This window comes from uncultured Tenacibaculum sp. (genome assembly GCF_947494125.1).
Taxonomy (GTDB): Bacteria; Bacteroidota; Bacteroidia; order Flavobacteriales; family Flavobacteriaceae; genus Polaribacter.
Window position 1 is genome coordinate 692,056 of record NZ_CANLTU010000001.1, and the last position, 57,671, is coordinate 749,726.

Consider the following 57,671-nt stretch of genomic DNA (forward strand, 5'->3'; position numbering starts at 1 on the left):
TTAGAAAAAGAGAGCATTTTTATTTCAGCATTAAATAAAGATAATTTAGAAAATTTTAAAGAAAAGGTGTATGAGGTAGTGAAAAGGATTCATATTCAACGTTTTCCTTATAATGACTTCTTATACCAAGAATACTAGAAATTTAACATAAAATGTTAAAATAGTAATGTAAAAAGAACTTAAATATTTTGATGTTTAAGTTCTTTTTTGTTATATTTAGATTCCCTTAATAAATAAAGTACATATTTTTTAAGTAGTTATAAATCAGTTTTTTTAACCATTTTAACCCCCTGGAAATGAGAAATAACACACTTACCCAAAATAGAATATTAAACCATTTTGCTTGGTTATCTTTTTCAAATCAAAAATCAACTATAATTATTTAGTTAATTTTTTAATCACTTAGCTTATAAAATTTAAAAGATTATTAAACTAATAGATTTTCTCTATTGTTTAAAAACTCATCCCTTTATAAGTTAGTTTAAATTAATTTTGATGAAAAATATAATCATACTAATATTAGTGTTCTTTACAGCTACACAAATTTTCTCCCAAGAAGTTTGTGTAACTAAAGGCGAGTTGATAATTGATGTCAATGAGCTTAATAAATGTGAAGTAGTTAAAGAGGTTGATGTTAATAAAAAACCTAATCAGAAAGATATAATAATATCGAGTAAAAGATATTTTAAAAAGCGAACATATTTAAGTAAAGCTGTTTTATTGGCTACAAACTTAAAAACAAATAGCGTTAAAGATGTTAAAGTTAAAAATGATTTAATAACGCAGCCTTTATTAGTGGTTGAAAAAGTAAGAAAAAAAGAAACAAGTGTTTCTTTTGACAGTGTAGAAAAAATACCAATGTTTAAAAATTGCTCAGATACTACTTTAGATGAATTTGATTGTTTTAATCAAGAGATGCAAAAGCACATAACCGAAAATTTCAGATATCCAGAAAAAGCCTTAGATAGAGGTATTGAAGGAAATTTAAATGTGAGTTTTATAATTGATTCATATGGAGAAATTAAAAATGTAAAGATAATTGGCGAAAATGTGCATAAAATTTTAAAGAAAGAAGCTGAAAGAATAGTAGCATTATTACCCGATTTTATACCAGGGAAACAGAATAATAAATCAATAGATGTATTATATGAATTCCCTATAGTATTTAGTTTGGAAGAATAAAAAAATCACATATAAAAAAATCACATATAAAAAAAGCCCATCTTAGATGGGCTTTTTTTATATGTGATTTTTTTATTAAAAAGGTAAGTTTATTTTGTTTTTATTGGTTTTTTATGATTGTTTTTGATGTATTTAAAATGTTGTTTTTGTTATTTTGTAAAAATGGTAAAAATGAAATTTAAGCAGGTGAAAAAGTAGGAATAAATATAAAATGTTTAGACATTTGCATGTTCTAAGGACTTATTTTATTCCCCCCTCTAAAACAATCTTAGGTAAAGTTTAAATAATCCCTAATTACCCCAAAATATGAGAAATTTATTATTCTTAATATTTATTTCTTTTTTCTCTATGAGTTTAGTTGCTCAAAAAGAAGTATGTGAAACCCCTGAAGATTCTTTTGATGCTAATAGTATTACTAAATGTGTAATTAAAGATTCTAAGAATAAAAAGAATAAAAAATCTAGACAAATATCTGTAAAAGTTTCAGCTAATAGAAGATATCTTAAAAAAAGAGAGCTAGTAAAAAAGAAAGCTGTTTTAGGAGTTGGAAATCTAGAAACATCAGGATTAAAAAAAATAGAAAAAAAAGCGGAATTAGTTAAATCTATAGAAGTAGAAAAAACTCCTTCACATTTGAAATCTAGTATAGAATTTCTTAAAAATAAAATGTCTGCAGAAGAAGTTAGAAAGGCTTCTAGATTTAGTTCAGTAGATAAAATTCCTTCATTTTCAGAATGTAATAATGTTAAGAATAGTGATAGAATGGATTGTTTTAATTTAGAAATGGTAAAACATATTCAAAAGCACTTCCGTTATCCAGGAGAAGCAGTACGAAATTCAATTGAAGGAGAAGTTTGGGTTCGTTTTATTATTGATAAAGACGGAATTGTTAAAAATATAAAAACCTTAGGACCAAACAACGGAGAGCTTTTAAACGAAGAAGCTAAAAGAGTTGTTTCTAAACTACCAGATTTTAAACCAGCTAAAAAGAATAATGAACCTGTTTCTGTGAAATATGGTTTCCCAATAAACTTCTCATTAGAAGAATAAACTTCAAGATTACCCTTTATTATATAATTTAAAATTTAAAAAATGTTTAAAAAGCAATTAGTGATGATTGCTTTTACAATGTGCATACTATCAAGTTATGCGCAAGTAAAAGTTAACGGATCAATTTATGACGAATATTTAGAGCCTTTTTATGGAGCTAAAGTATCAAGTAGTAAAAATTATACTTCGTCTAATGTTGATGGTGAGTTCTCTATTAATGTTGAGAACAAATTACCACAAACTTTAATAATTTCAGCATTCGGTTATAAGACTGAAACGGTAATTATTAATTCGTTTGATGAAAAGATTAATGTAGTACTTAAAGAAAGTATATTATTAGATCAAGTGATTATTTCAGCATCTAGAACTCCTGAAAGAATTATAGAATCTCCTGTAACTATAGAACGTTTAGGTTTACGAGATATAAAAAGAAATACATCAAATTCTTTTTATGATGGATTAGTAAATTTAAAAGGAATTGAATCTAGAGAAATAAGTTACGGTTACAAGTCAATAAACACAAGAGGTTTTTCTGATTTTAGTAACTCAAGATTTGTTCAATTAGTAGATGGAATGGATACTGCTGCACCAGCATTAAACTATAGTGCAGGAAATACTTCTGGAGTATCGGAGTTAGATATTAAAAGTGTTGAAATATTACCAGGAGCATCTTCTGCTCTTTATGGAGCGAATGCATATAACGGTATAATGCTTTTAAATACTAAAAATCCATTTGATTTTACTGGGATTAGTTTTTTATTTAAAGGCGGTACTACTTCTCAAATAGCAGCAGGAGATAATGCTTTTTACGATGCTACAGCACGTATGGCTTATAAGTTTAGTAATTATTTTGCAGCTAAAGTTAATTTCTCATATTACGAAGCTGAAGAATGGCATGCTACAGATATAAGAAATAAAGAGATTGATTCAAATGAAGTGATCGATGGTACTGTGAATTCAGTTAGAAGTTACGATGGGATAAATACCTATGGAGATGAAGTATTTGCTGAATTATCTGGTTACAACCCATTCTTGCCACCAACTCAACAAATAACACCAGGAACAGTAACAAGAAGGACGGGATATTTAGAAAGCGAGCTTTTAAAAGATTATAAAAGTAAAAATTTAAAGTTTTCAACGTCTTTACACTATAGACCATTTGCTAATGAATCATTAGAAATTAAGTTAGCAACAAGATTAGCAATGGGAAATAATATTTTCCAAGGAACATCAAGATTTGCTCAACGTAATTATTATATAGGTCAATCTAAATTAGAGATAAAAGGTGATAACTTTTTTGTTAGAGGATATTATACTAGAAATGATGCAGGTGATAGTTATGATTTAGCAAGAACAGGGTATGCACTTAATGAAGCATCAACACCTTTTGGAACTTGGCTTAATGATTATGTTGCTGCATCTTATTTAAGTGCTTTTACTTTAGAAGAGGCAAGAAATTATGCAGATAGAAATAGATTACAACCAGGTACAGTAGCTTTTAATAATGAATTTGATAAAATTACTTCTAAACTCGTAACTGAGGGCGGTAGTAAAATTTATGATAAAAGTTCGTACTCTCATTTAGATGGTAATTATAACTTTAAAAACTTAGTAAATAACTGGGCAGATATTCAAGTAGGAGGTTCATACAGAGAATACAATCCAGATTCTAAAGGAACTATATTTAATGATGGAGTAAAGGAAATTAGAGTTGAAGAGTATGGTTTTTATTCACAAATTCAAAAAAAGTTCTTAGAAGATAGATTAAAGATAACAGGGTCATTACGTTATGACAAAGCGCAAAATTTTAAAGCTAACTATTCACCTAGATTTGCTGTGAATTATGCTTTAGGGAATGATAAAGATCATATAATAAGAGCTTCATATCAAACAGGTTTTAGAAATCCAACGATTCAAGAGCAATATATGTTTTCAAGATCAGCTGTTAAAACCAATGTTGGTTCTACACGAGATAATTTAGATAGAATAGAACTTGAAAATTCTAATTTCTTCCCAGGTTTTGGTACAATAATAACAACTACTTCTGGAGATGATATAATTAACAATGCTGTGTTAACAAGGTCGGTATACGATCCTAGTTATTCTGGAGATGCATATGTGAAATCTACTTATAAAGAAGTTCAACCAGAGGAAGTAAAAACAATAGAATTAGGATATAGAAGTATTTTACGTTTAAATAATAATACTAATTTAGATCTTGATGTTAATGCTTTTTATAGCAAACACAGAGACTTTGTTTTTTTCCAAGATGTTGTAGTTCCTAATTATGGAAACGTAATAGCTACTGGACAATTAGATACTGATGCTAATTTAGCTTTCACTCAAGGGCATGTTCGTGAATTTAATTTAATTACGAATAGTAAATCAAAAGTTGATTCTTATGGTTTTGGTATTGGTATGCACACTAAGTTTTTTAAAGATTTTGATTTTGGTATTAACTATAACTTTATTGATTACACAATGGAAGATTTAGATTTTGGTTTGTTTGATCCTAATTTTAACACCCCAAAGCATAGTGCTAAAATTCAAGTAGGAAATCATAAATTATTCAAAAACTTTGGATTTAATATAAATGCGAGATGGTCTGATAAATATAGATGGGTTTCTCCATTTGTTAAAGGAGACGTTGCTGCAAGAACAGTTATTGATGCTCAATTAAACTATCAAGTACCAAGTATTAAATCGAGATTTAAAATTGGAGGAACTAATTTATTCGGGAAAGAATATTACATAGCTCCAGGTACAGGAAGTATTGGAAAGCTTTATTATTTATCTTGGACAATTAACAATTAGAGAAATAAGTAATAATATAAAAAAAGGAGCAACTATATAGTTGCTCCTTTTTTAGTTTAAAAATTATTGATTCTCTTTATCATCAATAATACCTAGTCTTTTTGCACGTTGTTCCCAGCTTTTTCTTGCCATACTTTGTAAATCTGCAACATTATCGCTTTCATCCATTATTTCATAGCCTAGTAAGGTTTCAATAACATCTTCTTGAGTTACTAAACCACTAACAGTACCATATTCATCAACAACAAGTGCTAAATGTTCTCTTTGCTCTATTAGCTTTTCAAATAAGTTAGGAATAGATAAGTCTCTATTCGCTATAATAATGTCTCTTCTAATCGATTTTAAGGTTTCTCCACCTTTTTTATCAATCATAGCAAGTAACAATTGATCTTTTAAAATATAACCTGTAATATTATCTGAGTTCTCTGCATAAACAGGGATTCTTGAAAAACGTAATAGTTTATTGTCTTCAAAAAAAGATTGAATTGTTTGATTCTCATTGGCAGTTACAATAACAGTACGAGGAGTCATAATATGCTTTGCTTGAACATCTTTAAAGTTTAGCATGTTTTTGATTACTTTGCTTTCACTTTCATGGAAAACACCTTCTTGTTCAGCAATGTCAGTCATAGCAGAAAAATCTTCTCTACTTAAGATACTTTCACCATGTCCACCTTTAGCTCCAATTAATTTGGTAGTTAATTGTAGAATCCATAAAACACCAGTCCATTTTAAAGGAAAGATCATTATTTTTAGGGCTTTTGTAGTAAAATTAGCAAGTTGTTTCCAATAAGTAGCACCTATGGTTTTTGGAATTATTTCTGATGCAACTAGAATTAAAATAGTCATTATAGCAGAAACAATAAATACGCCATATCCATCGTCATTAAATATTTTTTTAGCTTCAGTACCAACCAAAATGGCTCCAACAGTATGAGCTAAAGTATTTAAAGTAAGAATTGCAATTAAGGGTTTGTCAACATCTTTTTTTAAGGCTTCAAGTTCATCAGCATATGTTTTACCTTCTTTCTTTTTTACATTAACAAATGTTGGGGTAACACTTAATAAAACAGCTTCTAGAATAGAGCATAGAAAAGAAAAGAATATAGATATTGTTGCGTAGGTTATTAATAATGTCATTCTTTTTAAATTTTTACGCTAAAATACGGAAAAAAGAAACCTCAAAGGTTTCCCTCTGAGGTTTAGTTTATATTATTGATAAGTATTACTTAGAAACCATAGTTTATACCTAAACCAAATACTTCTCTTGTTTGAAACCCTCTAAAAGCATTATCATCATAAATAGTTTGCATTGAAAGATTTGCAGATAAATATTTATTTACTTTCATAACAACATTTACCGTATAATCTAGATCAACATTCTGGAAATCTTCTAAGTAATTACTATATAAATTTAAAATATTTTCAACAGAAACATTTTCCATAATATCAAATTTATAATATGCGTTAACAGCTGCTCCCAATTCATAACGAGTAGACTCTCCTTGCGCAACACCGAAAGCTGGACCTAAATCAGTTAAATGACTATGAACCACTATTAATTTTGAAGTAGCAGGAGCTAAGTTTACTTTTAAGTTATCAGATTTTTTCCATAACATACCAGGTCCAAATTGGAAATAAGCTGGTGAGAAAAAATGAGATGTCTGATTTCCATTTGCATAAGTGGAAGACATCTGAGTTTTAAAATTTAAGAAAGCAGAATAGTACCAGTAACCTGAAGCTTTTTTACCAACTAAAGAGTTTAACTCTAAACGATCATCAGTTTTTTGTAAATCTTGACCTCTTAATTTAGTTAAACCATAAGAAGCTATTATTTTATTATCCCAAGCCCAATCTCCTTTTACATAGTTAAAGTCATAGTTTAAGCCTAAGGTTCCTGAAATATTGTTCGTACCACCAGCTAACCAGTTATTAAATGCAGATTGATTGAATAAAAAAGAGATATTTCCACTTTTTTTCCATCCTTCTTTAGGTTCTTCTTTTTTTTCTTCCTGAGCATTAACTGTTAATGCTCCAAATAATACAGCAATAGCTAATAATTTTTTCATCGATTTATTTTTTAATATTTAAGTTCCTTTTTAGTGTAAAATTACACCATTCACTTACTTTAGACAAAGGTATTTAATAAAAGTCACTTTTTATGAAAGATATAATTAAGCCCTAAGCCAAATACTTCTTTGAACTGAATTTTACTAGAAGCATCATCATCTACAATCATGTGAAGTCCAATATTCATAGAAAGGTATTTGTTTACTTTTACAAAGAAATTTAGCTGATAATCGATATCAATATTTTGAGGTTTTTGTAAGTAATCTGAATACATGGAAATAATATTTTCCATAGTAACATCTTGCATTATTTTATATTTAAAATAGGCTGATAGATTAAAACCTAAACCATAACTAGTATTTCTGTTTTCTTTTACTCCATATTTTCCTGAAAATTGATCAGACACAAAAGTTAAACGAGAAGTAGCAGGGGCAATATTTATTCTTTCATTATCAGATTTTTTCCAAAGCATACCAGGTCCAAAACTCCAATAAGCAGGAGCAAAAAAATCAGAAACTAATACTTTAGGATCCGTTTTATAGTTATAACCTTTGGTATATTGAGTTTTAAAATTACTAAAAAATGAAAAAAACCAATATTTCTTGGCTTTTATACCTAGTAATGAATTGTACTCAAAACGATCATCTGTTTTTTGTAAACCAGAACCACTTACATGACTTATACCGAAGGCACTAATAACTTTATTGTCCCAGTTCCAATTACCGTTTTTATAATTAAAATCGTAGTTAAGACTAATGTTTCCTGCTATTGTATTATTACCTCCAGCAGTCCAATTTGAAAAGGAAGATTGATTAAATAAAAAAGTAGATTTACCTAATACAGTCCATTTTTTAGGGATACTGTCTTTTTTTTGTTGAGAATATGTTATACAAGTAATACTTAAAAAAAGTATCAGAAATATTTTTTGCATTGATAATATTTTTAAAACAATATTGTCTGTATAATTAGACAGACAACATTTAAAAAATCAGCAAATATATTTATACTTTACGAAATAAATAAGTCTCATTTTATGTTTTTAAAAATTTAATCTAAAGCTTATATTTGGAGTGAAACCTAGTGATTCTGTGTCTTGTTTGATTAGTTTACCTTCTTCGAATCCATTCGTATTATCTTGAACAACATCATATGTTCTTTTAAGAATGTTTTTCTTGTTAAGTATGTTTAGTAGCGAAATATTAAACCTTCCTTTTACTGTTTTCTTTTTATTCATATAAAAATCATATCCTGTTGAAAAATCTAATCGAGAATAATTAGGAAGTCTACTATCATTAATCCCATTTCTTTCAATAAAATAATTATTAGCCAAACCGCTATTGGAAGTAAAAGGTATTCCTATTCTATAGGTATAACCTAATGAAAAATTATATTTCTTATATTTAAAGTTATTGGCTAAATAAAAAGAGTGAGTAACATCAAAATTACCTGTAAATTCTTTATTGTCATTAAAATCGTTAATAAGGAAAGAAGTTTTTCCTGTGTGATAACTTAGCCAAGTATTGTAATTTTTCCAGTTCTTTTTTACTAGAAAATCTAGACCAATTGTTTTAGATTCTCCTGTTAATATGTCTCTAGTAAACGAATCAAATCCACTAGTTAAAGAGGTAATTCCTTTTATGTTTCTTTTGTAGATATCAAAATCTAGTAGCCAATTGTTTTTATTAAATAAAACTCCAAATGTTATTTGTTGACTTTCTAATAAGGGAATGTCGTTTTTATTTGATAATGACCACAATTGATTTTCTAAACCAAAATCTGTTGTATAAAATTCAACAATTCTACTTATGTTTTGCTGTTTTATTTCAAAAGAACTGTTTATCCAGAGTTTAGGTAAAATTTGAACTTGAGTATGTATCCTAGGTTCAAAAGTAACTTTATTTAATAATGTAAAGTAATTAGCTCTTGCGCCAAAACTTATAACTATGTTTTTGTTTTTATTGTATAAGTATTCGGTATATAAAGAATGTGATTGATTTATATCTTTCTGAGTAGAATATTTTTCAACAAAAACAAGATCGTTCTTATTTCCTAAAAGAAAGTAAACATCATTATAAGCATATTGATAGCCCATACTTATAGAAGAACTTGTATTTATTTTATAATCGAAATTTGTGTTTGCCTCTAGATTTTTAACATGATTGTCTTTAGTCGTAAAAGCATATTGTGTATTATCTTTTTGTTTATTGTTTCTATATTTTAAATTATAGTTAGAATAACTAATTGTTGTTTTACTGGTAACTTTTGGATTCCATTTTTTAGTCCATTCAATATTATATCCATCATTTTCAATTAATAAATCATCTTTTCTTTTATCGTTAAATTCTGAAGAAAAAAAAGAATGATCTAGTGAGTTTTTAATACTAATTTGACTGAATGATATTTTATCGTCTTTGCTAGGTTTATAAATTAACTTTGTATTAAAATCTTGAAAGAAAAAGATCGTATTGATTTTTGCATCTATTTCTTTTGTAAGTGTTTCATCTTTAGAGATAATAGTATGTTGAAATGCCTTTTGAGATAATTGTCTATAAGTAGGAGTGTTTAATATATCGGTAATAGAACGTCTTCCAGAAACAGAGATACTCAATTTAGAAGAAATAGGTAAACTAATATTTGCATCAGCATGCGTGAAATTTATTCCTATTGAACCTTTTGTTTTTTTAGGAATTTCATTACTTGTTTCAACATCGATAACCCCACCAATATGATTACCATATTTTGCCTTAGATGCACCTTTATATACTTCAACTCTTTCTATTGTTTCTGGATTTAATGCAGATATAGCTCCAAAAAAATGTGATGCAGTAAATAATTTTATTTGGTTAAATAAGATTAAATTTTGATCAGGAGTTCCTCCACGTATATGCATTCCAGTTGCGGTTTCATCTACATTAACAATTCCAGGTAATTGTTGAACGGTGTAAAATACATCAGGTTCAGTCAGTCCAGGAATAATATCTTGATTTTTTGGTTTAAAAACGATGGCACCATCAATTGTTTTAGACAAACCATTGGTTAAATAGTTGGTTATAATTATTTCATTTAAAATAGAGCTTTCTTCCTCTAAGGAAAAAGAGGCACAATTTTTATTCGAAAAATTACGTGCTATTTTCTTTATAGGTTTATATCCTACGTAAGAAATATTAATAGTATCAGTTAAATAAACATTTTTTAATTCAAAATAACCATCTATGTTGGTTTGAGTACCTATGTTTTTGTTTTGTATAGTAACAGTAGCACCAATAAGTAATTCTTTGTTTTCATTTGAAAAAATATTGCCACATATATTTTTTCTGGTCTTTATTTTTGAGATAGCATACCTGTTATTTGATATTTCTTTAAAATATAAATTAGAGCGTTTTTCTAACTCTTTTATAATAGAGGCTAAAGTTTTGTTTTTATTATTCTTAAAAATTATTTTCTTGTTGTTAATTACTTCATCAGAAAAAGAGAACTTCACATTATATAAATCATTTAACTCGATTAATACATCTTTTAAATGTTTTAATCGAGTTGTTTCTTTTTGTGCTATTACTGACATAGATACACATAGTAATAGGAAACATATAAGTTTCTTCATGCAAAATTATCTTTGTGTCAATTCAATTATATTATTATTTACAATAACATAGTCTATGTTCATTGGTGTAAAAACTGCTTCTAAAGCTAACTTTAAATTAGAATGAATAAAACTACCTGTAAATAACTTAGTATTCGTTTTTGTATTACCTCCTTTAAATTTTACGTTGTATTGGTTTTCTAATGATTTTAATACAACTTTTAAAGGTACACTGGTAAATACACTTTCGCCTTGTATCCAATTAGGGTTTTGTTTTATTTTTTTATCACCAGTTTGTATTTCATTTTTAAGTCTTGTAAATGTTTTTCCTTTGGTTAAAAATACAATCTCATCACCCGACTCTACTTTAACTTTTCCTTCATAACATTCTACTTTTAAGAAGTTAGTATCTTCTAAAATATTAAATTGAGTACCTAAAACAGTAATTGTACCTTCTTTAGTTTCAACAGTAAAAGTGCTTCCTTTTTCAACTTTAAAAAAAGCTTCTCCTTCTAATTTTAATACTCTATTGGTATTCCAATCTTTTTTATTGTAAGTAATAGTAGATTGAGCATTTAATATTACGCTTGAGTTATCGGGTAAATTAATTTCTAAATGTTCTCCATAGCTTGTTGAAGATTCTACATTTTGAAAATTAAAGTAGAAAAAACTAATTAGTAAAGCTAAAGAAGCTGCAACAGCAAAAAGTTTTTTAGAAAACAAAGGTCTAACAATTGTTTTTTTAGTGTCTTTTTTGTGTTCTATGTTCTCTAATATTTTTAAATACACTTCCTCTTTATTTAATAGGGGTCTTTCAAAATTTTGAGATTCCTCTGAAATCCTTTTAAATAAATTAAAATCTTGTGTTTTTTCAAAGGCAGCCAGTTCTTCTTGAGACATTTCACCAGAAAGCCATTGTGCTAATAAAGTATCTGATTTTTCTATTGGATCCATATTATATGCCTTTTATTTGAGTTCGTAATGTTTTTAAAGCCAAAGTCATTCTTTTTTCTACAGCTTTCACAGATATATCTAACTCTTCGGCTATTTCTCTATATTTTTTCTTGTCAATTCTATTCATTAAAAAAACCTCTCGCTGTTTTTCAGGTAAACTACCAATTGCGTTTTGTAATTTTTTTAAAAATTCCTGTTCTTCTAATAAATATTCAGGAGTTTCATTAGTGGTGTTTTTAACATTAAGTTTTTTATGAGCTAAAATTACTTTTTGATGTGCATAATCATCAAGAAATAAATTGTTAGCAACAGTAAACAAATAAGATTTTGCTTTTTCATAAAAAACCTTTGAACAATTCGTCCATAATTTAACAAATGCTTCTTGAACAAAATCTTGCGCTTTTGCGCTATCACCACATTTATATATCATAAATCCATACAAGCCATCGGCATACGAATCATATAATTTTTTATAAATCACTGGGGCGCAAACAGAGTTTATTTCCTTCATTAAATATAGTTAGTTTGAAGTGTAACGATTAACTGGCTAAATACCCTACCTCAAAAAAATATTTATAAAGGTTTTAAGAGAATCAGTTATTAATCAAATATAATTAAAACAAATATTCTATTAAAAGACAAGATGATTACTTATTAATCTGTTGATTTTTTTTAGGTGTTTTTGTGTCAAAGAAAAAGTAATTAAAAATAGAAGTAGGGTTTTTTATTCGAGTTTCGTTTCACCTCCAAACAAAAACAAATTTATATCATGAAAAATTTCAAAAGACATACAATAAGGCTAAAGCAAACAAAAAAGATTATTGAAAATTTAGCTATTGGAGCATCTTATGCAATAAGACATTAAATAACCCCTTAATAAATTAATAAATGAAAAAAGTATTAATAACTATAGTATTAGCAGCAGCAGTTTTAACTTCATGTAAAGATGAAGCAGATGGAATCTCAGGAGTATCTGATTTTACCTTTTTGGGAGATGTGCCAAGTGGAAATGTAACAGCACCATCACCAACATCAAGTGCAACGAAGAGCTCTGATGTTTTATTTTCTTTTGATTTTGAAACGGATAATGAAGGATTTACAGGAAGAGGCAATGGGAATGGCTGGTATAAACCAAATGAGCCTTTAGAAAACATTGTAGAGTCAATACATAAGTGTGATTTTTCAAGAGGGAAAAAAGAAGATTTTAGTGATTTTACTAAAAATGGAGTAACAAGAAGTCATAAAGGGAATGATAGTTTTTTTATAGGTAGAGTTTTTAATCATGATCTTGATTGTGCAACTAGCTATTATCATATATCAAAAAAACTAAATTTCACAAAAGATTACAAAGCAGGTGATTTAAGTATCGAATTTGATTATTACAGGCCACAAGATGTTAGTTTCTCTACAGGAGTCCCTAGTATTTCTGTTGTTCTTTATGATAGTAGTCATAAAGGTAAATTTTATTTTGTTCCAGCTATTTTTGATGAGGATAATTGGGCTAAATTTAGTTCTAAAATCCCTACTGACATACCAATTGGAGAATATAAATTAGCAATATTTCAAGGTGGTGGATATGTTGGATTAGATAATATAAAAATTTATACAAACTCGTCAAGTAGCGGTACAAAAATAAAAGTAAATGCAGGGGCAGATGCTACAGTAGCTTTACCAACAAATACTTTTGATTTAAATAGTACTATTACAAATCCAGATGGAGAGACTATTAAGTCAATTGTTTGGACAAAAGTTAGTGGTGATGGGGTAACAATTTTTAACAATGATAAAGAAGATACAAAAGTATCTAACCTACAAGAAGGTGAGTATGTTTTTAAAGTTGTAGTTAGAAATGACAAAGATATTGAAGTTGAAGATACAGTAACAATCAAAGTTGATGGTTCTAAAGTATTATTTGGTTTTACATTTGAAGAAAATGTAGAAGGTTTTACTAATGTGAATAATGTTGTAGCAAAAATAGATAAATATTGTAGAGGACGAAAAGCAAATTTTCCAGCTTATCTTGGTAATATTTATAGTGGAAATGATACTTTCTTTTTAGGGATTAATCAAGGGGATTTAAACTCTTGGATAAATCCTACTAGTACGAAGAGTATAAATCTAACGAATACATATAAAGTAAATGAGTTAGGAATACAGTTTAGTACTCAGAGTATTGACCCTTGGGGAGACACTACTAAGGTAATAGTGACTCTAAAATCAAAATCAGGTTCAGAAATAACTTCTTTTGTGCTACAGAATTCTAATTCTTGGGTAACCACAAATTCTCTTATTAATAAAGAAGTACCAGCAGGTGAGTATATTATTAATGTTGAGCACCTAGGAGGAATGACAGCTATTGACGATATTTATATCTATGAGAAATAAGAGATAAAAACTTCACCCCCTTAATTAAAATTAAACCCCAAAGAGTTAGAAGTCTTTGGGGTTTTAAATTTGTATAATTTAAGAGAGTTGTACTATTTCTTTTTTTTATATAAAGGAACAGTAGAACAAGCTTCACCAAACATAATAGTTTTAGCTATAGGTTGTATTTTTTCTATTAATAAAGTATAAGCAGAAGGAGGGATAGGTTTATTAGCACATCCTTTAATAATTACAGGCTTATCTTTGTATTCAGAAATATCCAACGAAGTAATAATCTCTTGATAAATTACAGTTTCTAATAATTCTAAACTACCAACAACAACCTTATTAGTGTGCTCAGATAATTGAGCAGTTAATAATAAATAAGCCCAAGAAGGAATAATAGCGTCAGAAGAACAGGTTAAAGCAACATAAGAATTTTGATATTGAGACCAATCATGATTTTTCACTTGTTCTCTAAAGTCCTTTTCACGAAGAATTAACCCTTCATATAACCAATCTTTAATGTCAAAAACAATACGATTGCCAAGAGGATAAAAATCTTCAAGGTCAATAGTAATAAGTTTACTATTCGCTATTCTATTTATAATTTCTTCAGCCATGCTCTATAACATTCCTAATTCTAACTTAGCTTCGTCACTCATCATGTCTTGAGTCCAAGTAGGATCAAAAGTAATTTCAACCTCACAGCTGTTAATTTCTTTTAAAGTTTTTACTTTTTCTTCAATCTCTACAGGTAAACTTTCAGCTACTGGGCAGTTTGGCGATGTTAAGGTCATTAAAATTTTAGCATCGTTCTCTTCAGAAACGAATACATCATAAATTAAACCTAGTTCATAAATATCTACTGGAATCTCAGGATCGAATATTGTTTTTAATACTCGTACGATCTTATCTCCTAATTCTTCTAATTGAGTATCTGTCATTTTGTGTTTTTTTAATTCGCTAATTTCGATTGTTGGGCAATCGCATACATTTTTATTTGCTTCACCATAGAAACTAAACCATTAGCACGCGTTGGGCTCAAATGTTCTTTTAATCCAATTTCGTCAATAAAATCAGTTTTAGCATCTAATATAGCTTGAGGTGTTTGGTTCGAAAAAACTCTTAATAATAACGCTACAATACCTTTGGTTAAAATAGCATCACTATCGGCAGTAAATTCAATAACGTCATTATTTAATTGAGAGTACAACCATACTTTAGATTGGCATCCTTTAATTAAATTTTCATCTAATTTATAAGCACTATCAATTAAAGGTAATGATTTTCCTAAGTCAATAATATACTCATAACGCTCCATCCAGTCTTCAAACATTGAAAACTCATCAATAATTTCTTCTTGTATTTCTTTGATAGTCATTTTTTAAAACTATTTTTGCACAGTCTTACGACCACTTTATTTAAAAGTGCAAAATTACAGTAAAAAAATAAGAAATGAGTAAATTATTAGCAGTTGGTACCGTAGCATTTGACGCTATTGAAACACCTTTTGGTAAAACAGATAAGATATTAGGAGGTTCAGGAACTTTTGTAGGTTTAGCAGCGTCTCAATTTGGAGTAAAAACAGGAGTAGTTTCTGTAGTAGGTGGAGATTTTCCACAATCATATTTAGATATGATGAACTCTAATGGAATTAATACTGATGGAGTAGAGGTTGTAAAAGAAGGTAAAACATTCTTTTGGAGTGGTAAATATCATAACGATATGAATTCTCGTGATACTTTAGTAACAGAACTAAATGTATTAGAGCACTTTCAACCAGTAGTACCAGAACAATTTAAAGATGCAGGTATTGTAATGTTAGGGAATTTACACCCATTAACACAGGCATCTGTTTTAGATCAAATGAATGAAAGACCAAAATTAGTAGTATTAGATACTATGAATTTTTGGATGGACATAGCATTAGCAGATTTACATACTGTTTTAAAAAGAGTAGATGTAATTACAATTAATGATGAAGAGGCACGTCAGTTAAGTGGAGAATATTCATTAGTAAATGCAGCTAAGAAAATTCATGAAATGGGGCCTAAATATGTTGTGATTAAAAAAGGAGAACATGGAGCGTTATTATTTAACGAAGGGAAAATGTTCTTTGCACCAGCATTACCATTAGCAGAAGTATTTGATCCAACAGGAGCAGGAGATACATTTGCAGGAGGTTTTTGTGGGTATTTAGCAAAAACAGAAGATATTTCTTTTGAAAATATGAAGAATGCAATTATTTACGGTTCAAACTTAGCATCGTTTTGTGTAGAGAAATTTGGAACACAGCGAATGGAAGAACTAACAAAAGATGAAGTGCAAACACGTTTGCAGTCTTTTAAAGAGCTGACTCAGTTTGATATAGAATTATCATAAATACAAATCCGCGCCTTTTGGTGCGGATTTTTTTTATATATAAAACAACAACACATACAACACACAACTAAAATATTTTAAATTATAATGAGTGACGCTATTAAACATGAATGTGGAATTGCAATGGTTCGTTTATTAAAACCATTACAGTATTACAAAGATAAATACGGAACTGCATTTTATGGAGTAAATAAAATGTACTTGTTAATGGAGAAGCAGCATAACCGAGGTCAAGATGGAGCTGGGTTAGCAAGTATAAAATTTAACGTAGAGCCAGGAACAAGATATATTAGTAGAATACGATCTAATAAATCGCAACCAATTCAAGATATCTTCGGAAAAGTTAATAAAAGAATTAACGGAGTTTTTGAGGAAAACCCTGATAAGGTAGATGATGTTAAATGGCAAGAAGAAAGTGTACCATATTTAGGAAACTTGTTTTTAGGGCATGTACGTTATGGAACATTTGGAAAAAACTCGATAGAAAGTGTGCACCCATTTTTGCGTCAAAATAATTGGAAACACCAAAGTTTAATAGTTGCAGGGAATTTTAACATGACAAATTCAAAGCAATTATTAAATGATTTAATAGATCTAGGACAACATCCAAAAGAATTTACTGATACAGTTACGGTAATGGAGAAAATAGGCCATTTTTTAGAAGATGAAGTTTCAGATTTATATGTAAAAGCAAAAGAAGCAGGATTTAATAAAAAAGATGCTTCACCATTTATAGAAGAGCATTTAGATATTCAAAGAATATTGCAGCGATCAGCAAAAAATTGGGATGGAGGTTATGCAATGGCAGGGTTGTTAGGGCATGGAGATGCATTTGTGTTAAGAGATCCGTCGGCAATAAGACCAGCATTTTATTACCAAGATGATGAAGTAGTGGTAGTAGCTTCGGAGCGACCAGTAATTCAAACAGTATTTAATGTAGATATCAATTCAATTAAAGAAATAGATAGAGGGCATGCATTAATTATTAAAAAGAATGGACAAACTTCAATGAAACCAGTCTTGGAACAGCGTGTGAAAAAAGCCTGTTCATTTGAACGTATTTATTTCTCGAGAGGAAGTGACGCATCAATATATGAAGAAAGAAAAAATCTAGGGAAGTATGTATTTCCAGAAGTTTTAAAGTCAATTGATAGTGACATTGAAAATTCAGTTTTTTCATACATACCAAATACAGCAGAAACATCATTTTTTGGAATGATGGAAGCTGCAGAAGATGTATTAAATCAGCAAAAAACAGCAGCAATCTTAGCAGGAAACGGTAAGTTGTCAAAAGAAACGGTAGTAGATATCCTTTCTAAAAGACCACGTTTTGAAAAGATAGCTATAAAAGATGCAAAATTAAGAACATTTATTACAGACGATAGTAGTAGAGACGATTTAGTGGCACATGTTTATGATGTTACTTATGGCGTGGTAAAACCTACAGACAATCTAGTAATTATAGATGATAGTATTGTGAGAGGAACAACCTTAAAGAAAAGTATCATAAAGATATTAGATAGGTTAAATCCTAAAAAAATAGTAGTAGTTTCATCAGCGCCACAAATACGATACCCAGATTGTTATGGGATTGATATGGCAAAAATTAATGACTTTATAGCATTTAAAGCAGCTATAGAATTGTTAAAAGAAACTAATCAATATAATATTGTAGGAGAGGTGTATGAAAAATGTAAGCAACAAGAAGCTAATGACGATAAAGATGTTGTAAATTATGTAAAAGAAATATATGCGCCATTTTCAGATGAGGAAATCTCAGCTAAAATAGCACAGATGTTAAAAACATCAGAAATTACTGCAGACATCGATGTAATTTTTCAACCAGTAAGCGGATTGCATAAAGCATGTCCAGATAATTTAGGAGATTGGTATTTTACAGGAAACTATCCAACAGATGGAGGACATAGAGTAGTAAACCAAGCCTTTATTAATTTCTATGAAGGAAATGATAAAAGAGCATATTAATAAAGTTCGTTATAAAACAAAAAAGAGGAATCATATGATTCCTCTTTTTTGTTTTATAAGAAAGTTCTTTTTATAAAGGAACAACGATGGCCCCAGAGAATTTTTCTCTAATTTTATTTAAAGCTCTGTCGGCATGTAAGCGAGTTTTGTAGTTCCCTACTTGTATTTTCCACTCAGGTGCCTTGTATGAAAGTTTGGTGTAAACGCCAGGATATTCAATTTTAAACCTTCCTCTTAGGCTTTTAGCAGTTTTTTCCAATCCATTATATAATTGAATTCTGAAACCGGTTCCGTTGAGTTTATTGTACTCTCTTTTCTTTTTAATTAACGAGTTAATGTCTTTATTATTAGAGTAGTTAGTTTGTGCGTGAGCAGAAAACAGACCACCTATGAAAAGCAATAAAATAGCGATTAAAAATGTGTGTTTTTTCATTTCTTTAAATCTTTTTACAAAAGTAACGACTTGTTGGTTAATACATTGTCAATGTTATTTATTTAGAATTAATATAAATTGTAAATTAGCAATCTCTTAACATTTCACAATTTAGACAGAAGTAGTACTTTTGTGCAACTTTCTGTGTATTGTTTTTTGAAAACATATATAGAAAAAATTGTACCAAAATAGATACAAAACTTATATTTTATAGTATGAAAAGTGTGAAACATCACAGCAGATTAACCCAAACACTCGCAAAGAGTTTAGCTTTCTTCTTAGTATTATTCATGAGTTTCTCGGCGTTTTCGCAAGGAGAAGTTGACGTAGCACGCCAGAAAGAAGGAAAAAATTTATTTAAATCTTTATGTGCTTCATGTCACAAATTAGACAAGAAGCTTGTAGGTCCTGCTTTAGGAGGGATTGAAGAGAGAAGAACTAATGAGTGGTTGAAGGCTTGGATTAAAGACAATGCTGCATTAAGAGCTTCTGGAGATAAAGATGCTATCGAGATTTTTGAAGAGTATAAGCAGTCGAATATGACCGCTTTTCCTCAGTTAACAGATAAAAATATCGATGATATTTTATACTATACAACTGTTGGTAAGATTAAGCCTGTTGGAGGACCAAGTGAAGGGGGTGATGTTGTAACGCAAAAAGGAGCCGCTCCAAAATGGTTGTTGTATATCTTAGCAGCTGCTATCATCGTAGCATTCTTAATAATCGGTAGTTTATTAAAAACAATTAGTGAGTTAAAAGGAGCTCCTAAAACATCAGGTTTATTAGGGCAAACAGCTGAGTTATGGGAGGGTATTAAGAAAAATACATTTTTACATGTGTTATTCGTGATATTTGGAGCCTTAGTAACGGCTTACTTCTTGTTTGGAACGTTGTTTAAAGTAGGTGTAGATCAAGGGTATCAGCCAATTCAGCCAATTGCTTTTTCACACAAAATTCACGCAGGAGATAATAAGATAGATTGTCAATACTGTCACTCTTCAGCAAAACATAGTAAAACATCAGGTATTCCTTCAGTTAGTGTATGTATGAACTGTCATAAGAACATTTCAGAAGTAGCAGATGATACGAAAGTAGTAATGGATGATCATACGTTAGTGAAGTCTGACTTAGATAAAGAAATTGCTAAGATTTACGATGCTGTAGGTTGGGATGCTGACAAATTAGAATATACAGGAGAAACGAAGCCAGTAAAATGGGTGAGAGTTCATAATTTACCAGATTTCGCATATTTTAATCACTCACAACACGTAACTGTTGCAGGTTTAAAATGTCAGAAATGTCACGGTCCAGTTGAAGAAATGGAAGAAGTATATCAATACTCTCCATTAACAATGGGTTGGTGTATCGACTGTCATAAAGCAACTAAGGTTGACTTGAAAGGAAATGAGTACTATGCTAAAATTCACAAGGAATTAGCAAGTAAGTATGGAGTTGAGCAAGTAACAATTGCGCAGTTAGGAGGAAAAGAGTGTGGTAAATGCCACTATTAATCAATTAGAAAGTAGAAAAACACGTATATAAATGGCTTCAAACAAAAAATACTGGCAAAGTGTTGAAGAACTGAAAGATAGTTCTGTTGTTGAAACGCTACGTAATAATGAGTTTGTACAAGATATTCCTACAGATGAGTTTTTAGGTGACAAAGAAACGTTAGAAACATCATCAACTTCGCGTAGAGATTTCTTGAAATATGTTGGATTTACCACAGCAGCAGCTTCTTTAGCAGCTTGTGAAGGTCCAGTAAGAAAATCAATTCCTTATGTAGTGCAACCAAATGATATCGTTGTAGGTGTTGCTGATTGGTACGCAACTACAATTGCAGATGGATTTGATTTTGCAAACGTATTAGTAAAAACGCGCGAGGGACGTCCAATTCTTGTAATGCCTAATAAGCAAGCAGGAGGAGAAACAAATGCACGTACGCAAGCATCTGTGTTATCATTATATGATGATAGTTTACGTTTAAAAGAGCCTCAAAATAGAGAGTCTTTTTTAACATGGGAAGATGCAGATTCGAAAATTATAGCTAAATTAAACGAATTAAAATCAGCAAATGAACCAGTAGTATTATTAACGGGTACTCTAGCGAGTCCTTCTACTGAAAAAGTAATAGCCGATTTTACAACTGCTTATCCAAATGTAAAGCACGTAGTTTACGATGCAATTTCTGAAAGTGCTGCTGCAGATGCATTTGAAGCAATGTACGGTAAAAGAGCTTTACCTAATTATGATTTTAGTAAAGCGGAAGTAATTGCTTCTGTTGGAGCTGATTTTATAGGAGATTGGCAAGGTGGTTATGAAAAATCATATGCCGAAGGACGTAAAGCTGCAACTGGTAAAATGTCTTACCATGTTCAAATAGAAAGTAACATGTCGTTAGCGGGAGCAAATGCTGATAAAAGAATGGTTGTAAAACCTTCTGAACAAGTATATGCTTTAGTTAATTTATACAATGAAGTAACAGGAAGTTCTCTTCCATCAAAAGCAACGAAGATTGATGCTGAAGTAAAGAAGCTAGCTGCTGATTTAAAGAAAGCAGGATCTAAAGGTGTTGTAGTTACTGGATTAAATGATAAAAATGCGCAGTTAATTGCTTTAGCGATTAACAAAGCATTAAATAGTGAAGTTATCGATACTAAAGCAGTGAATTTAACACGCCAAGGGAACGATACAGAAGTAGCGAAATTAGTAGCAGATATTAAAGCAGGAACGGTAAAAGGTTTGATTACTTATAATACCAATCCTTTATATACTTTAGCAAATGCAGCTGATTTAGCTGAAGGAATTAAAACCTTAAAATTGTCTGTTGCAATATCAACTCAAAAGGATGCAACAGCTAGCGCAACAGAATATGCATTACCAGCACCTCATAACTTAGAGAGTTGGGGAGATGTAATGGCTACAGAAGGGAAGTATAGTTTAATGCAGCCAACTATTTCTCCATTATTTAATACACGTCAGTTACAAGATGTGTTATTAAAATGGTCAGGTAGTTCTGTAAATTATTATGATACTTTAAAAGAATTTTGGAGTACTACGGTTTTAGGAGGAGCATCTTGGAATCAAGCATTACACGATGGATTCTTTAACGGAACTGTTGTTTCTGATGAAGCTACAACTGAAACTACTGTAGATATTAATGCTGCAGCTGTACAGTTAATAAGAACAGCTAGTAACGCTTCAGGATTCGAATTAAACTTGTTTTCATCTACTGCATTAGGAGACGGTAAACAAGCAAATAACCCTTGGTTACAAGAGTTTCCAGATCCTATTACACGAGCTGCATGGGATAACTACTTAACCGTATCTATGGCTGATGCTAAAGAGTTAGGTTTTGAAAATCCAGTTAAAGATAACGGAGCAATTGATGGTAATTACGCTAGCGTAACTGTTAATGGAGTAACTATTGATAATATTCCAGTAATGATTCAGCCAGGTCAAGCAAAAGGATCTGTAGGTATCGCATTAGGTTATGGTAGAACTCAAGGGTTAAAACCAGAAATGCAAGTTGGTATTAATGCATACCCATTCTATAAAGATGGTAGCAATATCCAATACAACGTTTCAATTAAGAAAACATCAGGATGGCATAAGTTTGCTTGTACACAGGTACAAAGTACACTTGCAGGGCGTCATGATATTTTAAAAGAAGCTACTTTAAAAGAGGTTACTAATAAAAATTTAGATCCTAAGCATACATGGAATAAACCATATATGGTTACTTATGATCACCAAGAAGTTGAAGGAAGTACAATCGACTTATGGGATGAGCATGATAGAACCATAGGGCACCACTTTAATTTATCTATTGATTTAACATCATGTACAGGATGTGGAGCATGTGTAGTAGCATGTCACGCTGAAAACAACGTACCTGTTGTAGGTAAAGATGAAGTACGTGTTGGTAGAGATATGCACTGGTTACGTATTGACCGTTATTATTCTTCAAGAGTAGAAGATAAGCAACATGAGGCTTCAATGACGATGGAAGAGTTTAAAGCTCAAAATCCAAATTTAGCAAATCAAGAGGTTGAAAGAAGATATACTGAAAAAGTATTAGGATTAAGTAGAGGAGATTTATTTGATGCTTTAGAAAATTCAGCAGAAAATCCAGAAGTTGCTTTCCAACCAATGATGTGTCAACACTGTAATCACGCACCATGTGAAACAGTATGTCCGGTAGCAGCAACATCACACGGTCGTCAAGGTCAAAACCAAATGGCATATAACCGTTGTGTAGGAACAAGATATTGTGCAAACAACTGTCCATATAGAGTTCGTCGTTTTAACTGGTTTAACTACTCAGAAAACGAAGAGTTCGACTTTAACATGAATAACGAGTACGGTAAAATGGTATTAAACCCAGACGTAGTTGTTCGTTCAAGAGGAGTTATGGAAAAATGTTCTATGTGTATTCAAATGACACAAGCTACCATCTTAAAAGCTAAAAAAGAAGGTAGAGCTGTAAATAAAGATGAGTTTGAAACAGCATGTTCTCAAGCTTGTTCTACAGGAGCAATGGTGTTTGGAGATATTAATAACTCTGAAGATACAGTTGCAGCATTAAAAGAAGATAACAGAGCATTCCACGTATTAGATTATATAGGTACTAAACCAAACGTTGTGTACCAAGTTAAAGTAAGAAATACAAACGAAGCTTAATAATAAAATTAATAAGTATATAGATTTATGTCGTCTCATTACGAATCATCTTATAGAGAACCTTTAATACTTGGTAACAAAAGTTACCATGATATTACTGAGGATATTGCTAGACCTATAGAAGGTAAAGCAAACAAACATTGGTATGTAGCATTCTATATTTCTTTAGCAGCAATGTTATGGGGATTTGGATGTATCTTTTACACCGTAGGTACCGGTATTGGTGTTTGGGGTTTAAGTAAAAACATCGGTTGGGCATGGGATATTACCAACTTTGTATGGTGGGTAGGTATCGGTCACGCCGGTACATTAATCTCAGCGGTATTGTTATTGTTCCGTCAAAAATGGAGAATGGCAATTAACCGTTCTGCAGAAGCAATGACGATTTTTGCGGTATTCCAAGCAGGTTTATTCCCAATTATTCACATGGGGCGTCCATGGAATGGATACTGGGTATTACCAATTCCTAACCAATTTGGTTCGTTATGGGTAAACTTTAACTCACCTTTATTATGGGATGTATTCGCAATTTCTACGTATTTATCAGTATCATTAGTATTCTGGTGGACTGGTTTATTACCTGATTTTGCAACGATTCGTGATAGAGCAGTAAAGCCTTTCCAAAAGAAGATTTATGCATTATTATCTTTCGGATGGTCTGGTAGAGCTAAAGACTGGCAACGTTTTGAAGAAGTATCATTAGTATTAGCAGGTTTAGCAACTCCATTAGTACTTTCAGTACATACAATTGTATCGATGGACTTCGCAACATCTATTAATCCAGGATGGCACTCAACAATATTTCCTCCATATTTCGTAGCAGGAGCAATCTTCTCTGGATTCGCAATGGTACAAACCTTATTAGGTATTATGCGTAAGGTTACTAATATGGAAGCATATATTACACGTTTACACGTAGAGTATATGAACATTGTAATTATCTTAACAGGAGGTATTGTAGCTGTAGCATATGCAACAGAGTTCTTTATTGCATGGTATACAGGTTCACCTTATGAAAACTATACATATTTATCTTTTGGAGCAGAAGCAGGAGCTTACGGATGGGCATTTTGGTCATTATTAATCTGTAACATTTTTACTCCACAGTTATTATGGATTAAGAAAATTAGAAGAAGTTTTATTTGGTCTTTCATAATTTCAATCATTATTAATATAGGAATGTGGTTTGAGCGTTTCGATATTATCGCAATTGTATTAAGTAAAGGGCAATTACCATCAACTTGGTGGCGTTTTGAGCCAACGTTTGTTGATGTGGGTATCTTTATTGGAACTATTGGATTCTTCTTTGTATTATTCTTATTATATGCAAGAACTTTCCCTGTAATTCCTACAGCAGAGATTAAGACAATCTTAAAATCATCAGGAGAGAATTTTAAAAAATCAAGAGAGGAGAACAATGAGCACTAATAAAGTAATTCACGCATTATATAATGATGATGATATCTTAATGGATGCCGTTAAGAAGGTAAAAGCAGATCACCATCATATTGAAGAGATATTTTGTCCATTTCCAGTTCATGGATTAGACAAAGCAATGGGATTAGCACCAACACGTTTAGCAATAACAGCTTTCTTTTACGGAATTACTGGTTTAAGCGTTGCTATATGGTTAACATGGTATACCATGATTGCTGACTGGCCACAAGATATTGGTGGTAAGCCAAACTTTTCTTGGGCATCAAATATGCCAGCTTTCGTTCCAATTTTATTCGAATTAACAGTGTTCTTTGCAGCCCACTTAATGGTAATTACTTTTTATATGAGAAGTAAAATATGGCCATTTAAAAAAGCTGAAAATCCAGATCCAAGAACTACAGATGACCATTTCTTAATGGAAATTCCAGTTCATGGTAACGAAGAAGAGTTAAAAGCTTTGTTAGAAACAACAGGAGCTGTAGAAATTAACGTAGTAGAAAAGCATTAATTAAGAGATATGAAGAGCTTAAAAATAATTATCGCTTTAGTTGTAGTTGCAAGCTTAGCTTCTTGTAATAACAAACGTAAACCACAAGTACAATACATGCCAGATATGTACGTTGCTATTCCTTATGAAGCAAACGGTGCTGATGGTTTAAACGGAAAAATGGTTGATAGAAAACCAGTTGCTGGTACTGTAAGTAGAAATGGTATTGTAGCTTATGATATTCCTGATACAAATGAAGGATATGAAAAGGCAAAAGCTGAATTAAAAAACCCATTACCAACTTCTGAGGTAAATTTAGAAAAAGGTAAAGAGTTATACGGGATTTACTGTGCTTCTTGTCATGGAACCAAAGGAGATGGAAATGGAGTTTTATCGCAAAGAGACAAATTCAATGGTATTCCAAATTACAAGGATAGAGAATTAACTCCAGGAAATATTTACCATGTAATTATGTATGGTAAAAACTTAATGGGATCTCATGCATCACAGTTACAGTACAAAGAGCGTTGGCAAATTGTACAGTACGTAGAAAAATTAAGAAGCGAATTAAAATAAGTCTATAATAGATAGTTAAGATATGTACCAGTTTTCAGGAAAATTAAAAATGCTTGCTATTGCTCTTATGATTTTAGGAGCGTTAGGTACTGCCGCTAGTTTTATGTCGGCACCTAAAACATTAGAAGAAGCAAAAGAAATTTTAGCAAAACAAGATGCTCACCATGGAGGTGAACACGATGCTGCTGATTCTCATGGAGAAGAAAAAGCACATGCTGAAGAAGCTAAAGCTGAATCTCATGCTGAAGTTGAAAAGCTTTCAGAAGAAGTAGAAACTGTAGCTCATGCTGCTGATAGTACTGCAACGCATGCTGAAGAAGTAAAAGAAGAAGCACATGCAACAGATAGTACAACTGTTCATGCAGAAGATACTCACAAAGAAGAAGTAAAAGAAGCACATACAGAAGTAGCTGTATCAAAAGATGCACATGCTACTAATGCACATGCAGAAGATCATGGTGATGCACATGCAGAGCATGCTTTTCATCAAATGAAAAACAGACCATGGGCTGCTTTCTTTGTAGCATTATTATTCTTTTTAGGAGTAACTTTATTAATATTAGCATTCTATGCAATTCAAAGAGTAGCACAAGCAGGGTGGTCTGTTGTGTTATTTAGAGTTATGGAAGCAATAACAGCTAACTTACATTATGTAAGTTTAATTATGTTAGTGTTTTTAATAGCTACAGCAATGCATATGAATCATTTATTTCCTTGGATGGGAGAAGGAGTTGTAGATCCTACAAGTCCTAACTACGATCCTATTATTGATGGTAAGAAATGGTTTTTAAATACACCAGGTTGGTTAATTAGAAGTATCTTTTATTTAACTGTGTGGAATGCATACCGTTTTATTATTAGAAAAGGATCTATCCAACAAGAGAATGGAGATTTAAAATTACACAAGAGAAACTATAATATCTCTGTAATTTTCTTATTCTTATTTATGATTACAGAATCTATGATGTCTTGGGATTGGATAATGACTATTGACCCACACTGGTTCTCTACGTTATTCGGTTGGTATGTATTAGCTACTTTCTTAGTATCGGCTTTAACAGTAATTGCTTTTGTAACAATTTACTTACGATCTAAAGGTCACTTACCATTTGTAAACGATAGTCATATTCACGATTTAGCAAAATACATGTTTGGATTCTCAGTATTCTGGACCTATTTATGGTTTGCTCAATTTATGTTAATTTGGTATGCAGATATGCCAGAGGAAACTACTTATTACTTATTGCGTTTTAACGAATACAAAATACCATTCTTAGCAATGGTAGTAATGAACTTCATTTTCCCAGTATTATTATTAATCAATAGTGACTTTAAGAGTGTACCTTGGTTTGTAACAATTGGAGGAGTGGTAATATTAGCAGGTCACTACTTAGATTTATTTGTAATGATTATGCCTGGTACTGTTGGAGCTCAATACGGATTTGGAATTGGAGAAATTAGTGGAATCTTATTCTTTTTAGGTTTGTTTATCTATGCAACATTTAGTGCATTTGCAAAAGCAAAACCATTAGCAACAGGAAACCCATTCTTACACGAGAGTGAAACATACCATTACTATAATATCGAACACAGAGGAGAAGATAGTAATCATCATTAATAAATAGAATTAATAAACAAATAGTTTAGATAATATGCTCGCTTTATTTTATATTTTCATAGCAGTTGCAATAGGAGTTAGTTTTTGGCAAATTACTCGTATCATGAATTTCCGTTCTGTAATTGCTACAGATAAAGACAACGAAACACAAGGTAAATTAGCTTTAGGATTCTTAGCTTTCCTATATGCAATGATGATTTACTGCTTAATAGCAATGAATGTTATTATGTTACCAGAATCTGCTTCTATAGAAGGAGAACATGATGATAACTTATTTAATATTACATTTTGGTTAATTGGAATAGTTCAATTTGGAATGCAGTTCTTAATTTTCTTCTTTGCATATAAGTATAGAGGAAATAAAGACCAAAAAGCATTGTTTTATGCAGATAGCCATAAATTAGAATTATTATGGACGTCTATTCCAGCGGTAACAATTGTATTATTAATTGGATATGGATTATGGGCTTGGAACAACATTATGTATGTTGGTGATGATGAGAACCCAATTGAAATTGAAGTGTATTCAAGACAATTTGATTGGCAAGCTCGTTACGCAGGAGAAGATAATCAATTAGGATTAGGAAATGTAAATTTCATTAAAGGAATTAACTCTATGGGAGTTGACATGTCTGATCCAAGTGCTCAAGATGATAAAAAAGTTACTGAGTTAGTTTTACCAAAAGGGAAGAAAATATTATTCAAATTCCGTTCACAAGATGTATTGCACTCTGCATACATGCCTCACTTTAGAGCGCAAATGAACTGTGTTCCTGGTATGGTTACTCAATTTGCTTTTACACCTAAGTATACTACAGCAGAAATGCGTGAAAACTCTGAGGTTATTGCAAAGACTGAAGGAATTAACAAGATTAGAAGAGCAAAAGGCGAGGAAGAACTTTATGAGTTTAATTACTTATTGTTATGTAATAAAATTTGTGGTGCTTCTCACTACAATATGCAAATGAAAATCACAGTTGTTGAAGAAGCTGAATACAACAAGTGGTTATCAGAACAAAAAACATTAGCTCAAGTTATTAAATAAGATATTTTTAAAAAAAGTATATAAAAGATAGATTATGTCAGATCATCATCACAAAGAAACATTTGTAACTAAATACATCTTCAGTCAAGATCATAAAATGATCTCGAAACAATTCCTTGTTACGGGTATATTTATGGGAGTTATTGGAGGTTTCATGTCAATGTTATTTCGTTTACAAATTGCATGGCCAGATACTTCATTTTCAATTATTGAAGCATTTTTAGGGAACCATCAAACAGATGGAATCATGAACCCAGATATGTACTTAGCGTTGGTAACAATACACGGTACAATAATGGTATTCTTTGTACTTACAGCAGGTTTAAGTGGTACCTTTTCTAACTTATTAATTCCATTGCAAATTGGAGCACGTGATATGGCTTCTGGTTTCTTAAACATGGTTTCTTACTGGTTATTTTTCTTATCATCAGTAATTATGATCATCTCATTGTTTGTTGAAGCTGGACCAGCATCTGCAGGATGGACAATTTACCCTCCATTATCTGCATTACCACAAGCAATTCCAGGTTCAGGTACAGGTATGACGTTATGGTTAGTGTCTATGGCAATATTTATTGCTTCTTCATTAATTGGATCGTTAAACTATATCGTTACCATTTTAAACTTACGTACAAAAGGAATGAAAATGACAAGATTGCCATTAACAATGTGGGCATTCTTTATTACAGCAATTATTGGTGTTATTTCATTCCCAGTATTATTATCAGCAGCTTTATTATTAATTTTCGATAGAAGCTTTGGAACATCGTTCTATTTATCTGATATTTTTATCTCAGGAGAAGTATTACACTACCAAGGAGGATCACCAGTATTATTTGAACACTTATTTTGGTTCTTAGGTCACCCAGAGGTATATATTATATTATTACCAGCATTAGGATTAACATCAGAAGTTATCTCTACAAACGCACGTAAGCCAATTTTTGGGTACCGCGCAATGATTGGATCAATTATGGCAATTGCCTTTTTATCTACAATTGTATGGGGTCACCACATGTTTATCTCAGGAATGAATCCATTCTTAGGTTCGGTATTTACATTTACAACAGTATTAATTGCAATCCCATCGGCAGTAAAAGCATTTAACTATGTAACTACGCTATGGAAAGGTAATTTACAGTTAAACCCAGCCATGTTATTTTCTATAGGATTAGTTTCTACATTCGTAACTGGAGGTTTAACAGGATTAGTTTTAGGAGATTCAGCATTAGATATTAATGTACATGATACGTACTTTGTGGTAGCTCACTTCCACTTAGTAATGGGAGTATCTGCATTATTAGGAATGTTCGCAGGGGTATACCATTGGTTCCCTAAGATGTATGGTAGAATGATGAATAAAGCATTAGGATACTGGCACTTCTGGTTAACAATTATTACAGCTTATGGAGTGTTTTTTCCAATGCACTTTGTTGGATTAGCAGGTTTACCACGTCGTTATTATACAAACTCAAACTTTCCAATGTTTGATGATTTAGTAGAAATTAATGTATTTATGACTGTAATGGCTATTATTGGAGGATTGGCACAGTTAATATTCTTAGCAAACTTCTTTATCTCAATTTATAGAGGTCAAAAAGCAACTCAGAACCCTTGGAAATCTAATACTTTAGAATGGACTACACCAGTAGAACATATTCACGGAAACTGGCCAGGAGCAATTCCTGAAGTTCACAGATGGGCTTATGATTATAGTAAAACAGATGAAAATGGTGAATACGTACACGGAAAAGATTTCGTTTTACAAACTACACCGTTATTAGATGGAGAAGAACCATCTTAAGATATAAAATAAAATTATAAAAAAAGCCTTCCATATCGGAAGGCTTTTTTGCTATAAAAATATAGTGTAGTTTTCTTATTTTAGATAAATAATATAAAAGGTTATGAGTAGTAATTTTATATATTATAGAGGCTATAGATTTTATAAGGTAGTTTAACTAAATAAGATTAATACTGTTGGCCACTAGTTACAAACTAGCGGGAGCGGGGGTTGTAATTGTGGGTAAAGGACCAAAAACAGATAGTAATACAGTTTCTGAAAACCCATATGAAGACCTTTATGTTCCTCAAGAACTTTTAACACAATTAGCCTCTTATGCTAAACTTGGCCCTAAATCTACAGGAAAAGGAAAAGGCAATGGACCTAATAAAGGGGCTGGTAAAAAAGACGAAAATTTTGCATCAAAATTTAATAAAGGACATGGAGATTATAGTGGAAAAAAAGATAAATTAGAAGCCATAGGAAAAGGAATGAGTTTATTTATGAGTAACGGTACTATGGATGCTTCTAATACAGCTGGGGAATCTAGTACAAATGAAAGTAATATGACAACTGTTAAGATTCATAAAGTTAAGTTCAATAATCAGGCTCTTTCCAACCAATCCAAAATACAAAATATTGTAGAAAAAGATACAACTGTTAACTCAAATAGTGCTCAAAATCTTATTAAGAGAGATAGAGAGGTGTTAGATTCAATAAAAAAAGCAAATGGATTATAAAATTATAAAAAAGATAAGTATTTATTTCTCTATATTTTTAATAGTGTCTTGTTCTAATGAATATAAAAAAGAAGAGGTAAAAAAAGAAAGTAATAAAATTGCTTTTATAGAATTTCCTAGTGTTATAAGAAAGGGAGAGATTGTAAAAGGTAAATTAAAATACAATCTAAATTTGGATTCTATAAAAAGAGAAAATATAAAAGAAAGATTTATTTTTCTATATATAACAAAAGATGCAAATGTTTCCAATATAGAAGAGTTAAAAAAACATAAGCATCAAGTTTTTGTTGAAGGAAATAAAAAGGGGGTTATAGGTTTTAAGATTAAATTTGAAAAAAGTGGAAAAGGTATTTTGAATTGTTTTTTGGTAGATAAAATTTATATTAAAAAAGAAAAAGATAAAATAGACATTAAAACAAAAGAGATAAATATAACAAAAGATGTTTTTGTTGAAGATATAGATTCCGATGGACAGGAAGGAAGAGGATGATGTCCTAAAATAGGCTAATGCCCTGCTCCCGCTAGTTTACAACTAGTGGCGTATATGAGTAAGTAATAATAGTATTAAGATGTAAAGTCATAACGGTAAAACGTTATGGCTTTTTGTTATAAAATTGCGGTATAGCTTAGTATAGTTTTCTTATTTTAGATAAATAATATAAAAGCTTATGAGTAGTAGTTTTATATATTATAGAAGCTATAGATTTTATAGGAAAGTTTAATTAAATAAGATTAATGTTGTTGGCCACTAGTTACAAACTAGCGGCGTATACGAGTAAGCAGTAAGAATATTAAGATATAAAGTCATAACGGTAAAACCCCTCGCTCCCGCTAGTTTACAACTAGTGGCGTATATGAGTAAGCAATAATAGTATTAAAATATAAAGCCATAACGGTAAAACGTTATGGCTTTTTTTGTGATGAAACGAAAATGTTTTCCGTGCTAACTACGTTAAATTAACACTTAATGAAGATTAATGATTTTACAACATGATGGCAGGAATACTATTTTAAACTTTATCACGGGTTACAAATTTTCGAGAATAGCAGTTTTTGTTTTATCTATAGAATGCGGTGCAATACTTCCATATTGGAAGGCTTTTTTGCGCTATAACATTAAGTACTAATATGTATCTTAGCAACCATAAGAAAAGCAACGTAACTTTTATTACAAATCAACCATAATATTTCAAGTATATTTGTGCGAGTATGAATGAAAATCTAAACCCTGAGAATAGTAACTTTTCAAATGAAGAAATAGACGTAGAAAAGAAACTACGTCCATTGTCATTTGACGATTTTACAGGTCAAGATCAAGCGATTGAGAATTTAAAAATATTTGTTGAAGCGGCTAATCAAAGAGATGAAGCGTTAGATCATACCTTGTTTCATGGACCTCCAGGTTTAGGAAAAACAACCTTAGCACATATTTTAGCCAATGAACTTGGCGTTGGAATCAAGGTAACTTCAGGGCCCGTATTAGACAAGCCAGGAGATTTGGCAGGATTGCTTACAAACTTAGACGAACGTGATGTTTTATTTATCGATGAAATCCATCGATTGAGTCCCATTGTAGAAGAGTATTTATACTCTGCAATGGAAGATTATAAGATAGACATTATGATTGAGTCTGGACCCAATGCTCGAACGGTTCAAATACACTTAGAACCTTTTACCTTAATAGGAGCTACAACGCGTTCAGGATTGCTTACAGCACCAATGAGAGCACGTTTTGGGATTAGCAGTCGATTACATTATTATAAAACAGAATTATTAACTACGATTATACAGCGTAGTGCACAGATATTAAAAATGCCTATTTCAATGGAAGCAGCTATAGAAATAGCAGGTAGAAGTAGAGGAACACCCCGTATTGCCAATGCGTTGTTGCGAAGAGTACGAGATTTTGCGCAAATAAAAGGTGATGGAACCATTACTATTGAAATAGCGATTTATGCTTTAAAAGCTTTAAATGTAGATGCACATGGTTTAGATGAGATGGATAATAAGATCTTAACTACGATTATCGATAAGTTTAAAGGAGGTCCCGTAGGTATTACAACCTTAGCAACAGCAGTTGCAGAAAATGCAGAAACTATAGAAGAGGTGTACGAGCCATTTTTAATTCAGCAAGGATTTATCATGCGAACACCACGAGGAAGAGAAGTAACAGATTTAGCATATAAACATTTAGGAAGAGTAAAAGGAACGAGTCAAGGAGAGTTGTTTTAAGATGAAATTAATAAAGAAACTCATACCAATATTAGAATGGTTGCCCAACTATAAGAAATCTCAATTAAGAGGAGATGTCGTAGCGGGGTTAACTGTGGCTATAGTGCTTATTCCGCAAGGAATAGCCTATGCGCTAATTGCGGGCTTACCACCAATTTATGGTTTGTATGCAGCATTGGTGCCACAGTTAATGTATGCCATCTTTGGATCGTCGCGTCAAGTAGCGATTGGACCCGTAGCCATGGATTCACTTATTGTAGCAACAGGAGTTTCTACCTTAGCCTTAATAGGTTCAGAAAGTTATATAGCCATTGCTATTTTATTGGCATTAATGGTAGGAGGTATTCAGTTCTTAATGGGGATTTTCCGTCTAGGCTTTATCGTTAACTTTTTATCAAGACCCGTAATTATAGGGTTTACCTCAGCAGTTGCATTTATCATAGGTTTAAATCAGTTTCGAAATTTATTAGGTGTAGAGTTTTTACAAAGTGATCAAGTACATATATTACTAGAAGATATTTTTAATAGATTTCTATATTTTAATACGCCTACCGCCATCATTGGAGTTATTGCTTGTATTATAATAATGGTGTTTAGAAAAATAAACAAGAAAATACCCAATGCTTTAGTGGTAGTGGTATTAGGAATCGTAGCTATTCGATTTTTTGGAAACTATTTTGCAGAGGTAGCCATCGTAAAAGAAATTCCATCAGGACTACCAGCGTTTAAGATGCCTGTAATAGACATTGCTTTAATAAGAGAATTATTTCCAATAGCAGCAACCTTAGTAATGGTAGGTTATTTAGAAATTATATCTATAGGAAAAACCTTGGAGGCAAAACAAGACGAATATAGAGTTAGACCCAATCAAGAATTAGTAGCCTTAGGCTTGAGTAATATTGTAGGATCTTTATTTCAATCCTATCCATCAACCTCAAGTTTTTCACGTTCGGCAATTAACGAAGAAGCAGGAGGAACTACGGGAGTTTCAGCCATAGTTTCAGCAATTGTAGTTGTACTAACCTTATTGTTTTTAACACCGGTATTTTATCATTTACCAAAAACAATATTAGCGGCAATTATTATTGTAGCAGTATTTAACTTAATTAATATAAAAGAAGCAAAAAGATTATGGAAAGCCAATAATTTAGACTTCTGGTTATTGGTAGCAACGTTTTTTTCAACCTTGTTTTTTGGGATAGAGTATGGTATTTTAATTGGAGTAGGGCTATCGTTAATTGTTTTAATTTTTAGAACATCAAGACCCTATGTAATCGAGTTAGGAAAAGTACCAAATTCTGATTTTTACCGAAATAAAAACAGGTTTGGAGAAGTAGTAATAGATAATGAAGTATTGGTATTCCGTTTCGATGCCCAATTGTTTTATGCAAACTCAAATTATTTTAGAGACAAGCTAGAGGAGATGGTAGAGGAAAAAGGAGAAACTTTAAAATTAATAGTATTAGATGCTGAGAGCATTAATAGAGTAGATAGTACAGGAATAGAAATGCTTAAAGAACGAATTAAGTATTATAATAAAAGAAATATAGAGTTTTATTTAGCAGGCGTAAAAGGCCCTGTTAGAGATGCTTTTTTTAGAGGAGGAGTCTTAGAAGTAATAAGTTTAAATCACTTCTTTATGAGAGCAAATGGAGCTGTTAATTTTTTCAAAACAGGAGATAATCAAAATCAAAAGAAATACGCACAGTATATACATCAAGCGTATGATTAATTTAATATTATGAAGATAGAGCAAATTTATACAGGTTGTTTAGCACAAGGAGCATATTACATTGAAAGCAATGGAGAAGCTGCTATAATAGATCCTCTAAGAGAGGTGCAACCCTATATAAAAAGAGCTGAAAAAGACAAAGCAACAATTAAGTACATTTTTGAAACCCATTTTCATGCCGATTTTGTGAGCGGTCACCTAACATTGGCAGAGAAAACAGGAGCCAATATTGTATTTGGTCCAACGGCAAGCCCTAAGTTTAATGCTCATATTGCGGAGGATAACGAAGAGTTTACCATAGGAGATGTAACCATAAAAGCATTGCATACGCCAGGGCATACGATGGAAAGCACTACGTATTTGTTGGTAGATGAAAAAGGAAAAGAGCATGCTATTTTTAGTGGAGATACCTTATTCTTAGGAGATGTAGGGCGTCCAGATTTAGCACAAAAAGCAGCCAGTTTAACACAAGAAGAGTTAGCAGGATTGTTATTTGATAGTTTACGTACCAAAGTAATGACCTTAGGAGACGATGTAATTGTATATCCAGGGCATGGAGCAGGATCAGCTTGTGGTAAGAACCTAAGCAAAGAAACCGTAGGATCTATTGGTGAGCAAAAGAAAACCAATTATGCCTTACGTGCAGATATGACACGTGATGAGTTTATTAAAGAGGTTACTGAAGGTTTATTACCACCGCCAGCATATTTTCCTTTAAATGTAAAAATGAATAAGGAAGGGTACCAATCTATAGATGAGGTAATAAAAAGTGGTGCAAAGGCCTTGTCTGTTGAAGATTTTGAGAAAACAGCAAACGATACGGAAGCTATTATTTTAGATGTACGTCATCAGTTTGAATTTATAAAAGGATTTATACCTCAAGCAATCTTTATTGGATTAGGAGGAACTTTTGCCCCATGGGTAGGAGCTTTAATAAAAGATGTTACCCAACCAATTTTATTGGTAACACCAAAAGGAGATGAAGAAACTACCATTACACGTTTATCTCGTGTAGGGTTTGATAATGTAGTAGGTTATTTAGATGGAAGTTTTGACGCTTGGGCAGCAGCAGGTAAAGAAGTAGATACCTTACGTTCGGTATCGGCAACAGCTTTAGAAGACGCAATTAATAACGATGCAAAGGTATTTGATGCACGTAAGCCAGGAGAATATGACAATGAACATATTGTAGATGTACCAAGTACACCTTTAGACTTTTTAAACGATCATATTGCGGAGTTTCCTACTAAAGAAGATTTTTATATTCACTGTGCAGGAGGGTATCGTTCGGTAATAGCAGCGTCTATTTTAAAAGCAAGAGGCTACCATAATGTAATTGATGTTGCAGGGGGCTATAAAGATATAAAGGAAACAACTATTTTGAGAACGGCAACAGTATGTCCGTCAACATTAAAGTAATTTAAAATGAAAAAATACGTTGTAATAATAATCTGTATACTAGCAGTTGCAGTATCGTGTACATCGAAGCACCAGGGAATTAAAGAAATTTCGGTAGAAGATTTACAAGTAGTTTTAAAAAACGATGCAAATATTCAGTTAGTAGATGTACGTACACCGCCAGAGTGGGCAAAAGGTACTATTAAGAATGCAACTGAAATAAATGTAACCTCAGATGGTTTTAAAGCAGAAGCCTTAAAAAAGTTAGACAAAACAAAGCCTGTATATCTTTATTGTCGATCGGGTGGAAGAAGTAAAATAGCCTCGGAGATATTATTAAAAGAAGGTTTTCAACCGTATAATATTTTAGGAGGTTACTTAGAATGGCAAGAAAAAAACAAGTAAAATGAAACAAGAGATTTATATAGAAAACTTAAAATGTGGCGGTTGTGCTAATACTATTGTAAACGGATTAAGTAACATAAAAGGCGTAGATAATGTAGTTGTAAACGTAGAAAAATCCTTAGTTACTTTGGTAAGCAATGAAGCAACACTTAGCTTGGTAAAAGAAAAGTTATCAAAATTAGGCTACCCAGAAGTAGGAGCAGACAATACGGTATTGCACAAAGCAAAATCTTTTGTAAGCTGCGCAGTAGGTAGAGTACAGAAATAATAAGAATAAAAAATCCCAAGTTTGTCGCTTGGGATTTTTTTGTGTTTTGAGAAACTGTTAATTCTACAAGATTTTTTATTTCAAAGTCAGAGACAACTCCCACAATCTTTGGATTGTGTGTACATAGGTTGTTATTTAGTCTAGATGTATTATTCTTCAATTTTATTGAGAAATGATAAAACAACTTTCCAGGTATCATCAACATTACTTCCAACCCTTTCTTCAACAAGCATAGATGAACCATGCACACCATTTTTAGGTACATAGGTTTGGTGGTTATATTTCTTTGCTAAATCAAATTGTAATTTTGAATTTTCACTCTCCATCTCATTAGGAGGTCTTAATAATATCAATGGTCTTTTTAATGTTTCAAAATATTTATTAGGAAGACAATCTTTCATAGATCTACCAGATGCAGGTGAAAAAGCTAATACTCCCTTAATATCATTTTGTCTATTGTTGGCTAGTTGTATGGCAAGAGAAGCACTATAGCTACTTCCCCAAATAATTTTATCTCCCGAAAACCCAGAGTCTATTATAAAATTTAACGCACTTTCAAGATTATTATATGCATTACAATAGCCATAACCATCACCAAAAATATTAGTAGGAATATTAGCCAGCGTGCGATTATAACTTCCATAATATTGCCCTCCAACTCTTTGGTCAATCGCTAAAATGTTATACCCTTTCTTAATTAAATTAGGAATAATAGGAGCATATTCTCCTCTAGCATTAGATCCGCCTTGGTGAAAGAGTAATATTGTTTTTCCTTTTTTGTCTAATTCATACAAATCTCCAAAAATTTTAATGCTATCTGGAGTGTAAAAACTAACTTCTTTAGCATTCGTAATTTTGTTTGCCTCTCCTTTTTTTAGTTCATTTTTACAAGAACATAGAATAAGTAAAATCCCGATAAAAGTTATTGATGCAATTCTCATGATTACCTTTTGTTTTATTGTTACTAACCATTGTATATACCCATAGTTGTTACTGCGTATATACGTTTTAAAATTAATGCTTTCCAACGTTTATGTATATGAAAAACAATAAGTTTATATGTGCTAATATTAGCTTAGAAACAAAGATAACAGAAAAGAACCAAATTAGTAATTTAGCTCTTTACTGCTGTTTTATGCTTATAAAGAAGGTAAAAGGGTTGCTTTAAAAGAGGTATTACCATCGATTAAGATTAACTCTTCATTCGCTATTTTTATTTTTAAATCTTGCATACCATTATGTTGATGCCCATTGATAAAAAATTCATGTTCATTTATAGCTATTAATTTTACTTTTTGAATAGGACATGTTTTAACAGCATTATCTTTAAACATTCCTTGAATTTGATTCACGGAGTTAATTCCTAAGACCAGTCCGATATCATTTTTCTTAAAATGGAATCTAATGTGTACCGTTTTATCAGATTCTCCTGCAACTTTATAAATATTATAAGATTTAAATTTCCCACCCTTTTTGTTAAAATTGGCCCAAATATTTTTTAACTGCTGCATTCCTTCCTTTGAACCAAAGAAACCTTTCATATCATTATTAGCATATTCGGAAAGACCTTTAAAGTTTTGAGAACTCATGGCGTTTGCAAAAAACAAAGCGGTTTCACTAGCTTTATTGTTTTCTTTAGCATTTTTTGAAAATTGATAGGTAAAAACAGACCATGACTCTTTTCCTATTGATTTAAGTGAATATTCATTTCCTTGCTTCGTTAGTTGCAATGAATGGATAGCATCTAAGGCATATGTTCTGCTGTAGTCTGCATTCTTTTTACGATATGTTGTAACGGGCAAAGGAAGTAGTTTTGGTTTTTCTCCTTGCAACACAGCAATTACGTTATCTATTATTTTCCCATCTACAAACTGACTTTTTCCTGCAAAGGTGCTTTCTGTATTTAAATTGGTAGTTGTTGCGTTGGATAAGATTATGATTTTAATATTTCTTTTTGGTAAGGAACCAATTAAAGAAGTAAACCCTGGAAGTAACCCGGTATGGTTAATCCATTTTTCATTTCTTTTACTTTCAATTCTCCAACCCAATCCATACTTCGAGTTGTTTACGCCTCTAGATTGTGTATAGCTGTAAAGCTTTTCTACAGATGCTGGTTTCAACAATTTTCCGTTTTCTAAGGCTTCCATAAATTTATATAAATCACCAGTAGTAGATTGAATATTACCAGCTCCAATAACCCAAGAAAAAAGAAGAGGGTAGCTAAATTTTTTAAATTCATTCATACCTAAGCCTGTGTGTGGAAAAGCTCTTTTACGAATGAATTTAAAGTTGTCTGCAGTCGTGTTTTTCATATTAGCAGGGGTAAAAACAGCCTGTTTCATATACTCTGCATAAGTCTGTCCGCTCACCTTTTCAATAATATAAGCAAGAAGCGAGTATCCGAAATTATTATATTCATAACCTTTTCCAGGTTTAAATTTTAGTTTAGAATCTTTAAATATTTTTAATAGATCATTTAGCGCTATTGTGTTTTTCCCTGGCATTAAACCATTCCCTTCGTCATCTATTCTTCCTATATTGGCTTGCATACCAGAACTATGATTTAGTAAATGACGTATGGTAATGTCCTTAGAAAAGTCAGGTATGAAGTTTGGAAAAAAGGTATTTATAGAGGTTTCTAATGATAGCTTACCAGCATCAACTAATTTCATAATACCCACAGCAGTCAGTGGTTTGGTAACAGAAGCAATGTTGAATATGGAATTTTTAGTGTTTTTCTTGTGGTTTTCTATATTCGCATATCCAAAGCTTTTTTTATAAATAATTTTATTATTCTGACTTATTAATACATTACCTGTAAAACGATTGTAATGCACATAACTTTCGAATACTTGGTTGATGTTTTTTTTCAACTCTTTTATAGAGTTTGATTGACCAAATGAGTTAAACCCAAAGATTAATCCAATTATGACGACTATTGATTTCTTCATTATTTTAAAGTTTCATTATTAATATGAGACAAGAGTAGTGCGATAAAATTGTAGCATAAAATGAATGTGATTGTTGAGGTTCTTACTGTGACAGAAGCTTCTAAAAATGTGAAATAAAACAAACTTCACGTGAATGACTAAAATGGTCACTTAAAGTGATTGGTTTATCCCTAGAGCAGTTATAAAGGGAATTAATAGCCTATTTTTGATATTTAAAGTACTTAGAATGAAAAAATATTTAGAAGTAACAATACATATTTTGATTTGGGGAGTTGCGTACTTTTTGATTTTGAATAATGTAAATACGATATCTGATTTCAGAAATGGCAAAGGCCCATTTTGGCTTGCCGTACTATTTGGGTTTCTTATGAATCAGATTATTTTTTATTCTACCGCTTTTTTTATCGTTCCTAGATTTTTACGTTTAAAAAAAATTACCCTTTTAATCATTACTTTAATAAGTGCTTTTGTTCTCATTAATTTGTTTGAGAGTTTTATTGACTATTATTGGTTAGTAGGTTTTTTCTCTAGCGAAAGTGAATCTTATATGAGTTATGTAAGATATAATGCCATGAATAGTTTTTTTATACTCTTACTAGGGTTATCATATGCTTTAATTAAATCTTGGATTCAGAGTGAAAGGCTAAAGCGAGTTTTATATGAAGAGAAACTAACTACAGAAATGGCATTTCTAAAGTCTCAAATAAATCCTCATTTTTTGTTTAACGTACTCAATAGTTTTTATGCCAAGGCGCTAAAAAACGATGTGCCCGAATTGGCAGATGGTATTGCAAAATTAGCAGAGTTAATGCGATATATGGTGTATGAAACGAATGAAGATAAAGTAGCATTGGAAAAAGAAATTTATCATCTTAAGAAATTTATTCAAGTATATCAATTGCGCATTGCTGAAGACGACGATGTGTTTATTAATTTTACAGTTAAAGGGGCTATTGAAAACGTACAAATTAGCCCGATGTTATTGATTCCTTTTGTTGAAAACGCTATTAAACATGGAATAGATACAAAAACTAAATCAGTTATCAATATATCTTTGGAGGTCACTAAAAACAGTGTGTCTTATAAAGTAACCAATACAATGCATCAAACGGCATTTGGGTTGAAAGACAATGCCTCTGGATTTGGTCTTGACAATTTGAAAAAACGATTAGCCATTCTATATCCTAATGCACATAGAATAGAAACTAAAGTAGAAAAAGGATATTTTATATCTTTACTTACATTGCAAATTGATTAGCCTATTTATGAATTATATAATAATTGACGATGAGCCAGATGCCATTGATGTTCTTAAGTTCCATCTAAATAAGATTCCTTTCATGGAATTAAAAGCAACATTTAGAGATCCTTTAGATGCTCTTGAATATCTTCAAAAACATACTGTAGATCTTCTTTTCTTAGATATCAATATGCCTAAGTTATCAGGAATTAGTTTTCCTAAGTTTTTAGAAAAACCGCCACTTATTATTTTTACAACAGCCTATTCAGAATACGCTTTAGAGAGCTACGAACTTAAAGCAGTAGATTACCTTTTAAAACCTATAGAATTTGATAGATTACTACAAGGAGTACTCAAGGCGAAAGAAGTATTGAGCCAAAAAAAAGTAGGGATAAAGACAAGTCTAGAAACTTCTCAAGAGTTCTCTGAACAAACTGTTTTTATAAAAAGCGGTTCAGAATTTCATCAAGTTCCTATTCAAAATATCAAATACATAGAAAGTGATGGTAATTATGTGACATTTCATACAACGAAGCGCTCTATTCTTGCGCGCTATAAAATATCTGAAGTAAAAGAATTACTACCTTCTCAGTTCTTTATACGAACTCACCGATCATATATAGTAGCATTAAAACATATAGAAACAGTCAAAAAAAACTGTGTTCTAGTTAATAAAAAAGAAATTCCAATAAGTAGTAATTATAGAGAAGGTGTTTTAAGTATTATATCAGATATTGCTAAAAAAAACAGTAAATCTTAAAGAATAAAAAAAGCCCAAGTTGTAGACTTGGGCTAGTGTTTAGCGTTTGAAGCATGATAGATAAATAAGGAATAAAATTCACCTTACATATTCTTAGTTTTAATTATTGCTTAATTTTAGTAAACATCCATGTTCCAATAGTAATATAGTCTCCATATGCCAATGCTATTATAGGAGTTAAATCAGAAATTAGTTGTTTCCACTCAGCTTTATTTGATGGAAGTCCAATAGAATCAGAAATTGTACTTATGGATGTAGCACAAACAAATCCGTTATTTCTGATGTCGTTAGCTAAATTCCCCGTAATATCAATAGTTTTATCCCAGTCTTTATGGTTGGTTCCTTGAGGAAATCTTGCACCTACAGTTAAACCTTTTGTAAGACTAACAATTGGAGTAAAATTTGAATTTAACATTTCAAAAGCTAAAGCACCTTTACCAACACCAAACATTCCACTTTTCCTAACATCAAACCAAGCATACATTTGAATTTTATTTCCAAAATCAGTAAGAGTTACCTGTCCTTTTGTTCTTGTTGATCCTTTAGTTTCTTGATTCCTATAATGATATATAGGAGAATTAAGGCTAGAAGATTTTATATCTTCATGATTAGAGTTCATTAAAATTAAGTCATTTTTCATAATTGATAATGTTTTAGTTTATTTTTCTAAAACCGAAATTAGATAGAAAGACAGTGCTTAAAAATACCTAGGAGTAGGTGTTTTATGAATCTTAGCAGTTTGATAAAAATCATGGAAATAGTTTATAAATAAAATATAAGCTTATTAAACCATTAAGATTTGTATATAAACAATAATCCTTTTATAAGGAAATGAAAAGTATTTATGTACTAGTAATATTAAGTGTTTAGAGAGAGTTTTATTCGCTGCTTAGTGTGTATAAAACTTTGCTACTAAGTAAACAAATACTTTACCTCTAATGAAAGTGTTAGATAAAGCCTAATGGAAGCAACAGCATACCGAGTGGTATAGTGTTATTATACCACTCGGTATGCTGTCTTTATACAACAGTGTCTGTTATCTGTTAAACGTAGGTAAAAAGAGCATTAAAACACAGTGAGGATAAAAGGAGCATTGAATGTACGTACTTCTTTTAAAAAGGTGTTTGGTTTTGAAGTAGCTTGGGTTTTAATACAAATTGTATACGTACCAGCTGCAAGCTTAGGTGCTTGGGCTATTATATTTTTAAAGGTATTGCGAGAAAAACGATTTACTTTTATTTCGCTACCATCTTCTGATACAAAATACAAACCTACTGCAGTATCTGTTCCAGCTACTTTTAAACGAATACCTTCCAGTTCAAACAGCCCTTCTGAGGTAATTGTAGTATTGATGGTATTTGTAGCTACATCCAGTACTTGCGTAAGTTCTATGCTTACCATCGGAGAAACTTCTTTTAGTATTGCTACCTCATTGAGTACTCTTTTAAGTAATTTACCACTGTTAAATTTTATGTGTAGCTGGTGTTTATCTTTTGTAAATACAGCTTCGCTATTTTCAAAAACCCCTCTAATAGAATAATGGATATTGTATAGAGGTAAATTAATAGCGTACCCATCTTTAATGCATTGTATAATAGTTTCATAATAAGAATTAAGCACTGCAAGTATGTCTGTTTTACTTATCAAGGTGCGTTTATGCAACATTTTATTAATTAAACTAGCTTGGTTTAGAGTACGAGTAGTTATTACTCGGGCGATGTAGTTATCCTCATCACTTAAATGGTTTTTTGTTAAATAGTATTTCATAAGTTCAATTTTAAATTCATTACTTATTTCCTAACAGCTAGCAAAATACTTGCGAAACTATAAGCTTGGTAAGGTTATTTAAAATACTATGGTATAAGGGAAGTAAAAGGGAAGATGTACTAAAGAGTACATGTTTTAGCTTCTTCTAAGATACGAATTTTTTGTAAATACCTTTGAGTTAATATGTTATATTTATTATAGTTTATATAATACCTCAACATAACGTTTTATCTCCGAAGTAAAGTTAGAATACAGGTCTTTATAGGTAGGAGCAAGCTTAGTTTCAATACTTGTAAGAACTTCACTTTTCGTTTTTCCGTTCGATTTTGCTTCTTTTACCTGTTGCCAAACATTGGATAACAGATTAGCATCACGTACTATAGTACTTCCATTCGTAACTACTCCATGTCCTGTTAATACATGTTTAGGTTTTAACTTAGCTATGGTATTTAGGGTTTGAATTAAGTCAGGAACCTTTTTTGGATTGATAATAATAGGCATCCAACTAGAACTTAATACATCGCCGCCAAAGATTATTTTCTGTTGAGGTAACCAAACTAACACATCACCATGGGAATGACTGTTGTTAGAAAAAATGAATTCAACTTCTACCCCTCCCAAATTCATTTTCTGATGTTTAGTAATGAGTTTTGTAGGATATACTAGTTGTGTTTTTCCAATAGTTCCTTTGGTAACACGATTGTAAAAAGCAAGATCTTCCTTTCCGTACTTTTTCATGGTTTCCTTAGCTTCTTTGCTGGAAAAAATATCAGCCTCGGAAAAAGCAGCATTTCCTAACCAATGATCGGCATGACTGTGCGAATTAATCACCCAACGAACAGGCTTGTTGGTAACCGTTTTAATAGCATTTTTAATTTTGTTTCCAATGGTTTCAGAAGACCCTGTGTCGAATAATAAAACGCCATCTTTAGTAACTACAAAATGACTGTTAGCATTCCAACCTTTGTTTTCTGGAGTAGGTAAACCAAAAGATGGAGAAACGATACTGTATACATTTTTTGTAACGGGGGTTACTTCAAAGTCAAAAGAGTTGTTTTGAGCATTTATACAATTAGTTAAGAGACTTATGAGAAAAAAGTAGCGTATCGTTTCTTTTACCATTTTTCAATATTGTTGTTTATAGTTATAATATATATTATTGAATAAGTAAAAGTAATTTTAAAAAGAGAGTGTTTTTAAATTTTAGCTTAATTATTGATTATGAAAGACAGATAGGTTCTTTTTATAGACCAAATTTTTCTAGTTGCAGTATATTAGCTATGCATTATTTGTCTTCTTTAACTTTTCTTAAAAAAGAAAATAAGAAACAGAACATAAAACCTATAAAAGCAAAGGTTAAACTTAATTTCTCTATTGCTGCATTGGTGCTTTTATTAAAATGATTCCAATCAATTAAAAAATAAGAAAGTATACTTAAAGGCATAAAGGCTAAAATTAATAAGAATAAGAGTTTTTTAGAAGGATCCCACATAATAATACTCGCTTTTTAAGTTCATATACCTTCATACTGGTTAGTAACAGTTAATGTTATATTCTAAAATACTGTTATAGTAAGACTACAAACTGCAACTCTATACAAGTTGTTTTGGATTTATAAAAGTGATTGTTGTTAAGTTAAATTACTTAAAAACCATGCATAGTACGCAGCGTAGCCTTACTTAGAACATACATTTAATGGAAATTAAAGGTAGTAAAAAGGAATACTTATGCCTATTGCAAATGCATAAACGGAAGTTATAAAGTAATAAACGGTTTAAAGTTTTGGATTAACGGAAAAAGTAGTTTTTGCTACTTGATTTTGTAACGTTTAAGACGGGGATGTTGAGAATTTATAAATAGTATCTTATATATGCTAATTGCAATTAGGTTGAGGTAACTTTTAGAATGACATTATTTATAGATGCTATTGGTTTCATAAAATTTCTTCAGCAGAATTAGTATAAAGCCTTTATTTAGAGTAGTTAAAAATAAAGGCAATATGTACATCGCGAAAAAGAATTAATTATTAATTGGTTATTTTAAAATTTTTATTGGTAACTCTCTCTAATGTTTTATATAGAATGTCCGATTGCCCAAGGTAAGGATAATCTACACTCAAAATTAAATGCAGACAAATCGTCAATGGGAGTATTTCCTAGAATTCTTATTGTTCTAATAGAATCCATAGATGCTATTATTGCTGGTCTTAAGAATTCTATAAAAGTTTCTTCTGAATGATCTAAACTCCATTCGGCAGCTGCAGAATTAAAATCAAGTCTTGTTGCGTCGTAATTATGATCATTAATTATAACTCTATAATTTCCCATGTGTTGTGAAGCTGTTATTGTTTGATATGCCTCATGAATATTTTTTATATATGATTTAATTATTTGAGGACTTATTGAGTTTTCTTTATTTTTATGATTAAGAATATCAGTTAATGTCCAATCCATTCTTGTTGGATGTTTCCAGCTGGTTGACCCCATAGGTACCCCAGGGCCAACAGTCATATCTCCTGTCCAAAAAAGTCCCATGAAGCCCATTATAAGAAACTGATCTGCTGGATATTTTTCAAGCTCTTTTTCAATAAAAGAATGGGCATATCTTACTTTGCCATAGCCTCTAAAAGTAAGTGTTTTCATGATTTTTACGCTTTCGAATGATTTTATTTTAAAATTATACAAACGAACAACAAAGCCAAATTCAGTAGTGAGTTGATCACTAATATACGTGGGACCTCTATCGAAAAAAAAACCGCGTTGATATTTCCCAGCTATAAATTCTATTCTATAGTTATTATTTTTTACTTGTACATTAGGAAATATTTCACCATGATTGTCTGGGGAGCTTAGAGGAGAAAACCTTACAGGGTATTCAGGAGTATATATAAAATTCCCTTCTCTGTCAGTTCTGTTAGAATAATTAGACGAATTTGGAAATAACTCTTTGGAAATTTTTAACTCTGAAATAATAACATCTGTATTGTCATTACAAGAAGTAATTAAAAACACGTATAAAAATGTTAAAAGTATGATTTTTCTGGATGTTTGGTTTAATTTCATACTGTTGAATTTTAGTGGTATATATTTTATAAAATAATTAGGATGTTGATCTGATCTAGAAACGAAACTAGTAAAAGCAAATGTTTTTGTAAAACGAAAATGAATAAACGGAAGTTATAAAGTAATAAACGGTTTAAAGTTTTGGATTAACGGAAAAAGTAGTTTTTTGCAACTTGATTTTGTAACGTTTGAGACGGGGATGTTGAGAATTTATAAATAGTATCTTATATATGCTAATTGCAATTAGGTTGAGGTAACTTTTAGAATGACATTATTTATAGATGCTATTGGTTATTATATAATTACTAGTTCAAAAAAACATCAATATCTTTTCTATAATTATCACCTATAGGAATTTCTGCACGTCCAATTTCAATATCGTTTTTAGTATAGGCAGTAATCTGATGTTTATTAATAATATAAGAACGATGTATTCTAATAAAACGAGAATCTACCTTTTGTAAAAAAGCAGAAATACTGGTTTTAGTAATATGATGCTCGTTAGCTAAATGAATTTTTATATAATCCTTTAAGCTTTCAATATATAGAATATCTTCAAAATTAACTTTTACCTGCTTTCTATCTTTTCTTATATAAATAAAAGAAGTATTGTTTTCAGAAGTAGGAGTAACTATTGGAGTAGGGGTACTCGCTATTTGTAGCGCTCTAAATTTTTCAATTGCATTAAAAAAACGTTGAAAGGTTATGGGCTTTAAAATATAGTCAACAGCATTGAGTTCAAAGCCATCAATAGCATAATCTCTATACGCAGTGGTAAATATAACTTTAGGTTTATGAAATAAGTTTTTATAAAAATCAATGCCTTTTAAAACAGGCATTTCAATATCTAAAAATAATAAGTCTATAGTATTTTCTTGTAAAATTTTACTCGCTTCAATGGCACTAGCACAAGAAGCTACCAATTCAAAATCATCCAATTGCATTAAATGATTTTTTAGCAATCTTCTCGCTAATTCTTCATCGTCAATAATTAAACATTTGTAGCTCATTTCATCGGAATTTTTAAATCAACATAAAAATTATCGCTTTCTTCATTAATATCTAAAGCGTAGGTGTTTGCATACAGTAATTCCAATTGCTTTTTAACATTGCTAATCCCAATACTTTCTTTACGAGCAGGGATTTTATTAGCGGCAATTGAGTTTTCAATTTTAAAATGAATACACTCCTCTTTTAGTACTATATTTATGTTAATAAATGCTTTGTTTAATTCTTGAGAAACTCCATGTTTAAAAGCATTTTCTATAAAGGTTAATAATATTAAAGGGGCAATTTTAGCATTGGAGCTTTTAGGTGCATTAAATTGAATGCTAACACGAGTACCATAACGTACTTTTTCTAAAGCTAGGTAGTTTTTTATAAGTTCTACTTCTTTTTGTAAATCGGCAAACTCTTCATTACATCCATAGAGCATATAATCTAACATTTCAGAAAGTTTTGCAATTACTTCAGGAGCTTCGTCAGATTTCTCTATGGTTAACGCATATAAATTATTTAAGGTATTAAATAAAAAATGTGGATTTAATTGATGTTTTAACGTTGTTAACTCAGTAGTCTTCTTTTGCTCGTTTACTTTAAGATAGGTTTGCCTTTCATTATAAAACTTAATGGTTAATAATATAATGGTTGGCGTTAAAAACTTAACTGATTTACCTGTAAAAGTTTGTACTTTAAAAATATGATCCCAGAAACCTTTTATAGAATCGTACCCAGTAGTACTTTGAGGATTATTAAAATACTTTGGTAGGTGATAAAACTCTTGAATACAAACATAAAGAGTATAATTAAAGAAGAGTAAGAGCAGTAAATAAATACTGAATTGAATATATTTTTTAGGAGTTAAAAAATAAGGCATTAGTATATAAAGCGTAGTATAAGCTGTTATAATTTGTACTAAAAGCATAATTAAACGCGATTCAACACCTTGATAATAACTGCTAAAATACGCTGCTTCTAATGTAATTAAGAAATAAGAAAAAATCCCTAACCAAAATAACAAATGACGTATTAAGGGGATTCTTAGTAAAGAAGCTATTTTTTTTGCAAAACTCATTAAGGGCCTAAAATACGATATAAATAATATTGAAAACTAAAAGTAGCTTAAATAAGAATTTAAGTAGCTTAATAGTTTAATATGATAGACTAAAACAAAATTCTAGACTTCATAAGTTTCAAGAGGCAAAAACAGCCTTTTAGTCTACTTTTTTAAAAGCAATTACTTCTCATAATATTTTAGCCGCCCAAGCAATATGTTTAATTATTGAAATTTAAAAAATGAAAAGAATTGTTTTATTAGTAGTACTTCTTTTAGGAGTTTTCTATACCCATGCACAAAAGCAAGATAAAATTGTGTTTAACAATAGCACCATTAAATTGGATGGTGAGTTAAATGAACCTATTTGGACTCAATTGGATGTGCACGATGATTTTATTGATTATATGCCTAATAATGGAAGTGTAGCAACAAAGCAAACAGTTGTAAAAATGTTTCATAATGGAAAGAAATTGTACATAAGTGCGGTGTATCACGATACAACTAATAAGGTACAAATAGGATCGTTAAAACGCGATGATATTGGGAATTCGGGAGCTAATAGCGATTCTTTTGCTATTGTTATAGATACCTATAATCAACAACAATCGGGCTACTTTTTTATTGTTAATATGGGAGGTACTTTAGTTGATGCATTAGTATCTAGAAAAGGCGATGGTTATTGGTTAAGTAGAAGCTGGAATGCAGTTTGGAATGCTAAAACATCTGTAAAAGGAAATCAAAAAATATTTGAAGTAGAAATTCCATTAAAAGCGTTAGGTTATAAAGAAGACAATCCTAATTGGGGAGTGATGTTTCATACTAGAGATATTAAAACCAACGAATGGACTACCAGTACTAAAATAGATCGTAATTTCTCACAATTTGATTTGCGTTTGTCTAAATCTTTTGAAATAGAAAGTTTATCAGATAATAAGCCTACTAAGTTTACAATAACACCATCGTTAACTATGGACTATCAGGAGGATTTGGTAAATAAATCGAATGCGTCAAACGTAAAACCAAGTTTAGATTTACAATACAATGTAAGTTCTTCTTTAAAATTAGATGCTACTATTAATCCAGATTTTTCGCAGATAGATGTAGATACTCAAGTTACAAACCTTAGTCGTTTTGCAGTGTTTTTCCCAGAGCGGCGTAATTTCTTTTTAGAAAATAGCGATTTATTTACATCATTAGGTGTAAGCGGTATAAATCCGTTTTATTCTAGAAGAATAGGAGCCGAAACCGATATTTCTTTTGGATTAAAGCTTTCTGGAAACATCGCAAAGAAAACACGTTTAGGAATTCTTAATGTTGCTACTAAAAAAGAAGGGAGCAAACCAGCTCAAAATTATGGAGCGCTTGTAGTAGAACAACAATTGTCTAATGTTTTTAGAACTACTGGATTTGTAATTAATAGACAAGAAACGGATGGTTTTTCGTTTCTAGATGATTATAATAGGGTAGCCGGACTTAATTTAAATTATAACTCGAAAAATAATAAATGGACTGGATTGGCAAACTATGCACAGAGTTTTACCAGTAATGTATCTGGTGATAATAAGTTTTATAGTTTGAGTCTTTGGTACAATAGTTTAAAAACATCTTGGAAAACCTCTGTAAGGAAAGTAGGAAGAAATTATATTACCGATGTTGGTTTTGTACCAAGATTAGATAATTACGATGCTATTAATCAAATAATAGTACGAGAAGGATATACGCAAGCTACTGGTCGATTAAGTTTAACTTATTTTCCTAAGAAGTCTAAAAAGATTAATTCACATAAATATTTAGGGTTGTCAAATAGCACCTATTTTGATGAAGAAGGAGTAGTCTCACAATCGTCTACAAATATTAATAACGACTTATTGTTTAATGATAATTCCTTAATTTATGGAGGTGTAGGACATAATTATGTGAATTTAAAATTCGCTTTTGATCCCTTAAGAAATGGAAACTATATTATGCCTGGTGTTTATAACTATTATAGATTTTCTGCAGGATACCGTTCTATTAGAAATAAAAAATTGGAATATGGAGGTAATTATGAATTGGGAAGTTATTACGGAGGTTCTAGAAATCGTTTAATAGCCAGAGTAGAATATAAATTAATGCCTTTGGCACGATTGTACCTACGATACGAACGTAATGATATTGATTTAAATGAATTAGGGAATGATACCTTCCATCTGGCAAGGTTCACTGGTGAAGTATTCTTTTCTAACCGATTAAATTGGACTACCTATGTACAGTACAACACACAGTTTGATAACTTTAATATAAATACAAGGCTACAGTGGGAATACAAACCCTTGTCTTATATCTATCTCGTAATTTCAGATAATTTTAATCAAGAGATTACACGACAAAATTGGGGAGTAGCCTTTAAAATGAATTATAGATTCGATTTTTAATAAAAAGTAAAAGAGCCATACAATTGTATGGCTCTTTTTTTTATTCTTAGCATTTCTCCCATTAAAATTTTAGTGTAGCTCCAAGTAAAAAGTTTCTAGTTGCTTGCGGATAGTATCCAGAACCATCTACGGTTTTGGTGGTTCCTGGGTTAGACCAAGTATCGTCATACGTATAGTAATAACCTCTGTCTACATATTCTTTGTTAAAAATATTGTTTACCAAACCAGTAAGTACAATAGATTTAAATATTTTATTGGTTTTAATTTCATAAACAATATTAAAATCGCTTGTAAAAAAACCTTTTAGTACATCTAAATTAGAAACTTTACTATCTAAATTACTCATAAACTGTTTACCAATGTATTTAGATAAGAATGCCAATTGTAAGTTGTTTACAGGTTTATACACAAGTGCATTTCCGAAAACAATATCTGGCGAAAAAGTAATAGTAGTATTTCCTAAGTTTTGTAATACACCATCAATTTTAGCATGATAATCTCTATTTATATTTTGGCTAAAAGAAATATTTGGACGCATAGAAACATGCTCTGATAATTTAAGATCAGCATCTATTTCTATACCTAGTCTATAACTATTACCACTAGAAGCTCTTAAAGGCTCACCTGTGTTAGGGTCTATAGCTCCAGTTAAGATTAGTTGATTTTGGTAGTCCATATAATACACATTGGTATTTACCTTAGCAATAGGACTAGAAAAACGCCAACCTAATTCATAATCGTCTAAACTTTCGTGTTTAGAATTTCCGCCTTCAAAATCGTTTCTATTAGGCTCTCTGTTTGCTTTTGCATATGAAGCATAAATACTATGTTTTTCGTTTACTTTATAGGTTAAACCAGCTTTAGGGTTAAAGAAATTATAATCTTTGTCTACATTAATAGGGTTTCTATCAGAAGTTAAACCAGAAGTTTTATAATTAACAAACCTACCTTGTATGTCTAAAAAAGCTTTTAAGTTGTTAGTAACATTAAAGGTTGCTTTAGAAAAAACACTCCAATCTGTTTTCTTAGAAGTACTATCGTAATAATGATCTCTAATATTTGTATTAGGAGCTAAATCGCTTCCCCAAATTACTTCTCCATAATGTTCATTGTCGTACTTACTATAAGAAGTTCCTGTTATAATTTCAAGCTTATCATTCTTATAAGTTACATTCCCATTTGCTACGTAGAAGTGATTGTCTAACCACCTTCTTACAATAACATCACTTCCATCAACAATTAAGTTATTATAATCAGCAGCATCTCTACCAGCTTTGTATTGCTCAAAATATCCTTTACCACGTGTATAGTTTAAACCAATATTTGTAGACCAATTGTTATTTATTCTTTCATTCCAGTGTAACTGGTAATGGTCTTGTTGGTAATTATCAGTTTCGTTATCGTAAGTATAAGGGTTCTGTCTTCTATTTGTTTCTAGTTGAGCAAGATCAATACCTGCCCAAGCTTGGTATGTTTTTTCTTTACCGCCAAAAACTAAGGCTTTAATTAAGGTATTATCATCCGTATAACTTCCTTGTAAAAAGTATGATTTTAAATCAGTTGAAGCTCTATCAATATAACCATCAGAGTAAATATTAGATAAACGCCCAGCAAATTCGAAATGCTTATTTACTTTACCAGTCGTAAATTTTACAGTGTGTTTTCTAGTTCCGTATGAACCAAAAGAATTTGAAATTTCCCCACCAGATTCTTCAGCAACGGCATCAGTTAAAATATTTAAACTAGCTCCAAAAGCACCAGAACCGTTAGTTGAGGTACCAACACCACGTTGTAATTGCAAACTTTGAGTAGAAGAAGCAAAATCGCCCATATTTACCCAAAATGTACCTTGACTTTCTGCATCGTTATAAGGAATACCATTAACGGTAACATTTACACGAGAAGCATCCGAACCACGAACTCGAATATAGGTATAACCTACACCAGCTCCTGCATCAGATGAAGAAACAACATTTGGTAAATAGTTCATTAAAATAGGAATGTCTTGTCCTAAATTACGTTTAGCAATATCTTTCTTAGTTAAATTAGAATGACTAACAGGAGCATCTGCCTTTACACGAACAGCAGAAACTAATACCTCATCTAAAACATTCGCATCAGATGTTAATTGAAAGTTAATCGTTTGATTATTTGTTATTTCAACTTTTTGAGTTAGAGTTTTAAATCCAACATAAGAAACGGTAATAGTATGTGTTCCTTTGGCTAGACTTAATTTAAAAGCTCCTTCAAAATCAGCAGAAGTTCCTTTTTTTAATTTTTTAACAGCAATAGTTGCTCCTACAAGTGGCTCTTGGTTATTGTTAACTACTTTACCAGAAAGTATAACATTTTGAGAATTTGCAGTAAACGTTGCAAATAATACAATTAAAGAAGATAGAATCTTCATTTGTTTAATAAAAGACATCGGTCTCATTTTTTTATAAAATAAAATGGAATAAAAAGAGGTAATTATTCTTTGTTTTTGTTGAATAATTAAATGTTGAACGTTAACCTATAATTGACACTTATTAAAAATATCTATTAGATGGTTTCTTAACGTTCTAATCCCTAAACAGCATTACCTGTTCTAGGTTCATTGGGTATGATCTCAGCCTATAGTTGGCACCCCTTTACGAGAACGATGCAAAGGTAAAGTTGTTTTTTATAATAGCGTGTAAAGAATTGATAATTTTTACGAGGTATAAGAAGTTTAAAAAAAATAAATACTTAGTCTAATCGAGGTTTCTTTCGAAGTGTTTTTTTTAAGGCTTGGTGTTTTTTATTTTCAGTCTTTTTTATAACAGAACTTCTACTTGGTTTTGTAGCTCTTCTAATTTTAGGTCTTTTTAAACCTTGTTTTATTAGTTTGAGAAAACGCTTTATAACCAGTTCCTTATTTTTATGCTGACTTCTACTTTCATCACAAAAAAGAATAAGGATGTTTTCTTTAGTTAAACGCGTAGCGATGTTTTTATATAAGAATTGTTTTTCCCTTATAGACAATGCATGAGAGCTCTCTAAGTCAAAAGTTAACTCAATTTTAGAAGATACTTTATTTACATGCTGACCACCAGCACCAGAGCTGCGAACTGCTTTGAAATTTAATTCTTTGATAATTTTAAATTCATCCATAATTATGAAAAGAAACAAAGATATATTTTTAAAAGCATAGTATTTTAAGTTAAATTGAATGTGTTTTTCTTTGACAGTATGTGAGTGTTAGTTTAATTTTGAGGTTTAAAATTAACCCCCTTAATATTTAAAACTATGTTGCTAAAAAAGCACAGTATTATTGCCGTATTTATATTAACAATTCTAGCTTCTTGTAGTAAAGATGAAATTGTTGACAATTCAGAAGGAAACCCTACTAATGAAGTAAAAACTGAATTTAGAATAGACAGTAAACAACAATTTATAAATTTTGTAGTACCACCTGCTGAATATCAAAACTTTTTGAATGATAAGATAGATTATAAAAAGTACACGCAGAAAGTATATAAGAGTCTTCAAGATGATTTTGATTTTATTCTATTTGTTACACCAGAAACTGAGTCACCAAAAGGTGTACCGTACGTTGGTATAAACCATCCTATACAAAATGAGGTAAAAGGAATTGCAAAACAAATTTTTAATAATAGTAATTCATACGATTCAAATGGTAAATTAAAAAGTGTGCTTTATATGCCAAAGATGTCAAGTATTGAAAACGGACCATTATTACACGAGATTTGTCATAATTGGGCAAATTTCGACTTTCTAGAGACTACTGTCCCTCATCATTGGGGATATTCTAGTGTTGGAGGTAATCTAGGAGGTTTTGATAAAACGAGTAATGTTAGTGGAAACACCTATAAAGGAACGGTAACCTATAAAAACCCAAATTCATCTAATTTTGGAAAAGAAAGACCTTTTGGTACAGTTGCTAATGGAGGTAATGGTTCTCCATTTAGTATTTTAGAATTATATCTAATGGGCTTAGCGGAAGCAAATGAATTAAAAGATATTCAAGTAGCGGTTAACCCAAAACCAGTACCTAATGAATATGGTTCTTTTACAGCTGATGGATTTAAAACGGTTACTCCTGCTGAATTAGTTAAAAAACATGGCGTTAGAGAACCAAGTTACGCAAATAGCCAAAAGGAGTTTAAAATGTTGGTTGTTGCAGTTTCTAATAAAGAAATGACAGAAGAAGAGAATGCTTTACTTGATAAGATTATTACAAGTTTTACAAGAAAAGGAGAACCAGATAAAAATTACTTATTCAACTTTTGGACGGGTTCTATGAAAAGAGCTAGTGTATCCTCTGATAAGATTAAAGAATCATTAAAATAATAAAAAAAGGGTAAATGTTTAACATTTACCCTTTTTTTATAAGAGAGTATTATCAATATTAGTTTGATGCATAAAATGCATATCTAAGTCAGTTAATGTATCTGAAAAAGAATATAAGTCTTCTTTTTTAGAAAGGATATCATCAATAATTTGAACAGCTTTTTTAAGACGAGTTTCTTTGTCTCCTTTTAATAAAACATACGGACGATTGTATTTTTTTAAGGTATTTTCAAAAGCTTTAAACATTTCTAAACGCTGCTCAGGCCTGTCACGTAAATCGTCGGCTTCCCAAGGAGTGTCAATGTAGGTTAGAAAATAAATATCATAGGTGTTTTCAATCGCAGCTTCGTCAAGAATAGGGTCTACAAAGCCTCCATAATATTCTTCAGAGTATACTTTAGTTTCTAATAAATCCGTATCGCAAATTAGAACCTTGTCAGCTTTTTTAGCCAATTCGTTTTCTAAGGTAATCTGACCTTCAGCAATTGGAATAATATCTTTTTGTTCACAAACTTTACGTTCGTTATTCCATTTGTCTTGTAGGTACTCACGAGCAAACTCGGGAGTCCAAACAGTATTATAATGACGCGCTAATTGTCCAGAAAGTGTAGTTTTCCCAGTACTTTCTGGTCCGAATAAAACAACCTTTACAAGATTGATATTTTGTTGTCTAAGCTTTTTTTCCATGTTATATAACCTGCTATTGCTACAAAGGTAAAGATTAAATATTGTAGACTTGTAAACGTAAAGCCTTTATAAAAATATAAAGGAACTGAGATAATATCACCAATAATCCAATAAATCCAGTTTTCAATTTTACGTTTTGCCATTAACCACATTCCAACAAAAAATACGGCAGTGGTAACGGTGTCTATATATGCTGTCCAGTTATTCCATTTGTCGAAATAAGTATACACAGCATACACAAAAACTAGAGTAGCTAGAAAAATAAAAACACTGGCTTTCTTTTCTTTCGGTGTTGTTCTTGAAATGGGAGTAATATGTGTTGCATCAATTTTACGTGTCCAAATATACCAACCATAAACACTCATTATAAAATAATACCCGTTTATCATCATATCTCCTAATAGCTGCCATTTTAGTAACAAATAAACAAATATAGAGGTGCTAATCATTCCAGTAGGAAAGACCCATATTTTATTTTGTTTCGAATACCAAACAGATAAAAGACCAAAGATTATAGCAATAAATTCTAGCCAAATATGTAAAGGTTCATAAGTGGCGTATTGGCCAAAAAGAAAATCAAAAATTTGGTTCATAATCGCTACGGTCAGATTTTACAATTTTCATTAATAAGATTCCGTTATCTAGTAACTCAAATGTGTTTTTTAATTCGGAAGTAATTAATTGCATTACTGTATCATAATCGCCATACACTTGCGTGCTCAATGGATTTTCGAGTATTATTAATCCAGAAGCTCTTAGCTTTTTTATAAAATTGATGATTGGTTCTTCAAATTCATTTTGAAGGGGAGTCAAAGTCAATTCAACAGATATTTTCATTGTAAAAATAAATTAGGAGAACAAATATAGTATAGTAAGCTATAATATAGGTTTTTAAAGTAGTTAACTTTTAACTAGCATATACACAGGTAAATCTTTCCGTTTCTAAAAAGTTTATTTTGTATTCAGAAGTAACACCTTCGTATAAAATTTTACCTGTAGTTTGATTGGTTTCAAACGAAAAATCTTCTATGTAAATGTTTTCTAAGAAGAGTAGTTTTTTCTTTCCGTAAATTTTATATAAACTTTCTTTAGCACCCCAAACAATAGTAAGTTTACTTACTAAGGCATCGTGGTTTGCAATTGATTTATATTCTTCTATTGGCGTAAACTTATGCGCAAT

The 57,671-nt window shown here is 31.0% G+C and carries 51 protein-coding genes and 1 riboswitch (2 of these 52 only partly in view); of the genes, 26 read left to right on the plus strand and 25 right to left on the minus strand.

Annotated features, from left to right (window positions below; all coding sequences use genetic code 11):
• The 4 genes from hflX to Q0881_RS03150 form a co-directional block, all read left to right on the plus strand.
• A protein-coding gene (gene hflX / locus Q0881_RS03135) for a GTPase HflX (RefSeq protein ID WP_299156883.1) crosses the window boundary here: on the plus strand, positions 1–138 show its 3' portion. The gene continues 1,062 nt to the left of window position 1, outside the view; only the last 138 of its 1,200 coding nucleotides appear in the window; its start codon lies beyond the left edge, outside the window; it ends in the stop codon at positions 136–138.
• A 357-nt stretch (positions 139–495) separates the two neighbouring features.
• Positions 496–1,182, plus strand: coding sequence for an energy transducer TonB (locus Q0881_RS03140; RefSeq protein WP_299156885.1), 687 nt, complete (start codon positions 496–498; stop codon positions 1,180–1,182).
• A gap of 306 nt (positions 1,183–1,488) precedes the next feature.
• Complete coding sequence (locus tag Q0881_RS03145; protein ID WP_299156886.1) at positions 1,489–2,232, plus strand: energy transducer TonB; 744 nt, start codon at positions 1,489–1,491, stop codon at positions 2,230–2,232.
• 42 nt (positions 2,233–2,274) lie between these two features.
• The gene (locus tag Q0881_RS03150; protein WP_299156888.1) at positions 2,275–5,046 is read left to right on the plus strand and encodes a TonB-dependent receptor plug domain-containing protein; all 2,772 of its coding nucleotides are present in this window, start codon (positions 2,275–2,277) and stop codon (positions 5,044–5,046) included.
• A gap of 63 nt (positions 5,047–5,109) precedes the next feature.
• Here the strand turns inward: Q0881_RS03150 and Q0881_RS03155 are convergent, their stop codons facing one another.
• The 6 genes from Q0881_RS03155 to Q0881_RS03180 form a co-directional block, all read right to left on the minus strand.
• On the minus strand, positions 5,110–6,186 hold the full coding sequence (locus tag Q0881_RS03155) for a CNNM domain-containing protein (RefSeq protein ID WP_299156890.1): 1,077 nt from the start codon (positions 6,184–6,186) through the stop codon (positions 5,110–5,112).
• 89 nt (positions 6,187–6,275) lie between these two features.
• Positions 6,276–7,115, minus strand: coding sequence for a DUF3078 domain-containing protein (locus tag Q0881_RS03160; RefSeq protein WP_299156892.1), 840 nt, complete (start codon positions 7,113–7,115; stop codon positions 6,276–6,278).
• Between the two features lie 83 nt (positions 7,116–7,198).
• Positions 7,199–8,047 carry a DUF3078 domain-containing protein gene (locus Q0881_RS03165; RefSeq protein ID WP_299156894.1) on the minus strand — a complete coding sequence of 283 codons (849 nt, stop codon included), beginning with the start codon at positions 8,045–8,047 and terminating at the stop codon, positions 7,199–7,201.
• Positions 8,048–8,155: 108 nt separating this feature from the next.
• Entirely contained in the window at positions 8,156–10,678 is a 2,523-nt protein-coding gene (locus tag Q0881_RS03170; RefSeq protein ID WP_299156896.1) for a carboxypeptidase-like regulatory domain-containing protein, read from the minus strand.
• Positions 10,679–10,723: 45 nt separating this feature from the next.
• Positions 10,724–11,650, minus strand: coding sequence for a FecR family protein (locus Q0881_RS03175; protein ID WP_299156898.1), 927 nt, complete (start codon positions 11,648–11,650; stop codon positions 10,724–10,726).
• Position 11,651: 1 nt separating this feature from the next.
• Complete coding sequence (locus tag Q0881_RS03180) at positions 11,652–12,161, minus strand: RNA polymerase sigma-70 factor (RefSeq protein WP_299156899.1); 510 nt, start codon at positions 12,159–12,161, stop codon at positions 11,652–11,654.
• Between the two features lie 377 nt (positions 12,162–12,538).
• On the opposite strand from Q0881_RS03180, the gene Q0881_RS03185 reads away from it, so the two are divergent.
• Positions 12,539–14,035 (plus strand): hypothetical protein, encoded by a 1,497-nt coding sequence (locus Q0881_RS03185; RefSeq protein WP_299156901.1) that lies wholly within the window; start codon positions 12,539–12,541, stop codon positions 14,033–14,035.
• A gap of 92 nt (positions 14,036–14,127) precedes the next feature.
• Here the strand turns inward: Q0881_RS03185 and Q0881_RS03190 are convergent, their stop codons facing one another.
• The 3 genes from Q0881_RS03190 to Q0881_RS03200 are packed head-to-tail and all read right to left on the minus strand — an operon-like array spanning position 14,128 to position 15,398.
• Complete coding sequence (locus Q0881_RS03190; protein ID WP_299156903.1) at positions 14,128–14,637, minus strand: DUF2480 family protein; 510 nt, start codon at positions 14,635–14,637, stop codon at positions 14,128–14,130.
• A gap of 3 nt (positions 14,638–14,640) precedes the next feature.
• Positions 14,641–14,961, minus strand: coding sequence for a DUF59 domain-containing protein (locus Q0881_RS03195; protein ID WP_299156905.1), 321 nt, complete (start codon positions 14,959–14,961; stop codon positions 14,641–14,643).
• Between the two features lie 11 nt (positions 14,962–14,972).
• Positions 14,973–15,398: a SufE family protein gene (locus tag Q0881_RS03200; RefSeq protein ID WP_299156907.1), complete on the minus strand. Its 426-nt coding sequence runs from the start codon at positions 15,396–15,398 to the stop codon at positions 14,973–14,975.
• A gap of 74 nt (positions 15,399–15,472) precedes the next feature.
• Between Q0881_RS03200 and Q0881_RS03205 the strand changes: the two genes are divergently transcribed.
• Together Q0881_RS03205 and Q0881_RS03210 are read left to right on the plus strand one after the other, a co-directional pair.
• Entirely contained in the window at positions 15,473–16,399 is a 927-nt protein-coding gene (locus tag Q0881_RS03205; protein WP_299156909.1) for a PfkB family carbohydrate kinase, read from the plus strand.
• Positions 16,400–16,486: 87 nt separating this feature from the next.
• Complete coding sequence (locus Q0881_RS03210; protein WP_299156911.1) at positions 16,487–18,385, plus strand: amidophosphoribosyltransferase; 1,899 nt, start codon at positions 16,487–16,489, stop codon at positions 18,383–18,385.
• Between the two features lie 70 nt (positions 18,386–18,455).
• On the opposite strand, the gene Q0881_RS03215 is transcribed toward Q0881_RS03210, so the two are convergent.
• Positions 18,456–18,818 carry an SPOR domain-containing protein gene (locus tag Q0881_RS03215; protein ID WP_299156912.1) on the minus strand — a complete coding sequence of 121 codons (363 nt, stop codon included), beginning with the start codon at positions 18,816–18,818 and terminating at the stop codon, positions 18,456–18,458.
• A 215-nt stretch (positions 18,819–19,033) separates the two neighbouring features.
• On the opposite strand from Q0881_RS03215, the gene Q0881_RS03220 reads away from it, so the two are divergent.
• The 15 genes from Q0881_RS03220 (at position 19,034) to Q0881_RS03290 (ending at position 37,222) form a co-directional block, all read left to right on the plus strand.
• Positions 19,034–20,329: a c-type cytochrome gene (locus Q0881_RS03220; protein WP_299156914.1), complete on the plus strand. Its 1,296-nt coding sequence runs from the start codon at positions 19,034–19,036 to the stop codon at positions 20,327–20,329.
• 31 nt (positions 20,330–20,360) lie between these two features.
• Positions 20,361–23,501: a TAT-variant-translocated molybdopterin oxidoreductase gene (locus Q0881_RS03225; RefSeq protein ID WP_299156916.1), complete on the plus strand. Its 3,141-nt coding sequence runs from the start codon at positions 20,361–20,363 to the stop codon at positions 23,499–23,501.
• Between the two features lie 27 nt (positions 23,502–23,528).
• Positions 23,529–24,929: an NrfD/PsrC family molybdoenzyme membrane anchor subunit gene (nrfD, locus tag Q0881_RS03230; protein WP_299156918.1), complete on the plus strand. Its 1,401-nt coding sequence runs from the start codon at positions 23,529–23,531 to the stop codon at positions 24,927–24,929.
• Positions 24,919–25,446, plus strand: a complete 528-nt coding sequence (locus tag Q0881_RS03235; RefSeq protein ID WP_299156920.1) for a DUF3341 domain-containing protein — start codon at positions 24,919–24,921, stop codon at positions 25,444–25,446. Before nrfD ends, Q0881_RS03235 begins: the two co-directional genes overlap by 11 nt.
• Before the next feature lie 9 nt (positions 25,447–25,455).
• Positions 25,456–26,001 carry a cytochrome c gene (locus Q0881_RS03240; protein WP_299156922.1) on the plus strand — a complete coding sequence of 182 codons (546 nt, stop codon included), beginning with the start codon at positions 25,456–25,458 and terminating at the stop codon, positions 25,999–26,001.
• Between the two features lie 22 nt (positions 26,002–26,023).
• Positions 26,024–27,619 carry a quinol:cytochrome C oxidoreductase gene (locus Q0881_RS03245; RefSeq protein ID WP_299156924.1) on the plus strand — a complete coding sequence of 532 codons (1,596 nt, stop codon included), beginning with the start codon at positions 26,024–26,026 and terminating at the stop codon, positions 27,617–27,619.
• A 34-nt stretch (positions 27,620–27,653) separates the two neighbouring features.
• Positions 27,654–28,664 carry a cytochrome c oxidase subunit II gene (locus Q0881_RS03250; protein WP_299156925.1) on the plus strand — a complete coding sequence of 337 codons (1,011 nt, stop codon included), beginning with the start codon at positions 27,654–27,656 and terminating at the stop codon, positions 28,662–28,664.
• 34 nt (positions 28,665–28,698) lie between these two features.
• Positions 28,699–30,468, plus strand: coding sequence for a cbb3-type cytochrome c oxidase subunit I (locus Q0881_RS03255; protein WP_299156927.1), 1,770 nt, complete (start codon positions 28,699–28,701; stop codon positions 30,466–30,468).
• A 176-nt stretch (positions 30,469–30,644) separates the two neighbouring features.
• Positions 30,645–31,187, plus strand: coding sequence for a hypothetical protein (locus tag Q0881_RS03260; RefSeq protein WP_299156928.1), 543 nt, complete (start codon positions 30,645–30,647; stop codon positions 31,185–31,187).
• Positions 31,177–31,677, plus strand: a complete 501-nt coding sequence (locus tag Q0881_RS03265) for a hypothetical protein (RefSeq protein ID WP_299156931.1) — start codon at positions 31,177–31,179, stop codon at positions 31,675–31,677. Before Q0881_RS03260 ends, Q0881_RS03265 begins: the two co-directional genes overlap by 11 nt.
• Before the next feature lie 719 nt (positions 31,678–32,396).
• Positions 32,397–33,419 carry a Holliday junction branch migration DNA helicase RuvB gene (gene ruvB, locus Q0881_RS03270; protein ID WP_299156932.1) on the plus strand — a complete coding sequence of 341 codons (1,023 nt, stop codon included), beginning with the start codon at positions 32,397–32,399 and terminating at the stop codon, positions 33,417–33,419.
• Position 33,420: 1 nt separating this feature from the next.
• Positions 33,421–35,151: a solute carrier family 26 protein gene (locus tag Q0881_RS03275; protein ID WP_299156934.1), complete on the plus strand. Its 1,731-nt coding sequence runs from the start codon at positions 33,421–33,423 to the stop codon at positions 35,149–35,151.
• A 9-nt stretch (positions 35,152–35,160) separates the two neighbouring features.
• The gene (locus Q0881_RS03280) at positions 35,161–36,570 is read left to right on the plus strand and encodes a rhodanese-like domain-containing protein (RefSeq protein ID WP_299156936.1); all 1,410 of its coding nucleotides are present in this window, start codon (positions 35,161–35,163) and stop codon (positions 36,568–36,570) included.
• 6 nt (positions 36,571–36,576) lie between these two features.
• Positions 36,577–36,954: a rhodanese-like domain-containing protein gene (locus tag Q0881_RS03285; RefSeq protein ID WP_299156938.1), complete on the plus strand. Its 378-nt coding sequence runs from the start codon at positions 36,577–36,579 to the stop codon at positions 36,952–36,954.
• A gap of 1 nt (position 36,955) precedes the next feature.
• The gene (locus Q0881_RS03290; protein ID WP_299156940.1) at positions 36,956–37,222 is read left to right on the plus strand and encodes a heavy-metal-associated domain-containing protein; all 267 of its coding nucleotides are present in this window, start codon (positions 36,956–36,958) and stop codon (positions 37,220–37,222) included.
• A gap of 149 nt (positions 37,223–37,371) precedes the next feature.
• Here the strand turns inward: Q0881_RS03290 and Q0881_RS03295 are convergent, their stop codons facing one another.
• Both Q0881_RS03295 and Q0881_RS03300 read right to left on the minus strand, forming a co-directional pair.
• The gene (locus Q0881_RS03295) at positions 37,372–38,163 is read right to left on the minus strand and encodes a hypothetical protein (protein WP_299156942.1); all 792 of its coding nucleotides are present in this window, start codon (positions 38,161–38,163) and stop codon (positions 37,372–37,374) included.
• 198 nt (positions 38,164–38,361) lie between these two features.
• Positions 38,362–40,173 (minus strand): serine hydrolase domain-containing protein, encoded by a 1,812-nt coding sequence (locus tag Q0881_RS03300; RefSeq protein ID WP_299156944.1) that lies wholly within the window; start codon positions 40,171–40,173, stop codon positions 38,362–38,364.
• Between the two features lie 226 nt (positions 40,174–40,399).
• Between Q0881_RS03300 and Q0881_RS03305 the strand changes: the two genes are divergently transcribed.
• Positions 40,400–41,431 carry a histidine kinase gene (locus tag Q0881_RS03305; RefSeq protein ID WP_299156946.1) on the plus strand — a complete coding sequence of 344 codons (1,032 nt, stop codon included), beginning with the start codon at positions 40,400–40,402 and terminating at the stop codon, positions 41,429–41,431.
• Between the two features lie 7 nt (positions 41,432–41,438).
• Positions 41,439–42,173, plus strand: coding sequence for a LytTR family DNA-binding domain-containing protein (locus Q0881_RS03310; RefSeq protein WP_299156948.1), 735 nt, complete (start codon positions 41,439–41,441; stop codon positions 42,171–42,173).
• A 103-nt stretch (positions 42,174–42,276) separates the two neighbouring features.
• Here Q0881_RS03310 and Q0881_RS03315 read toward each other — a convergent pair whose 3' ends face one another.
• From Q0881_RS03315 to Q0881_RS03345, 7 genes are all read right to left on the minus strand, one after another.
• The gene (locus Q0881_RS03315) at positions 42,277–42,813 is read right to left on the minus strand and encodes a hypothetical protein (RefSeq protein WP_299156949.1); all 537 of its coding nucleotides are present in this window, start codon (positions 42,811–42,813) and stop codon (positions 42,277–42,279) included.
• A gap of 425 nt (positions 42,814–43,238) precedes the next feature.
• Positions 43,239–43,940 carry a DNA-binding domain-containing protein gene (locus Q0881_RS03320; RefSeq protein WP_299156951.1) on the minus strand — a complete coding sequence of 234 codons (702 nt, stop codon included), beginning with the start codon at positions 43,938–43,940 and terminating at the stop codon, positions 43,239–43,241.
• A 195-nt stretch (positions 43,941–44,135) separates the two neighbouring features.
• On the minus strand, positions 44,136–45,062 hold the full coding sequence (locus tag Q0881_RS03325) for an MBL fold metallo-hydrolase (RefSeq protein ID WP_299156953.1): 927 nt from the start codon (positions 45,060–45,062) through the stop codon (positions 44,136–44,138).
• A gap of 163 nt (positions 45,063–45,225) precedes the next feature.
• Positions 45,226–45,384 carry a hypothetical protein gene (locus tag Q0881_RS03330; protein ID WP_299156955.1) on the minus strand — a complete coding sequence of 53 codons (159 nt, stop codon included), beginning with the start codon at positions 45,382–45,384 and terminating at the stop codon, positions 45,226–45,228.
• 628 nt (positions 45,385–46,012) lie between these two features.
• Positions 46,013–47,002: a hypothetical protein gene (locus tag Q0881_RS03335; RefSeq protein ID WP_299156957.1), complete on the minus strand. Its 990-nt coding sequence runs from the start codon at positions 47,000–47,002 to the stop codon at positions 46,013–46,015.
• A gap of 305 nt (positions 47,003–47,307) precedes the next feature.
• Entirely contained in the window at positions 47,308–48,012 is a 705-nt protein-coding gene (locus Q0881_RS03340; protein WP_299156958.1) for a response regulator transcription factor, read from the minus strand.
• Positions 48,009–49,076: a histidine kinase gene (locus Q0881_RS03345; RefSeq protein ID WP_299156960.1), complete on the minus strand. Its 1,068-nt coding sequence runs from the start codon at positions 49,074–49,076 to the stop codon at positions 48,009–48,011. The genes Q0881_RS03340 and Q0881_RS03345 overlap by 4 nt, the downstream gene beginning before the upstream one ends.
• Before the next feature lie 221 nt (positions 49,077–49,297).
• Here Q0881_RS03345 and Q0881_RS03350 point away from each other — a divergent pair, with 221 nt between their 5' ends.
• Positions 49,298–51,472, plus strand: coding sequence for a DUF5916 domain-containing protein (locus Q0881_RS03350; protein WP_299156963.1), 2,175 nt, complete (start codon positions 49,298–49,300; stop codon positions 51,470–51,472).
• A 61-nt stretch (positions 51,473–51,533) separates the two neighbouring features.
• On the opposite strand, the gene Q0881_RS03355 is transcribed toward Q0881_RS03350, so the two are convergent.
• Both Q0881_RS03355 and arfB read right to left on the minus strand, forming a co-directional pair.
• The gene (locus Q0881_RS03355; RefSeq protein WP_299156964.1) at positions 51,534–53,879 is read right to left on the minus strand and encodes a TonB-dependent receptor; all 2,346 of its coding nucleotides are present in this window, start codon (positions 53,877–53,879) and stop codon (positions 51,534–51,536) included.
• 141 nt (positions 53,880–54,020) lie between these two features.
• A riboswitch (TPP riboswitch) is annotated at positions 54,021–54,112 on the minus strand.
• Positions 54,113–54,199: 87 nt separating this feature from the next.
• Entirely contained in the window at positions 54,200–54,604 is a 405-nt protein-coding gene (arfB, locus tag Q0881_RS03360) for an alternative ribosome rescue aminoacyl-tRNA hydrolase ArfB (RefSeq protein WP_299156966.1), read from the minus strand.
• 135 nt (positions 54,605–54,739) lie between these two features.
• Here arfB and Q0881_RS03365 point away from each other — a divergent pair, with 135 nt between their 5' ends.
• Positions 54,740–55,804 carry a hypothetical protein gene (locus tag Q0881_RS03365; protein WP_299156968.1) on the plus strand — a complete coding sequence of 355 codons (1,065 nt, stop codon included), beginning with the start codon at positions 54,740–54,742 and terminating at the stop codon, positions 55,802–55,804.
• A 36-nt stretch (positions 55,805–55,840) separates the two neighbouring features.
• Here Q0881_RS03365 and Q0881_RS03370 read toward each other — a convergent pair whose 3' ends face one another.
• From Q0881_RS03370 to Q0881_RS03385, 4 genes are all read right to left on the minus strand, one after another.
• On the minus strand, positions 55,841–56,491 hold the full coding sequence (locus Q0881_RS03370; RefSeq protein ID WP_299156970.1) for an ATP-binding protein: 651 nt from the start codon (positions 56,489–56,491) through the stop codon (positions 55,841–55,843).
• Positions 56,452–57,084 carry a nicotinamide riboside transporter PnuC gene (pnuC, locus tag Q0881_RS03375; RefSeq protein ID WP_299156972.1) on the minus strand — a complete coding sequence of 211 codons (633 nt, stop codon included), beginning with the start codon at positions 57,082–57,084 and terminating at the stop codon, positions 56,452–56,454. The genes Q0881_RS03370 and pnuC overlap by 40 nt, the downstream gene beginning before the upstream one ends.
• A complete protein-coding gene (locus Q0881_RS03380; RefSeq protein WP_299156974.1) occupies positions 57,068–57,328 on the minus strand; it encodes a hypothetical protein in 261 nt (86 codons plus the stop codon). The genes pnuC and Q0881_RS03380 overlap by 17 nt, the downstream gene beginning before the upstream one ends.
• A 70-nt stretch (positions 57,329–57,398) precedes the next feature.
• Positions 57,399–57,671, minus strand: the 3' portion of a protein-coding gene (locus Q0881_RS03385; protein ID WP_299156976.1) for a 4'-phosphopantetheinyl transferase superfamily protein. The gene runs 354 nt beyond the window's last position; only the last 273 of its 627 coding nucleotides appear in the window; the start codon falls outside the window, past its right edge; its stop codon occupies positions 57,399–57,401.

Excerpts from the sequence above, each read along its gene's own strand:
- Q0881_RS03140 (WP_299156885.1), top strand. The coding sequence starts at position 496 with ATGAAAAATATAATCATACTAATATTAGTGTTCTTTACAGCTACACAA.
- Q0881_RS03145 (WP_299156886.1), top strand. The coding sequence starts at position 1,489 with ATGAGAAATTTATTATTCTTAATATTTATTTCTTTTTTCTCTATGAGT.
- Q0881_RS03150 (WP_299156888.1), top strand. The coding sequence starts at position 2,275 with ATGTTTAAAAAGCAATTAGTGATGATTGCTTTTACAATGTGCATACTA.
- Q0881_RS03155 (WP_299156890.1), bottom strand. The coding sequence starts at position 6,186 with ATGACATTATTAATAACCTACGCAACAATATCTATATTCTTTTCTTTT.
- Q0881_RS03160 (WP_299156892.1), bottom strand. The coding sequence starts at position 7,115 with ATGAAAAAATTATTAGCTATTGCTGTATTATTTGGAGCATTAACAGTT.
- Q0881_RS03165 (WP_299156894.1), bottom strand. The coding sequence starts at position 8,047 with ATGCAAAAAATATTTCTGATACTTTTTTTAAGTATTACTTGTATAACA.
- Q0881_RS03170 (WP_299156896.1), bottom strand. The coding sequence starts at position 10,678 with ATGTCAGTAATAGCACAAAAAGAAACAACTCGATTAAAACATTTAAAA.
- Q0881_RS03175 (WP_299156898.1), bottom strand. The coding sequence starts at position 11,650 with ATGGATCCAATAGAAAAATCAGATACTTTATTAGCACAATGGCTTTCT.
- Q0881_RS03180 (WP_299156899.1), bottom strand. The coding sequence starts at position 12,161 with ATGAAGGAAATAAACTCTGTTTGCGCCCCAGTGATTTATAAAAAATTA.
- Q0881_RS03185 (WP_299156901.1), top strand. The coding sequence starts at position 12,539 with ATGAAAAAAGTATTAATAACTATAGTATTAGCAGCAGCAGTTTTAACT.
- Q0881_RS03190 (WP_299156903.1), bottom strand. The coding sequence starts at position 14,637 with ATGGCTGAAGAAATTATAAATAGAATAGCGAATAGTAAACTTATTACT.
- Q0881_RS03195 (WP_299156905.1), bottom strand. The coding sequence starts at position 14,961 with ATGACAGATACTCAATTAGAAGAATTAGGAGATAAGATCGTACGAGTA.
- Q0881_RS03200 (WP_299156907.1), bottom strand. The coding sequence starts at position 15,398 with ATGACTATCAAAGAAATACAAGAAGAAATTATTGATGAGTTTTCAATG.
- Q0881_RS03205 (WP_299156909.1), top strand. The coding sequence starts at position 15,473 with ATGAGTAAATTATTAGCAGTTGGTACCGTAGCATTTGACGCTATTGAA.
- Q0881_RS03210 (WP_299156911.1), top strand. The coding sequence starts at position 16,487 with ATGAGTGACGCTATTAAACATGAATGTGGAATTGCAATGGTTCGTTTA.
- Q0881_RS03215 (WP_299156912.1), bottom strand. The coding sequence starts at position 18,818 with ATGAAAAAACACACATTTTTAATCGCTATTTTATTGCTTTTCATAGGT.
- Q0881_RS03220 (WP_299156914.1), top strand. The coding sequence starts at position 19,034 with ATGAAAAGTGTGAAACATCACAGCAGATTAACCCAAACACTCGCAAAG.
- Q0881_RS03225 (WP_299156916.1), top strand. The coding sequence starts at position 20,361 with ATGGCTTCAAACAAAAAATACTGGCAAAGTGTTGAAGAACTGAAAGAT.
- nrfD (WP_299156918.1), top strand. The coding sequence starts at position 23,529 with ATGTCGTCTCATTACGAATCATCTTATAGAGAACCTTTAATACTTGGT.
- Q0881_RS03235 (WP_299156920.1), top strand. The coding sequence starts at position 24,919 with ATGAGCACTAATAAAGTAATTCACGCATTATATAATGATGATGATATC.
- Q0881_RS03240 (WP_299156922.1), top strand. The coding sequence starts at position 25,456 with ATGAAGAGCTTAAAAATAATTATCGCTTTAGTTGTAGTTGCAAGCTTA.
- Q0881_RS03245 (WP_299156924.1), top strand. The coding sequence starts at position 26,024 with ATGTACCAGTTTTCAGGAAAATTAAAAATGCTTGCTATTGCTCTTATG.
- Q0881_RS03250 (WP_299156925.1), top strand. The coding sequence starts at position 27,654 with ATGCTCGCTTTATTTTATATTTTCATAGCAGTTGCAATAGGAGTTAGT.
- Q0881_RS03255 (WP_299156927.1), top strand. The coding sequence starts at position 28,699 with ATGTCAGATCATCATCACAAAGAAACATTTGTAACTAAATACATCTTC.
- Q0881_RS03265 (WP_299156931.1), top strand. The coding sequence starts at position 31,177 with ATGGATTATAAAATTATAAAAAAGATAAGTATTTATTTCTCTATATTT.
- ruvB (WP_299156932.1), top strand. The coding sequence starts at position 32,397 with ATGAATGAAAATCTAAACCCTGAGAATAGTAACTTTTCAAATGAAGAA.
- Q0881_RS03275 (WP_299156934.1), top strand. The coding sequence starts at position 33,421 with ATGAAATTAATAAAGAAACTCATACCAATATTAGAATGGTTGCCCAAC.
- Q0881_RS03280 (WP_299156936.1), top strand. The coding sequence starts at position 35,161 with ATGAAGATAGAGCAAATTTATACAGGTTGTTTAGCACAAGGAGCATAT.
- Q0881_RS03285 (WP_299156938.1), top strand. The coding sequence starts at position 36,577 with ATGAAAAAATACGTTGTAATAATAATCTGTATACTAGCAGTTGCAGTA.
- Q0881_RS03290 (WP_299156940.1), top strand. The coding sequence starts at position 36,956 with ATGAAACAAGAGATTTATATAGAAAACTTAAAATGTGGCGGTTGTGCT.
- Q0881_RS03295 (WP_299156942.1), bottom strand. The coding sequence starts at position 38,163 with ATGAGAATTGCATCAATAACTTTTATCGGGATTTTACTTATTCTATGT.
- Q0881_RS03300 (WP_299156944.1), bottom strand. The coding sequence starts at position 40,173 with ATGAAGAAATCAATAGTCGTCATAATTGGATTAATCTTTGGGTTTAAC.
- Q0881_RS03305 (WP_299156946.1), top strand. The coding sequence starts at position 40,400 with ATGAAAAAATATTTAGAAGTAACAATACATATTTTGATTTGGGGAGTT.
- Q0881_RS03310 (WP_299156948.1), top strand. The coding sequence starts at position 41,439 with ATGAATTATATAATAATTGACGATGAGCCAGATGCCATTGATGTTCTT.
- Q0881_RS03315 (WP_299156949.1), bottom strand. The coding sequence starts at position 42,813 with ATGAAAAATGACTTAATTTTAATGAACTCTAATCATGAAGATATAAAA.
- Q0881_RS03320 (WP_299156951.1), bottom strand. The coding sequence starts at position 43,940 with ATGAAATACTATTTAACAAAAAACCATTTAAGTGATGAGGATAACTAC.
- Q0881_RS03325 (WP_299156953.1), bottom strand. The coding sequence starts at position 45,062 with ATGGTAAAAGAAACGATACGCTACTTTTTTCTCATAAGTCTCTTAACT.
- Q0881_RS03330 (WP_299156955.1), bottom strand. The coding sequence starts at position 45,384 with ATGCCTTTAAGTATACTTTCTTATTTTTTAATTGATTGGAATCATTTT.
- Q0881_RS03335 (WP_299156957.1), bottom strand. The coding sequence starts at position 47,002 with ATGAAATTAAACCAAACATCCAGAAAAATCATACTTTTAACATTTTTA.
- Q0881_RS03340 (WP_299156958.1), bottom strand. The coding sequence starts at position 48,012 with ATGAGCTACAAATGTTTAATTATTGACGATGAAGAATTAGCGAGAAGA.
- Q0881_RS03345 (WP_299156960.1), bottom strand. The coding sequence starts at position 49,076 with ATGAGTTTTGCAAAAAAAATAGCTTCTTTACTAAGAATCCCCTTAATA.
- Q0881_RS03350 (WP_299156963.1), top strand. The coding sequence starts at position 49,298 with ATGAAAAGAATTGTTTTATTAGTAGTACTTCTTTTAGGAGTTTTCTAT.
- Q0881_RS03355 (WP_299156964.1), bottom strand. The coding sequence starts at position 53,879 with ATGAAGATTCTATCTTCTTTAATTGTATTATTTGCAACGTTTACTGCA.
- arfB (WP_299156966.1), bottom strand. The coding sequence starts at position 54,604 with ATGGATGAATTTAAAATTATCAAAGAATTAAATTTCAAAGCAGTTCGC.
- Q0881_RS03365 (WP_299156968.1), top strand. The coding sequence starts at position 54,740 with ATGTTGCTAAAAAAGCACAGTATTATTGCCGTATTTATATTAACAATT.
- Q0881_RS03370 (WP_299156970.1), bottom strand. The coding sequence starts at position 56,491 with ATGGAAAAAAAGCTTAGACAACAAAATATCAATCTTGTAAAGGTTGTT.
- pnuC (WP_299156972.1), bottom strand. The coding sequence starts at position 57,084 with ATGAACCAAATTTTTGATTTTCTTTTTGGCCAATACGCCACTTATGAA.
- Q0881_RS03380 (WP_299156974.1), bottom strand. The coding sequence starts at position 57,328 with ATGAAAATATCTGTTGAATTGACTTTGACTCCCCTTCAAAATGAATTT.